Genomic DNA, 48,436 nt, shown 5'->3' with positions numbered 1-48,436 from the left:
CCCTTGCCTTCGGCTATATCCTTCCCACTACCGGGCGGATTCGGGACTTTAACCCTTTAGAAACGTGCGCCGCTAGGCGCACATCACTAAAAAAAGAGAGAACATTTTTGTTCTCTCTTTTCAAATCCGGCCTATACAAGCCAAACTAAATATTCAATTTCTTAGAACTTACCAGCCTTAGCTGCTTCTTCTACGGAAACGGCAACTGCAACAGTCATACCAACCATCGGGTTGTTTCCTGCTCCGATCAGTCCCATCATTTCTACGTGAGCAGGTACTGATGAAGATCCTGCGAACTGTGCATCTGAGTGCATACGTCCAAGAGTATCTGTCATACCGTAAGAAGCTGGACCTGCAGCCATGTTATCTGGGTGAAGTGTACGTCCTGTACCACCGCCTGATGCTACTGAGAAGTACTTCTTGCCCTGCTCGATACATTCTTTCTTATATGTACCTGCAACCGGATGCTGGAAACGTGTCGGGTTTGTAGAGTTACCTGTGATAGATACGTCTACGCCTTCTTTGTGCATGATTGCAACACCTTCACGTACGTCGTTAGCACCGTAGCAGTTAACTTTAGAACGGAGTCCGTCAGAGTAAGAGATTCTCTGTACTTCTTTCAGTTCTCCTGTGTAGTAATCATATTCTGTCTGAACATATGTGAATCCGTTAATTCTTGAGATAATCTTTGCAGCATCTTTTCCAAGACCGTTCAGGATAACACGAAGAGGTTTCTTACGAACTTTGTTAGCCTTCTCTGCGATACCGATAGCACCCTCAGCAGCTGCGAATGATTCATGACCAGCCAGGAATGCGAAACACTCTGTATCTTCTTCCAGAAGCATCTTTCCTAAGTTACCATGTCCAAGACCTACTTTTCTCTGATCAGCAACTGATCCAGGAATACAGAAAGCCTGAAGTCCCTCTCCGATTGCTGCTGCAGCTTCTGCTGCTGTCTTACATCCTTTTTTGATTGCAATTGCTGCACCTACGATGTATGCCCAGCATGCATTTTCAAAACAGATTGGCTGAATACCTTTGATCTGATTGTATACATCAAGTCCGGCATCCTTTGTGATCTGCTGTGCTTCTTCGATAGAAGAAATACCATAACCAGCCAATACTTCATTGATTTTATCAATTCTTCTTTCATATGATTCAAATAAAGCCATTAATTTATCCTCCTGATTAAATTACCTTAAAATATTGAGATTACTCCTTACGTGGGTCGATGATCTTAACTGCATCTGCAACACGTCCGTACTGTCCTTTTGCTTTCTCCCAAGCTTCGTTTGGAGTGTCTCCAGCTTTTACGAAGTCTGTGAATTTTCCAAGGCTTACGAACTGATATCCAATGATCTCATCGTTCTCATCAAGAGCGATACCTGTTACATATCCTTCTGCCATTTCAAGGTAACGAGGACCTTTCGCTAATGTGCCGTACATTGTACCAACCTGTGAACGAAGTCCTTTTCCGAGGTCTTCCAGTCCGGCTCCGATAGCAAGTCCGTCTTCAGAGAATGCACTCTGAGTTCTTCCGTATACGATCTGCAGGAATAACTCACGCATTGCTGTATTGATAGCATCACAAACAAGGTCTGTGTTTAATGCCTCTAAAATAGTTTTTCCTGGAAGAATCTCAGAAGCCATAGCTGCTGAATGTGTCATTCCTGAACATCCGATAGTCTCAACGAGAGCCTCCTGGATGATACCGTCTTTAACATTCAGTGTTAATTTACAGGCACCCTGCTGAGGAGCACACCAGCCTACACCATGTGTAAAACCAGAGATATCTTTAATTTCCTTAGCCTGAACCCATTTTGCTTCTTCCGGAATCGGAGCTGGTCCGTGGTTTGCACCCTGAGCTACCGGACACATCATTTCTACTTCCTGTGAATAAATCATTTTAAAACTCCTTTCAACTATGTAAGTTTGCTTATCGTAAGGTTTGTTATCTCTTTAACATCCATACTTGTATTTATTTTCTCATATATTTCGACATTCGTCAATTGATTTTTCTCTACATTTTTGTATGGAATTTTCTCTTTTTTTGGCACAATTTGCAAAAGGTTCTTCTCGGGGAAATACCATTCCCGAAGAAGAACCTTCTCATATTTCTTTCAAAAGAATCCTTATCTGCCTTTTTTACAAATTTCTTCTGAGCCTACATACCGCCCTGTGTCAGTACCTGTACATTCTTTGCAATATAATCGATCAAAGATACGATTGTAAGTACCAGAGATACCCAGATCAGTACCTGTGCGATCATGTTAAATGCACCGCCAAGATCTGCGATCAGAAGGATCAGCATGAACATCTGGGATACCGTTTTGAATTTTCCCCAGTAGCTTGCAGCGATCACAATATCGTTGTCTGCTGCTACCAGACGGAATCCGCTGATGATAAATTCTCTTGCAATAATTACGATTACAAACCATGCCTGCAGTTTTCCAAGCGGGATCATGCAGATCATAGCCGAACATACAAGCAGTTTATCTGCCAGCGGATCCATAAACTTTCCGAAATTGGTTACAAGATTTCTGGCTCTGGCGATCTTTCCGTCCAGCATATCTGTAAGACTTGCCACGCAGAAAATAATCAATGCGATCCATTTGTTTGCAGCTCCGCCCACGCCTGTCAGCATGAAAAACACAAAAAACGGAACCATGATTACTCTTAAAACAGTTAACTTATTTGGTAAATTCATTACATCAGCTCTCCTATCAAATCATATTCTGCTGCTCCGGTAACTTTCACTTTTGCGAAATCACCAGTCATCAGTTCTTCATCGGTATTTACAAAAATCAGTCCGTCTACATTCGGTGCATCGCGGTAAGTTCTTCCGACATATGCATTCTCATCGGCAACTTTTCCTTCGATCATAACCAGTACTTCTTTTCCGATCATATCTTCTGCCTGATCGAATACAATCTCCTGCTGCAGCTCCATAATATCTGTCTGACGGTCTTCTTTTACTTCTTCGTCGATCTGATCCGGCATGGTCGCCGCCGGAGTATCTTCTTCCGGCGAATAAGTAAATACGCCCAGTCTTTCAAATTCCATCTCATCTACGAATTCCATTACTTCTTCATGCTGCTCCTGTGTCTCCCCTGGAAAACCGGTGATCAACGTTGTACGAAGTGCGATGTCCGGAATCTCTTTTCTCAGTTTTGTGATCGTATCGATCAGCTGTTGCTTGGAAGTTCTTCTTCCCATTCTCTTTAAGATCGCATCGCTTGCATGCTGGATTGGGAGATCCAGATAATGACAGATCTTCGGTTCTTCTTTCATTACCTGTATCAGATTGTCATCAATCTCTTCCGGATAACAGTACAGAAGGCGGATCCAGCGGATTCCTTTGATCTGACATAACTCTTTCAGAAGCTTATGCAGGGATTTTTCACCGTAAATATCCTGTCCATATACCGTTGTCTCCTGTGCAACTAGGATCAGTTCTTTTACGCCCTGGTCAGCCAGTTCCTGTGCTTCTTTGATCAGACGCTCCATCGGTACACTGCGGTAATTTCCACGGACTTTCGGGATAATACAGTATGTACAGTGTTTGTCACAGCCTTCTGCAATCTTCAGATATGCATAGTGACCTCCGGTCGTCACAAGTCTCTTTGTCTCCGGAAGCGGCAGCGCATCGATATCGGCAAGTTCTACTTCTGATTTACCTTCCAGTGCTTCTTCTACTGCTTCTACAATCTTATCATACGAAGTCGTCCCAAGCACTACATCAACTTCCGGGATCTCATCAATAATCTCCTGCTTATATCTCTGTGCCAGACATCCGGTTACAACCAATGCCTTTAATCTTCCTTCTTCTTTATATCTTGCCATATCCAGAATCGTCTGGATACTTTCTTCTTTTGCGTCATGAATAAAACAACAGGTATTAATCACCATAACATCTGCCTGTGTCTCATCATCAACAATCTGGTATCCTTTCGCATCCAGAAGTCCAAGCATGACCTCTGAATCTACCAGGTTCTTATCACAGCCAAGTGATACGAAAAATATATTCATTCGGTTCTCCTTTTTATTTATTTCTGATTTTTGCAGTATGCATTCTATTCGGCACACATCTTTGCTATCTTGCTATATCCAGTTCAAGAAAGGCAGACACCTTGCGGCATCTGCCTTTTGTATCTCAGTCAGCAATGTGTCTGAAAGAATCCGTCTGCAACGGATCCTTAAGGTGTCAGATTTTATTCTTCTTCCTCTTCATCCTGTGCAATAATCGTCATCTTTCCCTGATTCATCTCATCAATTGCAATAGAAAGCGGCTTTTCGCCAACCTTTGCATCAACGAGCGGCATAGATCCGTCAATAATCTCTCTTGCTCTCTTTGCTGTAGCCATAACGATGGAATAACGGCTGTTAACTACCTTTGTTTCGCCCTCTTCAACGTCTTTATTTACTACTTTCATTAAGTCTGTGTAAGATGGATGTAACATACACTTATTCTCCTTTCAATTCTTCTTTCATATGCTCTATAAATTCAGCGTTACGGAAACTTCTTCTGTGCTCACCCTGGATGATCTGATGCATCTCTTCTACGCATTCCTGCAAGTCATCATTTATGATCAGATAATCATATTGATCCATCTCCAGTGCTTCTTCTTTCGCACGGTTCATGCGGAATTCGATCACGTCCATTGTCTCTGTTCCACGGCCCACCAGACGGCTCTTAAGTTCCTCTGCGCTCGGCGGTGTTACAAACAAAAGCAGTGTATCCGGGAATTTTTCTTTTACTTTCAACGCTCCCTGAATTTCTATCTCAAGAATCACATCTTTTCCTGCCTCTAACTGCTCCTCTACATATGCACGCGGCGTTCCATAGTAATTATCCACGTACCTAGCATACTCTATCAGTTCTTCTTTCGCAATCATTTTTTCAAAATCTTCTACAGTTTTGAAGAAATATTCCCGTCCGTCTTCTTCTCCCGGACGCGGATTTCTGGTGGTGGCGGAAATAGATAATGCATAATTATCATACTGTTTTAACAGCTCTTTCATAATGGTTCCCTTACCGGAACCTGAAAAACCTGATACAACGATCAGAATCCCTTTTTCTCTCATTTGGATACCCTCTTTTAATCTTCTTAACAATCTGATTTATTCAATATTCTGTATCTGCTCTCTGACTTTCTCAATCTCTGTCTTAAGTTCGATTCCGATATTGGAAGTCTCCAGATCATTCGCCTTCGAAAGAATCGTATTCGCTTCACGGTTCATCTCCTGTGCAATGAAATCAAGCTTACGTCCGATTCCACTGTCATCAGACTGAAGGGTTGCCTTCATATGTTCCACATGACTTCTCAGACGTACCACTTCTTCATCGGTACAGATCTTGTCCGCAAAGATCACGATCTCTGATGCAATCCGTCCCTCATCGATCTGTGTGTCCTCCAGAAGTTCTTTTACTTTTCCTTCTAGCTTTTCTCTGTACTCCGCAATGATCTTCGGTGCACGTTCTTCAATCTGTCCGACCAGTTCAAGCATACCGTCCAGCTTCGCGATCAGATCCTTCTTCAGATTCTCTCCCTCTACGGTTCTAGTCTGTACGAACTGTGCGATCGCACCATCCAGTGCTTTCTTAAGTCCTTTCCACAGTTCTTCTTCATCATCCATCTTCTCTTCCATTGTGAGGACTTCCGGATAACGGGACAATGTGGATACACGGATGTCATTCTCCAGTGAGAATTTTTCTTCCATCATTTTAAACTTTTCCAGATATTCTGCTGCCAGTGTCTCATTGTATTTTAAAGAGACCTGACTCTCTGAAAAGTCTTCATATGTAATAAAGATGTCCACCTTTCCACGATGAACACTTTCCTTTAAAAGGCTTCGAATGGCACTTTCAAAAAAATTAAGCTTCTTCGGCATACGGATATTGGCATCCAGATAACGATGATTCACTCCCTTCATCTCAACCGTGAATTTACGTTCCTCATCAGCCGCTTCGCAGCGTCCGAATCCTGTCATACTCTTAATCATGATATGATCCTCTTCTTATTCATTATTTAAAATAAACCAGCATTTATTATAAGACATTTGGCAAAGTTCGTCAACTATGCTATACTAGACAAATATGAAATTCTGTAAGGAAAGGAAGGTCTTTTTATGGCTTTTGACGGAATCACAGTCGCAGCAGTCGTTCAGGAATTAGAACATACTCTGGTCGGCGGACGTATCTCCAAGATCGCCCAGCCAGAAAATGACGAACTGCTTTTAACAATAAAAGGAAATGAAGGACAAAAAAGGCTCTATATCTCTGCCAGTGCTTCTCTTCCACTTATCTATTTAACCAACGAGAACAAACCAAGTCCGATGACAGCTCCTGGATTCTGCATGCTTCTGCGCAAGCATATCGGAGGCGGACGGATTACCGCAGTCTCCCAGCCGTCACTCGAGCGTATCATCCACCTGGATATTGAGCATCTGGATGAGATGGGTGACTTGTGCAGGAAAAAACTGATCATCGAGATCATGGGAAAACACAGCAACATTATTTTCTGTGATCTGAACGGACGCATCATCGACAGTATCAAGCACGTCTCTGCACAGATGAGTTCGGTACGTGAAGTATTGCCAGGACGCGATTACTTTATTCCGGATACGATGTCGAAAAAGAATCCGATGACGGCTACGCAGGAAGAATTCATTTCGGCAATCCTTGCAAAACCGATGACGATATCCAAAGCAATCTATTCCAGCATGACAGGTATCAGCCCGGTCATTGCCGAAGAGATCTGTTATCTTGCAGGTGTGGACTCTTCCATGACGGCGCATGATCTTTCCGAAGATGTACTGACACATCTGTACCGTCAGTTTACCTATTATATGGAGGACGTAAGACAGGGAAATTTCCATCCTTCTATTTATTATAATGGAAATGCACCAAAGGAATTCAGTGCCCTTCCGGTCACACATTTTAACGAATATACAAAAAAAGAGTTCTTTTCCATCTCGGAAGTCCTCTATACGTATTATTCCACACGTAACACACTGACCAGAATCCATCAGAAAAGTGCAGATCTCCGGCATGTTGTCCAGACAGCACTGGAACGGAACCGCAAAAAATACGATCTTCAGTCCAAGCAGTTAAAGGGAACGGAAAAGCGTGACAAATATAAAGTTTACGGAGAACTGATCAATACTTACGGCTATAATCTGGAACCGGGATCAAAAGAACTGACTGCCCTGAATTATTATACCAACGAAGAGATTACTATCCCGCTTGATCCGACACAGACTCCGGGCGAGAATGCACAACGTTATTTTGCAAAATACAACAAACAGAAGCGTACATTTGAAGCATTGACGAAGCTGATCCAGGAAACTGCCGATGATATCCAGTATCTGGAATCTATCAGCAACGCACTTGACATTGCTCTGAACGAAGCGGATCTTGCTCAGATCAAAGAGGAACTGATGCAGAGCGGCTATATCCGCAGAAAACATACGAAGAAAAAAGTTAAACTGACCAGCAAACCAATGCATTACATTTCCAGTGATGGTTATGATATGTACGTTGGAAAGAACAACCTGCAAAATGAAGAACTTACTTTTTCTTTTGCCAATGGCAATGACTGGTGGTTCCATGCAAAAGGTGCTCCGGGATCTCACGTTATCGTCAAAAGCGGCGGGGATGAACTTCCGGACCGTACCTTTGAAGAAGCAGGTCGTCTGGCCGCTTACTACTCTAAAAACCGTGGAGCAGACAAAGTGGAGATCGACTATATCCAGAAAAAACATGTCAAGAAACCGAACGGGGCAAAGCCGGGATTCGTTGTTTACTATACAAACTATTCTCTGGTCATTGACTCCGATATTTCAAATATAAAAAATGTGCAGGATTAATTTCTGCACATTTTTTACAATACATTACATTTTATCTGGTTCCGGCCAGATAATCGATAAACTGCTGGGCAGTTCTTCCGGATAATCCACCGTGACTTAATTCCCATTTATTTGCTTCCAGGAATAATTCATCGTCTGACATGTCAATTCCGTTTTTCTTTGCCAGTTCACGCACAATCTCCTGGAACTGTTTCTTATCCGGCTTTCCAAAGTATATAGTAACACCGAATCTTGCCACCAGAGACAGTTTTTCCTGAACGGTATCATTTGTATGAAGTTCTTCATCTCTGTCTTCTTTATCTTTGAATGTCTCGCGGATCAGATGTCTTCTGTTTGAAGTTGCATAGATCAATACATTATCAGGCTTCTTTTCAAGTCCGCCTTCGATCACAGCTTTCAGATATTTATATTCAATCTCGAATTCTTCAAAAGAAAGATCATCCATGTAAATGATAAATTTGTAATTGCGATTCTTAATCTGTGCGATCACATCATTCAAATCCTGGAACTGATGTTTGTATACTTCGATCATACGCAGTCCCTGGTCATAGTACTGGTTCAGGATTGCTTTGATAGAAGAAGATTTTCCTGTTCCCGCATCACCGAACAGCAGACAGTTATTTGCTTTCTTTCCCTCAACAAATGCTTTTGTATTATCGATCAGTTTTTTCTTGGCGATCTCGTATCCTACCAGATCATCCAGATGTACGTGCGCAATCTTTGTGATCGGTTCGATCAATGCCCCCTCTTCTGTGTGCGCAATACGAAATGCTTTGTGAAGTCCAAGTTTTCCGACACCGAATTCCTTGTAAAACTGTGTTATAACAGCTTTAAATTCTTCTGCCGTCTCTGCTTTTGCAAGTGATTTGCTCAGATCGCAGATACGATCCCGGATTCTTTGGTTGAACACACTTCCGTGTCCGCTTGTTCCCACATAATCATGCAGCATGGAAATACAGTCAACGCCCATCACACTTTCCATATCTGCGAAGTCATAATCAAATAATTCTTTGAATATTTCGAAATCGTGCAGTGCAACCTGATTGATGCTTCCATCTACCGATCCGACAATTTCGCAGGATGTACTGTAAGCATTCTCATGGCTTGCCATCAGGTAAGTCAGATAATTATGCCAGAGATCACCCTCGAATCCATGGCTGACTGCCATCTCCAGGATCTCGTTGACTGCATCATATAACAGTCCTTTCATATCTTCCATATTATAATAGTCATTCTGATAATTCTCGATCAAGAATGTGATATCCTGCAGAATCTGTCCGTTCTCCATATGTTTATATAACATCAGTTCATTTGTTCTCATCGTCTTTCCTCCAATATATATCCATTCTGCCTCTGCCTGATGACCTCGACGTTGTGTTTTTTCTTTTAATAATTTCCAAGAATTCTCAAGTTTCTGCTTTCCTCACGCAAACCACGGATTGCATTCTTTACTGCCGGATCTGCAAGATTTCCCTCAAAATCAATGAAGAAGCGGTATTCCCAGCTTTTTCCTTCCATTGGTCTTGATTCAATCTTAGTCATATTCAGATCATTGTATGCAAAATGCGACAGCAGATGATAAAGAGAACTGCTTTCATGTGGAAGTTCCAGGCAGATACTGATCTTTGTTGCATCCTTCAGGAATACTTTCTGATTGGTGATCACGATAAATCTGGTAGAATTGTTCTTTTCATCATTGATATTATCTGCAAGCACGGACAGACCATACACAGATGCCGCATATGCACTGCACACTGCCGCATGGCGCTTATCCTGATCTTCCAGGATCTTCTTTGCCGCCAGTGCGGTATTTGCCACACTGATCTGCTGCCAGTCACCATGATCTCCCAGAAAATGTGATGCCTGCATCAATGCTTCTGCCTTGGAATATACTCGTTCAATCTCTGAAATGTCTGTCCCCGGTAATCCGGACAGCGTATTTTTAATCGGAATGATCGTCTCTCCGACAATATAATTTTCAAATTCTACCAGCAGATCATAAATCTCATTGACTGCACCTGCTGTCGAATTTTCAATCGGAAGCACCGCATAGTCGGCTGCACCTTCTTCGATTGCTTCCATTGCTTCCCGGAACGTATGTACATGATAATTATTACAGTCTTTTCCGAAATAATGCTCCATAGCAGCCTGACTGTAAGCACCTTCCGTCCCCTGAAAGACAACTCTGGCTGTATCTTTATCTAGAAGATCAATTCCTATAAACGGCAGTCGTCCAAGTGCTCCAGCCTCAACCAGCTGCTTATACTGCAGCTTTCTGCTGATTGCAAGAAGCTGCTCATACACTTCCCCGATGCCCTTTTTATTAATATCGGATGATACCTTGTTCATCACGTCTGTTATAGTATTTTTTTCACGCTGACGGTCAAACGTCTTATAGCCATTTTCAATCTTACAGATTCCGATCTCTTCACAGAGTTTCATCCGCTCTTCGTAAAGTTCTACGATCTTGTCATCTACACTGCCAAGCTGTGCCCTAAGCTCTTCCAATGATGCCATATACTCTCTCCTTTATGTATATTATGCAGAAAATCTGCAAATCTATTAAATTATAATACATTCTTTCCATAAAATCTACCCATCCGTATCATAGCATTTCAAAAAATTACATAGATTAAATTTCTTTAAAAATTATTTCAAGACATTGAAAATCCATGTTAAATATTATATGATGTATGAAAGATTTGAAAACGGAGGTGAAACCATGAATACAATTGAATGTATGAAAACAAGACGCAGTATTCGCAAATTCAAACCTGATTCTGTAAATCATGCCACATTAGAATCTGTGATCGAGGCGGCATCTTATTCTCCATCTTGGAAAAACACCCAGATCACACGTTATACAGCAATTGAAGATTCTTCTGTTCTTGATAAAATCGTTACCGATTATACCCCAGATTTCAATGCAAAAATTATAAAGCAGGCACCGATGCTGATAGCAGTTACTTTCAAAAAAGGCCGTTGCGGCTTTGAACGTGACGGTTCTTACAGTACCAAAAAAGAAGACCGCTGGCAGATGTTCGATGTAGGCGCCGCCTGCCAGACATTTTGTCTCGCCGCACATGATGCCGGTCTCGGAACTGTTATTATGGGAATCTGGGATGAAGACGGTATCACAGATCTGCTGCAGATTCCGGAAGACCAGGAACTTGCCGCTCTCATCGCGATCGGACATCCGGATATCGATCCGGACACACCTAAGAGAAAATCCGTAAGTGATTTATTAACTTATTTATAAAACAGGAGGTTTTTACATGAAACACTTATTAAGTCCACTAGATTTTTCCGTGGAAGAACTAGACAACCTGATGGATATTGCGAAAGACATTGAAGCCAATCCCGAAAAATATGCACATGCATGCGAGGGCAAAAAACTTGCCACTCTTTTCTACGAACCAAGTACACGTACCAGATTAAGCCACGAAGCAGCCATGATCAATCTTGGCGGCAGCGTTCTTGGTTTCTCATCTGCCGATTCAAGTTCTGCTTCCAAGGGGGAAAGTGTAGCAGATACAATCCGTGTAATTTCCTGCTTCGCAGACATCTGTGCAATGCGCCATCCAAAAGAAGGGGCTGCTATGGTTGCAAGCCAGCACGCCACGATTCCGGTAATCAATGCCGGTGACGGCGGACATCAGCATCCGACACAGACTCTTACTGATATGCTCACGATCCGTTCTTTAAAAGGCCGTCTTGACAATATGACGATCGGATTATGCGGGGATCTGAAATTCGGCCGTACCGTACACTCTCTGATTCATGCGCTGGTACGTTATCCGGGTATTCGTTTTGTTCTGATCTCACCAGAAGAATTAAAACTTCCAAGCTATATCAAGAATGATGTATTAGATCGTCAGAACATTCCTTACGAAGAGGTTGTACGGCTGGAAGATGCCCTTCCTGATCTGGACATTCTTTACATGACCCGTGTTCAGAAAGAACGTTTCTTTAACGAAGAAGATTATGTACGCATGAAAGACTTCTACATCCTGGATAACAAAAAGATGGAACTGGCAAAAGAAGATATGTATATTCTCCATCCGCTTCCAAGAGTAAATGAAATTGCCACAGAGGTAGATAATGATCCGAGAGCTGCTTACTTCAAGCAGGTACAATATGGTGTTTACATCCGTATGGCACTGATACTTACACTTTTGGGAATTGAAGTTTAGGAGGATAATAACAATGGTAAAAAATACATTAACTGTTGGTCGTATCGAAGAAGGATTTGTTCTGGATCATATTCAGGCAGGGCGAAGCATGGATATCTATAAATATCTGCATCTGGACAAACTGGACTGCTGTGTTGCGATCATTAAAAATGCAAAAAGTAATAAAATGGGAAAGAAAGATATCATGAAGATTGAATGCCCTATCGACTTTATGGATCTGGACATTCTCGGTTTTATTGATCATAACATCACCGTAAATATTATTAAAAATTCCGCGATTGTAGATAAGAAAGCGCTTCATCTGCCTCACGAGATCCGCAATGTAATCCACTGCAAAAACCCGCGCTGCATCACCTCGATCGAACAGGGACTGGATCATATATTTGTACTTACCGATCCTGAAAAGGAAGTCTACCGCTGTAAATACTGTGAAGAAAAATACGACGGAAGACGTAAATAATTTCTTTAGGACAAAAAAGAGAACCTGTCAGCTGACAAGTTCTCTTTTTTATACAAGCAAGACGATAAGCCGGGTTATGTCATTGGATGATCATCTATCTAGACCCGTCGTTGCCAGCGGGTTCAAGCGACCTACCTAAGACGTGACGGGCCGCCACATCGTCTTTATCCGGTCTTGCTTCGGATGGGGTTTACATATGCCCCTGCTGTTACCAGCAAGGCGGTAGTCTCTTACACTGCCCTTCCAACCTTACCAGGATCAGATCCTGGCGGTACATTTCTGTTGCACTATCCTTGGAGTCACCTCCACCGGACGTTATCCGGCATCCTGCCCTGTGAAGCCCGGACTTTCCTCACCTGCTGCCTTTCGGCAATTACAGCTGCGATCATCTGTCTTACTTGCATTTTTTCAAAAGCGTTTATTATTATAACACTATTTTATTAAAATAACAAATCTTTTTTATTCTGATTCTTTGCATTACACATTCACTTCAAATACCTGCCCCGGTTCTTTTACCTCTATTACACGGTCTTTGTATGGCTCTGCCTCAGGATTCTCCATCAGACGGTCATAAACTTCGTAATCTCCCCACATATGCATCGGAAACACATATTTTGTATGGGTATGTTTCATAAAATAATCCATTCCCCACGCATACTGATTTTCCTGTCTGGGATCCAGCGGAACAAACGCTATATCAATTACAATATCTTTCAGCTTGTCAATCTCCCTCTGATAATCCTGACGCATCTGTTCATTATAGCTTTCTGTTTCTTCTTCCCAGTGCCACCAGTTCAGATCCCCCGCATGATAGATTACCTTGTCTTCCATATACACAATAAATGCAACCCCCTCATCGGTAGACTGAAGTGTCTGTACCTTTATACCATCAAAATCATATTTCTTATTTGCAGTTACATATACAGTCCGCTCTGACAGTTCCTCTGACTGTTCTTTTCCTGCAATATCTGCTGAAAGGATGTACCGAACATCTGGATATTGCTCACTCCACCCGAAGATTTTTTTATTAAAATGATCATAATGCGAGTGACTGGCAAATACATAAATCTTTTTCTGCTGATCAAATTCCGGAAGGCTGCCCCTGTACCAGTCAAAAATCAGCACATATTCTTTATATTCTGCTGCAAACCCACTATGTTCCAGGTATGTAACCTTCATATCTCCTATACTTCTCCTTTGATGACCTTAACAGCATGTACAAGCTCCGGAAGTAAGTATCTTAAACTCTCCTTCACTGCCTGTGCTTTTCCCGGAAGATTAACAATCAGAGTCTCTCCACAGATTCCTGCCGCACTTCTATTCAGCATACTGCGTCTGGTGAGCTTCATTGTATGTGCCCGCATTGCTTCCGGGATTCCCGGAACCGGTCTTTCTACAATATCCATCGTTGCTTCCGGTGTACAATCGTCCGGATTGCACCCTGCTCCACCTGTGGTAAGGATCAGATCTGCTGCTTTTCCATCTGCCAAACGTTTCATAATTGCGGACAATACTTCTCTGTCCAGCGGCAGTGCTCTCATAAATACAACTTCCAGTCCGGCTTCTTCCGCTACAAGCTTTACTGCCTCTCCGCTTTCATTCGCTTTTGTCCCTTTGTATATATCTGTATTTGCTGTAATAATTGCTACTTTCATATTGTACCTCCAACATTTATCTGTGATAGTCATATACCTTTATATTTTAACTCTTTTGTCATGATAATGCAATCTTATAAGCTTTATTTCCGACACTTACGGATGCCAAAAAACTTATTCCACGGCTTTCCGCATGTTCCCACAAAAAAAGATTCACATTTTCCATTTTCTAAAATATTGGTCAAAATGTGAATCTTTTTCTATTATCTTTTTTCGCTATTTTATTTACAGTGCTTTGCGGTACAACATCTCCACATCCTTTAATGTTGTCTGTCTTGGATTAGCCGCAATATTTCCACTCTTCATCGCATCTACAGCCATCTGCGGAATCTTGTCTTCTGTTACACCGACCTCAGAAAGAGTCTTTGGAATACCAAGAGATGCATTTAATTTCTTGATCTCTGCCACCAGCATCTCTGGTTTGAAATCTTTTACCGGCTCTTTATCTTCACTGATATAATTGTAGATTTTTTCATAGCGTCCGTGATCTGCCAGCGCATTATACTCTACGATCACAGGAAGCAGAATAGAGTTCGCCACTCCATGCTGTACACCAAAGAATGCGCTGACCGGATGTGACATAGCATGTACATCTCCCAGTCTTGCCCATGCAAATGCAATTCCGGCAAACATACTTCCTGACATCATTGCACATGCAGCTTCCTCGTCCTTTCTGTTTGCCACAAATCTACGGATATTACCACCGATCAGTTCCATTGCTTTTTCTGCCATTGCATCAGAAAATGGGGAGGCGCCAAGTGACGTATATGCTTCCCATGCATGGATCAGTGCATCAATTCCACATGAAGCCGCAACCATTGGTGGTACAGACATGATCATCTCCGGATCTAACAGTGCATATTTTGGAAGTAATTCGTAACTGAATACTGTCAGTTTATAATTTCTGGAGGTATCTGTAATAACGGAGAACGCCGTCACTTCACTTCCCGTACCGGCTGTTGTCGGAATTGCAATGATTGGTTCGATCGGTCCCGGAACAAGATGTGCACCTTCATACTCTGTAATGGATCCGCCGTATCTTGCCAGAACACCTACCGCCTTGGCAACATCCATCGGGCTTCCGCCTCCAAGTGCTACGATACTTGTCGCTCCTGATTCCTTATATACCTTTGTCGCCGCATTTACCATATCCACTGTAGGGTTTGGAAGAATATCAAGAAAACTTACTGTTTCTATACCTTCTGTCTCCACAATATCCAGCACTTTCTGTACGACTCCTAATTTTTCCAGCCCTCTGTCTGATACTACCATCATCTTTTTAGAACCGCTTTTTTCAAGAAGCTCCGGCAGTCTTTTTAAAGAACCTACACCAAATACAATATCCTGCGGTACTTTGAACGTGTAATCTTTCATTTTTATCATCCTCCAGATTCTTATTATCTATTATGGTAAAAAAAGAGACCACACCCTGACGAGTATGGCCCCTTTACCAATTTCTAATTCATATTATAGACACGGTCATTCACAGATTTCAAGTATTTTTTCATATTTATTTACTTTTTTTCTAAATGATAATGCATACCATGCCTCCATTACTGTCATTTACGATTTTCTGCATACTATCCTGAAGTTTTTCCTGGCTTTCTTCATTGATGACCGCCATCTTATTTTTCAGGCCGTCCATAACCAGTTCTTCCACTGTTTTTCCGAATATACTGGTTTTCCAGATACCTCCTTCCATTTTTTCTTCATTTTTAATATACTGGATCAAATCTTCCGCCTGCTGCTCATTTCCAACAATCGGGGCTATCTCCGTCTCTATATTTGCACGGATCAAATGAATGGAAGGCGCCTGCGAATGAATTTTCACCCCATATTTATTTCCCTGTCTGATGATCTCCGGTTCATCCAGAATAATCTCTTCTTTTGTCGGACTGACTACTCCATACCCTTTCATCCGGACTGCTGTAAATGCATCTTCTACATTTTCATATTCATTCTTTAACATTGAAAGCTTCTTCAGCGTCTTTATCAGGTCATACTGACCTGAAATTGTAGTTCCCGTCATCTCGCTCAACATTTCATAATAATACTTTTCATACATATGGATCCGAATGATAACACAGCCTGTATCCATCTGTATCTGTTCTACATACCAGTCTTTTATGTAAGAACTGTCCGGCCTCCCGGTCAAAGATACCGCATCCTTAATTTCTTCAAGATTTCCAAGAATTTCTTGTATATGTTCCAGCAGATCCTGTTTGATCTTATGCGTAACCGGAAGCATTTCCACCCATTTCGGTATATAAAACTGTACCTCCGATACCGGAAATTCATACAAAACGGCCTCCAGAATCTGGTAAATATCTTCTTCTTTTACCTGTTCACAATTTACAGTCATCGCTCTGACCTGATAGGTATCTTCCAGCTTTTTAACCTTTTCTTTAGCTTCCTGTCCATGCGGTTTTTTTGAATTTACCAATACCACGAACGGTTTCCGGATCGACTGAAGTTCCCTTATCGTACGTTCCTCCGCATCTTCATAATTATCTGACGGGATATCTGTGATCGTTCCGTCTGTTGTGACCACGATTCCTATCGTTGCATGCTCACGTATCACTTTCTGGGTACCTGTCACTGCCGCTTTGGTAAATGGTATTTCTTCCTGGTACCACGGGGTTTTTACCATACGTTCATGCCCGGCCTCCTCGTATCCCGAAGCACCCTTCACCAAATATCCGACACAGTCTATCAGACGAACCTTCACTTCAACGTCCCGGTTCAGATGTATTACTGCCGCATCTTTCGGTACAAATTTTGGTTCTGTTGTCATAATCGTTTTGCCTGCGGCAGACTGCGGAAGTTCGTCTCTTGTCTGCTCTTTCATATGTTCATCTTCCATTCTCGGCAATACCATTACATCCATAAAACGCTTAATAAATGTCGATTTCCCCGTTCTTACCGGTCCTACAACACCGATATAGATTTCTCCGTGCGTTCTTGCTTTTATATCTTTATATAACTGTTCTGTGTCCACTTTCCCTGCTCCTTCCCGTTGTGCTGTTAAAGTATATGCACTTCTTCGCTCTTTATAGAACTTGCACTGCAGATCAATAGTCATTTTCTATCATTTCCGTATCTGTTTAGCATTTGTTTATGCATCTATAATTTGTTAAAATATAAGCAAAGATAAAGTTTTATTACAAAAAGGAGATTATTATTATGGAAAGACATCAGATTACCGGACACACCGAATTAATCGGTCTTCTGGCTTATCCAATCCGCCACTCGCAGTCACCTGCAACACATAATGCAGCTTACGAAAAGCTGGGTGTTGATATCGTAAATCTCGCATTTGAAGTAGATGCACCTGAACTTGAAGATGCAATCAAGGGCTTACGTGCACTGAAGCTCCGTGGTGCCAATGTTTCTATGCCAAATAAGACAATCGTACATCAGTATCTGGATGAAATCTCTCCAGCTGCCAAACTCTGTGGTGCGGTAAATACCATCGTCAATAAAGACGGCTACCTGGTCGGACACATCACAGACGGTATCGGTTATGTACAGTCTTTAAAGGACAATGACATTGACCCTACCGGAAAGAAAGTAACAATTGTAGGTTCCGGCGGAGCTGCTACTGCTGTTGAGATCCAGGCTGCACTGGATGGTGTTGCTGAGATGTCTATCTTCGCAAGAGATGACAAATTCAAACAGAATGCACTCGATACGGTAAAGAAAATCAACGAAAACACCAATTGTAAAGCAACATTCTACCCACTGGAAGATCTGGACAAATTAAAAGAAGAGATGCATTCATCTTATCTTTTCACAAATGCCACAGGTGTTGGAATGAAACCGCTCGAAGGAATTACCTATATTCCTGATCCTTCTTTCTTCCGCCCTGATCTTATCGTAACGGATGTTGTCTACGCACCACACGAAACAACAATGCTCAAAATGGCACGACATGCAGGATGTAAAACAATGAATGGTCAGGGCATGATGCTCTTCCAGGCAATTGCCGCTATCGAACTGATTCTCGGCAAACGTGTGGACAGCGAATATATGAAAGAAAAACTGGGAATTTCCTACGTTTATGAAGATTAAGGAGAAGTTTTCTATGAACACTGTAAAAGTAAGAAATCTGGAACTTGGAAACGGAATTCCGGCAATCTGCATTCCTAATGTCGGTAAGACAAAAGAGGACATCCTTTCCCTTACCCGTACATATCTTGATATGCATATGGATCTGATGGAATGGCGTATGGACTGGTATGAAGATGTCGAAGATATTGCAAAAGTCACAGAACTCGTAAAAGAACTTCGTAATGTAATGGGTGATACTCCTCTTCTCTGTACATTCCGTACAGACAAAGAGGGCGGCGTACATCCAATGTCCACAGAAAAATATGCCGAACTTAACAAAGCAGTTGCAGCAACCGGCAATGCTGATATTATTGACGTAGAGATCTTTACAGGAGATGACATTGTACGGGAGATGATTGATACAATTCACGCTTCCGGTGCAAAGGTCATTGCCTCTAACCATGATTTTGACAAAACACCTGCCAAATCTGATCTTCTATACCGTCTTCGCAAAATGCAGGATATGGGAGCCGATATCCCTAAGATGGCTGTTATGCCGCAGACGAAAAAAGATGTCCTGACTCTTCTTTCCGCAACTGAAGAGATGGCATCCGACTATGCCGACAGGCCGATCATCACGATGTCCATGGCAGGGCTTGGAAGTATCAGCCGTATTGCCTGTGAGATATTTGGATCCTGTCTGACATTTGGTTCCGGCGCACAGGCTTCTGCACCCGGACAGATTGGAGCAGAAGCATTACATCAGGCACTTCAGATTGTGCACGATGCACTGTAAAAAAATTCAAGCAAAGAGAGGGCCCATGGATATTCCCACAGGCCCTCATTTTATGTTTATTTTATTATTTTTATTCCTGATTTTTCTGGGCAAGAAGCCTCTGCACTTCTTCGTTTCTTTTCGCTTCTACCTGATCCAGTTCTTCCGTTGTAAGCGCTCCCAGTTTTTTCTTCTGGAAATCCATATTTGAAAGTAACAGGTTCATTACAAAACCGACAAGCAATGCCCATCCGGATCCTTTGAATGCCAATACCGCTGCCATAACACCTGCAATACTCTTATCTGTGTTAGACTGACAGTATTCCATACCTATTCTGGCACAGACATAAGCCTGGAACAATAATGTGATTGCCGATCCGACTCCCATGATTGGTTTCATGAAAGATACGATCGGTACCAGAATAACACTGATAAATGTCGCCATACGGAAAGAACTCATTCCACCGATCAATGATTTCATTGCTTTCTTTCCTTCTTTATAGCGCATTGCTACCGATACGGTCATTCCAACCCAAAGCGGTCCTGCCAGTGGCGGGAATGGTGCGAAAATCGCAAGGATCAGGTTTCTCAGTCCACTGATCAGATTTGATCTGCTCGAGTTAAAGTCAATATATTCATCGCTTCTGCTCTCCTGTGCTTCCTCTACCAGAGTCTTTGATGTAACAAAATCTCCAAATGCCAGTACATAGCAGATCAAGGCCAGAGGTATGGCACTGATGAACTTTGAAAGCGGAGGGAAACCTACCGCAAAGATACTGACTGTATGGAATATATTACTGAAATCAGGAATTCTGATGACTGTTCCAAGTTCTAATACAGGTTTTGATAACTCTCCAAGAGCAACCCCTGCTACCATAGCAATCAGATACGGGAACAAATTGCCGTATTTTGCCATGATATCTAATATTTTATATTTACTTCTGTTCTTTTCGCAGAATGGTGAAAAGCTTAAAAATGCGAGCAATAATGTACCGGCGAGTGTTGCTACCGGTGCAGTCATAAGCTGGCTTCCATCCGATAATTGTCCCTGCAATACCGTAATCGGTGCAGCGATCAGGATACCACCTTTAATTGAATTTGGCACACCATTTACAAATTTGTCTGCCAGTTTCGTAATTCCCATAAATATAAATACAAATGCGACCAGAAGCTGCAACGCGATCATTGCCTGTATTCTGTCTGGTCCCTTTTCGAACCCATTTAAATACGCCAGGGTAAATGGCAGTGTCGGAGTAATCCATCCCGGAACTACCGGATCCCCTAACCATCCATGAAGCATATACATAAATACTTCAATGATGACACAGCTCCATGCAAGTTCATATGGAAGTCCAAGATTATCTGTCAGATACGGAATAGAACTTAAAGCTGTTGCGCCAAGGATCAGACCCTGAAAAAATTCCACATATTCTACTCTGTAATGGATTCCCGGAATTCTCCATTGAAATGGACCAAGAGGAATAAAGGGAAGTTCATTGGCTCTTTTTGCTCTTTTCGGACTCATCTTTGAGTGTCCTCCTTCGTCTTATGATTTTTTCATACAAATATTCTTCGTATGCTTCAGCATCAGCTAGCTATTATGATATAACACCGGTCATTCCATAGATGTTTTCTATAGAATGACACGTATTATCCTCCAATTTTTTAATGTTTTCTATGAATGTCTTTTTTTTAACAATCCTATGTTAAAAGGAAGGGACTGTCTATCCGCTGCCATCCGGAACAACAGTCCCTTTTTGTCCTTCATTACATTTTTTACAATGCACTCTTTCCGAAGATTTTCTTGTGCTGCGCTACTAAGTAGAGGGAACTTAAAATAGCAAGAATTGCAAATACCAATAACATGATCATGAGGCTGTATACTGCATTTGCCTCACCCGATGCTTTTGTAAGCTGTGCTGCCACTACCGGGATCAGGTAGCTTGCTGCACCCATAAATGTGTAATAGATACCGGTGTTTCTTCCCTTTGGTCCCGGGTTGAATAACTGAACCACTGCAAGACCAGTCTGAAGAGCACCACCTGCTGCAAAGAATCCTAACATTGCAATTGCAATGTAGATAATTGCTACCTGATGAATAAACAGAACACCTGCAAGTGCTACTGCAGTACAGATAGAATCAATCAAGACAACTTTCAGCGGGCTCCATTTTAATTTAGCCATCATGAATGCCCAGAAAAGTACTGCACAGATAGAACCGATTGTATAGATAGATGTCATACCTGCTGCCTGCATCTCAGACAATCCACATACAGATAATCCGAACGCTTTCGTATACTGCTGAGCACCATACATGATTGCCATGCAGAGGAATGCATAAAACATTACCAGAAATACTACAAATTTGCTCGGTTTTGTAAGCATAGCTGCTTTCGCTGCATCAATTTCTGCCTGTACTGCATTTTTTGATTTTCCATCATTTCCTTCCGATGCCTTCTTCTGATCATCATATACGAATGGTGCAATAATTGCAAGTACTAAACAGATAATAGACATAACTACCGGAATCATAACATTTAATTTCCAGTTTCCACTGTTTGCATTATGTACTACCAGAAGTGGATATACCATACCTGACAGTGAAACAAAGAATTTGATTCCTACAAGCGCTGATCCAGGTGCTGCCGGATAAGCTTCCTGTACTGCAGGGTATCCTGAAGCATCCCAGAATCCTGAAGTTGCAACTCCAGATGCAAAACCGCATACAGAAGCAACCAGTGCACTCTTAGTAAATAAGAATCCAAGGAAGCAGATAATATATAATGCTGCTCCACCGATCATCAGTTTCTTACGTCCGACACGGTCAGAGATTTCTCCACCAATCCATACGCTTATGAATTTACCAAATCCAGTCCATGCAACTGCTGTACTTACTGCTGCAAGTCCTGCTGCATATGCTGCAGACTGCGGATCTGACATATTGAATCCCCACTGTTTTGCGAAATTCACATTATTCTGGCTTAATATAATTGCCTGAATTCCATGTGTCAGATAGCAAAAATATACGCAGATGATAGACCATAAATATTTCTTTGCTTTCATTCCCTCATTCTCCTTTGTCTTTTATTTTGCCTGTGCTTTCTGGAATTCCTGATACTCGGCAAGCGGCATTTCTTTTCCAACGAACAGTCCATAGTTTACTGCTCCCTGCTGCTGAAGCATTCCCACTCCGCCGATTGCCTTGCATCCTGCTTCTTCTGCTTCCAGGATCATTTTTGTTTTTTCCGGGCTGTATACAGTATCTGCAACAACCAGATCTTTACGGAATAACGATTTGTCAACCAGTGTCACATCCTGATGTGGTTTCATTCCCATAATTGTAGCATTTACAAGAATGTCACATGCTTTGATTGCTTCTTCCAGTTTAGCCTTGTCATCAAGGTCATCTACGGTAACTACACACTCCGGACACTTCTCTGCTAATTTAGCTTTTGTTCCTTCTGCTCTTTCAAAGAATTTATCTTTGATATTGAAGATATTTACTTCTTTTGCTCCATCCAGTGCTAACTGAACCTGAATTGCTGTAGCAGCTCCGCCTGCTCCAAGGACAACAACCTTTTTGTCTTTTACAGGTGCTCCGTTGAGTTCCAGATTCTTAACGAATCCGACACCATCTGTAATGTGTCCTGTGATTACTCCATCATCGTTAACGAATACATTGCAGGCTCCGATGATCTCAGCTGCAGGTGATAGTTTGTCCACCAGCTGTGCAGCGATGTTCTTGCATGGCATAGTAAAGTTACCACCACGCATATTTAATAAACGGATAGACTCGAATACTTTCGGCATTTCCTCTTCTGTTACATCAAATGCCATATACGCATAATCCAATCCATCATGCTGGAAGCTGAAGTTGTACATTGCAGGAGATCCTGAATGTCCGACCGGTGTTCCAAATAACGCCATTAAGCCTGTATGTCCGGAAATTCTTTTTTCCATGATCTTAACCCTCCTGGTTTTCTCTTATTTTCATAACAGCCCGTATGCTGCGGGCTGTCACATACACATTCTTATCATTTCTAAATTCAATTATTAAAGTTTTAATGCCACATCGTAAGCTTCTTTTGTAGCATCCAATGCACGACGTGCTCTTACTGCATCACCTACTACATAAACTTCCGGAACAATGTCCTTTAATTCATCGGCGAAGTCATATACAACATTCTGACCATCGCGGTGTGTATAACGGGAGCTGAATCCCATAGAAAGAACAACTGTGTCGAATCCTCTTGCCTCGTAAATTGTCTCATCAGATTTATCTGCGGCATTCTTATAGCTTACGCCGTCTGAGAAGATTTCAGATACTGCGGCACTTGTAATCTGTTCAATTCCGTATTTTTCAAATGCTTCCATAAGGAAGATACGGTGCTCGTGGATCACATCCGGTCCAATGGCATCTCTCATCTCGATAACAGATACTTCATGTCCCTGTTCAGCAAGGAAATCTGCTGTCTCGGCACCTACCATACCGCCGCCTACAACTAAGACTTTATGTCCTACCGGACGTGTTCCTTCCAGACAATCCACACCATATACGATATCAGGGTTGTGGATACCTTTGATAAACGGAAGGACTAATGTCTCAGATCCGGTTGCAAGGATAACTGCATCCGGTGTATCTTCTTTTAACATCTGTGCTGTTACTTTTGTGTTCATCTTGATATTTACACCGGCTTTTTCGCATTTTACGATATAGCTTCTGATCATACCTGTGATGTCACCTTTTCCCGGCGGATAAGCTGCAAGTCTCATGTTTCCACCAAGTTTATCTGTAGCTTCAAATAATGTCACGTCATGTCCGCGTCTCTTAGCTGTGAATGCGGCACACATACCTGCTACTCCGCCACCGATGACATATACTTTCTTTGCCTTTTCTGCTTTCGGAAGTCCTTCTGCCTCACGGCCAAGTACAGGGTTTACTAGACAACACAAAGGTTTTCCGGCATACATGTTAGCGACACATCCCTGCAGACATGCGATACAAGGTGTCATATCTTCCAGTCTCTCTTCCTGTGCTTTTTCAGGAGTATGAGGATCTGCCAGTGACTGGCGTCCAAACGCTACCAGATCAGCTTTTCCAAGTTTTACCATCTGTTCTGCGAACTGTGGCTCTGTGTAACGTCCGACTGTAATAACCGGAACAGATACACAATTTTTGATATTTGCTACAAGCTCTGCCGAGAATCCGCCATGAATTCCTGTCGGAGCCCACATATACTCATCTTTCAGATGTACCGCACGTGATACATGAAGTCCATCCACTCCGCAATCTTCAAGATAAGAAGCAATTGCACACATATCATGGTTATCCAGACCGCCAAACATATCTTCTGTACTGTTGATACGTGCAAGCACTGCAATTTTACCTTCTGTTCTCTTCTTAACTTCTTCAACGATCAGACGAGAAAATCTCATTCTGTTTTCGAAGTTTCCACCAAATTCATCTACACGTTTATTCGTTCTTGGTGACATAAAAGAATTCACAAGATAACCGTGTGCCATGTGAATTTCCACTGCATCTGCTCCGCCCTTCATTGCGCGGACCGCTGCATCTCCATATCCTTTAATAAGCTCATATACCTGCTTTGTAGAAACTGCTTCCGGAATGTCTCTTCCATCAGCCGCTGCAATAGCTGTTGCTGCCTGGATCGGTGCTCCCGCATTCTTGGCATTTCCTTCCGGTCCGGCATTCTGAAGCTGAATGGAAATCTTAGCACCTTCTGCATGACAGGCATCGGTAATCTTTTTCAGACTCTCAATACTGTTGTCATCATACAGACAAGGTTTTCTCGGGCCGCCCTTTGCTCCTTTATGGACAACCGTTGCTTCGATCGTGATCAGGCCAAACTGACCTTTTGCACGTTCAGCATAGTATGCAACAGACTCATCGCTCCATGTTCCATCTGTATTTGCAAAGTTATTTCCCATTGGTGGTACTACAAAGCGGTTCTTTACTGTCATTGGTCCGATCTGAATCGGAGAAAACATATTTTTGAACTTCATTATTTTTTCCTCTCTCTTTTGAACAAATCTGATTTCTATAAATTAGTCTACCAGTTCTGGCCAAGCTTCTTTTAATACTTTTTCAGTATTCTCATATGTATAAGCTGCCGCTTCGTTAATTCCTCTTCCAAGGATCTCGTCAGAAATTACTTCTACACCAACAACCTTTGGATCAATTCCTGCATCTTTGATCATCTTAACGAATCCAGCTGTATCTTTTGCTCCTGTTCCAGGTGCAAGACGGTCATGCATGGACTCATCTCTTAAGATTGAATCTGCATATGGTCTCTCATAGGCATCATTGATCTGGATGGAAATAACTTTTTCAGCGATCTCCGGTGTAAGAATATCATATGGCTGATTAGCTCTTACCCAGTGCCATGTATCAAGGATAAGCATTGCATTCTCACATCCGGATGCTTTTACAACTTCCCAGCCTTTCTGAAGGTTTGGAATACCGCTGTATGGCATTGGCTCAACACCAATAATGTATTTTCCGGCTCTCTGACACAGCTCTTTTAATTTCTGCGCTGTATATTCTACGGAATAATTTTCCATCAGTCCACAGTTGATGTGACCAACTCCGAAAAGTTCACACATATGGAAGCACATCTGCTCTTTGTATTTCTGCTCATATGAACGATGCTCTTCGCACCACTGAACGATATACTCAACTTCTGTTACTTTCATGTCATGTTTATCAAGAATTGCAAGAATGTCTTTGTCATGAAGTCCCTCATTCAAAGCATCAACATAAGTTTCTGCACGAAGACCGATTCCTTCATACCCTGCTTCTTTTGCAGCGATCACACGGTCTTCAAATTTGCACTGATCTCCAAGTGTCCATGAACTTACTGTAATTGGATTCTTTTTTGACATAATTCTACCTCCATTGTTAAAATTGAACAGATTCCCTTTTTGCTTAATGTTCAATCTAGTAATATTTGCTATGATTTGATTATATATCCTTGTTAAATAAAAAACAAATTGGTTATTCTATTATAATTTATAGATTTTATTCATAGTTTTTCTACTCCGTTCATGATAAGATATAAACATATATAAATATAACAAAAGAAAGGGGGACCGGCTTTATGAATCTGTATCATCTAAGATATTTTGCCACGCTGGCACATCTGGAGCATTACACAAAAGCCGCTGAAATTCTTTCCATCACTCAGCCAAGCCTGAGTCATGCGATTGCATCTCTTGAAAAAGAATTGGGGGTAAAACTTTTTGAGAAAGAGGGCCGGAATGTAGTCCTTACAAAATGCGGGCAGGCCTTTCTCATTGATGTGGAACAGGCTCTGGATATGATTGATTCCAGTGTTAACAAGCTTCAGATGACAGGTCGTGGTGAAGGTCGTATCGACATCGTGGAACTGCGCACTCTAAGCAGTACTGTGGTTCCCGGTTTCGTAAAAGGATTCCTGGATTCTACGCCGGACAAAAAGATTGATTTCTATTTTCATAGTTCTACAGGTCTTACTTCTGATATGATCCAGGGGTTAAAAGACCGGAAATATGACATTGCATTTTGCTCTATGATGGACAATGAACCTCTGATCGAATTCATACCTGTCGCAAAACAGGAACTGGTATTGATCGTGCCAAAAGGACATCCGCTTGAAGAACGCAGCTCTATTGATCTGAAAGATACACTTTCTTATCCGCATATTGCTTTTTCCAAACGAAGCGGCTTAAGACATGTTATTGACAAATTGTTTCATAAATGTGGAGGTTACCCGCAGATTGCTTACTCCATGGAAGAAGATCAGGGCGTTGCAGGTCTTGTCGGTGCAGGTTTTGGTATTGCAGTTGTTCCAAAGATGCCCATTCTTTCTTATATGCCGGTATCTATTATCGAAATAGAAAAACCTTCGTGGGAAAGACTCTTTTATATGGCTACTTTAAAAAATGTCTATCAGGCACCTGTCATCATGGATTTCAAAAAGTATGTAATAGAACATGCGGATCTTTAAAAAATAACAGAGAGGAAAGATTTTTAACAATCTTTCCTCTCTGTTATTTTTATATCATATTGCAAAACTGACTCTTTTTATTATTCCCATGGAAGAGCCATATGTTCCGCTTTTCCAACACGCAGCATCAGTTCATTTACCGCTTCTTTCGGACTTTTGTCCTCAAACAGCACCTTATTTACTTCTTCAATAATCGGAAGTGATACCTGATATTTCTTTCCAAGCTTCGCTGCTGCCTTTGCAGAATATACACCTTCCACTACCATCTTAACTTCATCCATAGCTTCCTGCATCGTTCTGCCCTGTCCCATCAGATATCCGGCCTTGCGGTTACGGCTGTGTACACTTGCACAGGTTACAATAAGATCTCCGATACCGGCCAGACCACCAAAAGTCTCAGCCGCTCCTCCCATCTTTACACCAAGTCTTGATATCTCGGCAATTCCACGGGTGATCAATGCAGCCTTGGTATTATCTCCATATCCCATTCCGTCTGCAACACCGGCTGCAAGTGCAATAACATTCTTAAGCGATCCGCCAAGTTCAATTCCCAAAATATCCGGACTGATATATACGCGGAACACTTCATTCATAAAAAGCTGCTGTAAATACTTTGCAGTTGTCTCTGTATGCGCTCCGATACAGACCGTTGTAGGAAGACCTCTTCCTACTTCTTCGGCATGACTTGGTCCTGAAAGAACCGCTACATCTGCCTGCGGTATCTCCTCTTCGATCTGCTGAGACAATGTCATCAGGGTGTCTTCTTCTATTCCTTTTGCTACATCCACTAAAATCTGTCCGCCTTTTACATATGCGTTCATCTTTTTCGCAGTATTTCTCACATGAATAGACGGTACTGCAAGTACAACTACGTCCTTTCCTTCTACCGCCTCTTTCAGATCCGCAGTAAAAAAAATCTCATTCGGAATCTTTACTCCCGGAAGCTTACTTACATGTTCTCTTTTCTCACTCAGCGTGCGCACTTCTTCTTCCTTATATGACCATACCGTCACATCATGTCCATTTTTACATAATAGTAATGCCAGTGCTGTTCCCCAGCTTCCGGCTCCGATCACACTTACGTTTGCCATAGCCTGTCCTTTCTTTTTATCTGTCATCCCTGACTATTTTTTATCCTTTCCGCCAACACTGATCTTATTCTCTGTGCCGCTTAAAAGTCTCTTAATATTCGCTCTGTGTCTCCAGAATGCCAGTATCATTAGAAACGCTGCTACACCATACATCTCATGCAGATAGGATACATTCTCCACACCAAATCCACCGTGCTGACCATATACGATCACACTGATCAGATAGATTGTAACAACCGTCATGGAACCAAGGGATACATATCTGGTTGCCGCAACAATTGCAATAAATGCTGCAAGACAGATCAGTACGATCCATATATTCGTAGTACTGATGATCAGACCTGCTGTCGCTGCTATACCTTTTCCGCCTTTGAATTTCAGATAGAATGGATAATTATGTCCGAGGACTGCTCCCATTCCGGCATACATGGAAAGTAAAGGCATCATATCTGTATGTGTCTTTCCATAGATCAGATGTACGACAACCACTGCCGCTACGCATTTAAAGCAGTCTCCAAGCAGTGTGACCGCTCCTGCTTTCCAGCCCATAGTACGAAGTGCATTCGTTGTTCCTGCATTCCCGCTCCCCTTTTTTCTAAGGTCAACGCCATTCTTTTTTCCATATATGTATCCGGTCTGTATCAGACCAAACACATATCCGACAAGTACACATATCAACCGTTCCATGATTACTGATCCTTTTCCTTTCTTTCCCTGATAAAGAATTTCAAAGCTGTACCACGGAATCCAAATGCCTCCCGGATCTTATTCTCCAGATATCTGGTATAAGAAAAATGCATCAGTTCTTTATTATTTACAAAAATCACAAATGATGGCGGTTTTACCGCTACCTGTGTAATGTAATACAGTTTGAGTCTCTTTCCTTTGTCTGAAGGTGGCTGCTGCATTGCAACAGCTTCTGTCATGATCTCATTCAGAACACCTGTTGCGACACGCAGTGTCTGGTTCTCAATGACCATATCGATCATATCATATAGCTTGTTCAAGCGCTGTCCCGTCTCTGCCGATACATACATGATCTCTGCATACGGCATAAAAGAAAGCACACGGCGTACATTATTCTCGTACTCTTTCATAGTCTTGTCATTCTTTTCAATGGCATCCCATTTATTTACAACAATAATGATACCTTTCCCTCTTTCATGTGCGATACCGGCAATCTTCGCATCCTGTTCCGTTACACCTTCCGTCGCATCGATTACTACCAGAACGACATCTGCCCGTTCCACTGCAGTTACCGTACGGATGATACTGTAGCGCTCCAGTTCTTCTTTTATCTTGCTCTTTCGTCTCAGCCCTGCAGTATCAATAAACACATAATCTTTTCCATTATATTTCACATTGGTATCAATAGCATCTCTAGTTGTTCCTGCTATATCTGATACGATCACACGCTGCTTTCCGGTCAGTTTGTTGATGATTGAAGATTTTCCTACATTTGGTTTTCCTACAATCGCCACTCTCGGACGCTCGTCCTCTTTCTCTTCAGCTTCATGTTCCGGGAAATGTGCGATCACAGCATCTAACATGTCACCGATACCAAGTCTGGAAGCTGCCGACACCGGCACAGGATCACCAATCCCCAGATTATAGAATTCGTATACATCCGGCATAAACTTCTCAAAACTGTCTACTTTATTCACCGCCAGAACGACTGGTTTGCCTGATCTGCGGAGCATATCCGCAACTTTTGAATCGGCATCTACAAGTCCCTGTCTGACATCCGTAATGAAAATGATCACATCTGCAGTATCAATAGCAATCTGTGCCTGTTCTCTCATCTGTGCAAGAATGATATCTTTGCTCTCCGGCTCAATACCACCGGTATCGATCATAGTAAATTCTTTGTCCAGCCATGTGACATCTGCATAGATACGGTCTCTTGTTACTCCGGGCGTATCTTTGACGATTGAAATCATCTCTCCCGCCAGTACATTAAAAAGGGTTGACTTCCCTACATTCGGTCTTCCCACAATAGCAACTACTGGTTTACTCATCTTAACTCTCCTCTATATTTCATTCTATATTTGTCTCTTAACGATACTATTATACATTACCTTTGTCAAATAGTCCAATCAGTAGTTGACCTTTTTATAGAAAAAGTGATATAAATAATTAGGAGTAACTTAATATATAAAATACACAGGAGTTTTTATTATGCCAAATATCAAATTAATGGAAAGCGGACTTCCTGTTGCGCCATTAAAAATCGGTGCTTTGGAATCATGCCGCGAACTTGGTGAAAAAGTAAATGATTACATTGTACAATTCAGGAAAAGCACAATGGACAAGAACACAGATTCACCATTATATTATAATTACCTGCGTGACAATTATCTGATTGATTGTCCGTGTCCACGTTTTGGAAGTGGCGAAGCAAAAGGACTTCTTACAGAATCTATCCGCGGAACAGATCTGTTCCTTATGGTAGATGTCTGTAACCACAGCCTTACTTATTCTGTAAACGGCCATCTGAATCATATGTCACCGGATGATCATTTTCAGGACTTAAAGAGAATCATTGCTGCCGCCAATGGAAAAGCGCACCGTGTCAATGTGTTAATGCCTTTCCTCTATGAAAGCCGTCAGCACAAACGTACCAAACGTGAATCTTTAGACAGTGCCCTTGCACTTCAGGAACTGATCGATATGGGTGTGTCTAATATATTTACATTTGATGCCCACGATCCACGTGTACAGAATTCTATTCCTCTCCACGGATTTGACAGCTTTAACCCACCGTATCAATTTATGAAAGCATTATTAAAAGCGGAGCCGGATCTTAAAGTTGACAAGGAACATCTGATGATCATCAGCCCGGATGAGGGAGCTATGCAGCGTGCTGTATACTTTTCTAACGTTATGGGTGTTAATATGGGTATGTTCTACAAACGCCGTGACTATTCAACTATTGTAAACGGAAAGAATCCGATTGTTGCACATGAATTCTTAGGTGAACATCTGGATGGAAAAGATGCGATCATCATTGACGACATGATTTCTTCCGGTGAAAGTATGCTGGATGTTGCAAAACAGATTAAAGCTCGCGGAGCAAACCGGGTATTTGTCTGCACCACATTCGGACTCTTTACCGATGGTTTTGAAAAATTTGATGATTATTATGAAAAAGGTTACATCGACCGCGTGATCACTACTAATCTCACTTATCTTCCTGCCGAAGCAAAGGAAAAGCCTTATTTCCTGATTGCAGATATGAGTAAGTTTATCGCACTGATCATCGATTCTATGAACCATGATATCAGCATCGGAAAGGTTATGGATCCTACAGAAAAGATTCACCGTCTGTTAGCAAAACATAATACTTCGTTATAAACGAACCTAAAAACAGGATCAACTTTTACCGGTTGATCCTGTTTTATAATAGATATATCTAATTATTTTTTACTTGTACTTATAAAATCACTGTAAGCAGTTCCGTTTTCTAACGTCTTGTTTTTTGCCGCTGCCATTTCCGAAACGGTTACGAGCTGATAACCCTCTTCTTCCAGTTTTGGAATCAGCTGAAGTGCCGCATCTACTGTCTGTGTGTGAATATCATGCATCAGTATGATATCTCCGTCTTTCAAATTACGCATAACCTCGTCAATTGTGCTCTGTGTATTTCTCGTCTTCCAGTCCAGTGTATCCACATTCCAGAGGATCATCGGCATACCTACGCTTGATTTCACTGTATCATTAATTGCACCATACGGAGGCCTTAATACAGTAGCCGGACTTCCACAGATATTCTTGATATTTTCATTCGTATCATTGACCTCTTTGGCAATTGCTTCTGCATCAATCTTCGTCAGTTGCTGGTGATCATAGGAATGGTTTCCAAGTTCATTCCCATCTTTCAACATCTGCTTTATGGCATCCGGATAGGATTTTACATTTTTTCCGAGCATAAAAAATGTAGCATGTGCATTATATTTTTTCAACTGATCCAGAATCTCTGATGTTCTTGGTCCGGGTCCATCATCAAATGTAAGTGCCACCATCGGTTTTCCCGGATCTATCTCTGTTTTTTCTTTCGAGAGCAATTCTCCCGACTCGCTGAATTTACATTTCTCAAGTCCGAGCTTCAGCTCTCCTGTTGCCGCAATTCCTTTTGAATCAAAATAATACTCTTTTCCGTCAATGGTCTGCCAGCCGCTCAGTGCCTTTCCGTCATCACTCAGATATGCTCTTCCGTCATCCGTTGTAATCCATCCGGACTTCTGCATGATTCCTTTTTCATCAAAACAATATAACGCATTCTCAATGGTCTGCCAGCCGCTCACTTTATTTCCATCTGCATCAAAATAATATGTATTTCCCTTCGACACCACGAAATCTGATGTTACATAAGTTCCATCGTATTTTTTAAATTTATTACCATTCCATACACCGATTGGATTCTTCACGGTACAGGTTCCGTTCCTGATTGTTACCTGCGCCTTTTTCTTCCATGCTCCATTCAGTTCTTTTTTAATCTTCTCTGACAGTTTTGCTGTAATCACATAAGTTCCTTCTATATTCGAATCAGCTTTACTGGAAATGGTAATATCTTTTCCTTTTTGCAGATCTTTTGCAAAGTCCTCAGCAGTATATGTCTTTGTAAGCTTGTTCTTATCTTTGTCCTGTATCTTTACATCTGCCGTATACGACGGAAGTGCTGTTCCCTGCGTAACCTCAATATCAGCGACCTGTATCGTAATCTGTGCCGGTTTTCTTAGCATTTCACGTATGACCGGTATTGCCACCGCGATCAGACATATGACAAAAAGAGTAAGACCCACACGAATGTTTCTTACTCTTCTCCTATATTTCTTACGTCTTGATCGAATCCCTGTATTGTCCATTCCCTGTATCCCCCAGATTTCATAAGTTCTGTTTATCAGAAATGAAGATATCTTTACTACATCTCTTTCATTAATAGGATACTCTAATTCGACATATTTCGCAATTAAGGGATTCTTACAAATTTATTAAGTTTTGTTTAACATATGACACGTACACGTAACACTTCACCAATCTGTTTTAATTCCTCTACAACACCATCCGGCACCTCAGAATCTACATCGATCATCGTATATGCATATTTTCCCTTACTCTTATTTGTAAGGTCTGCGATGTTCATATTGTCTTTGGCAAGGATCGCTGATATCTGACCGATCATATTCGGCACATTGTGATGTAATACCAGAATACGCGTCTTATCGCCTCTCAGTCCCATATCACAGTCCGGATAGTTCACGGAATGTTTGATATTACCATTTTCCAGATAATCCATCACTTCTTTGACTGCCATCTTCGCACAATTATCTTCGGACTCTTCTGTAGAAGCTCCGAGATGAGGAATTACAATCGCGCCTTTGACACCTGCGATTTCCGGTGTCGGGAAGTCTGTGACATAATGTTTTACTTTTCCAGCTACAAGTGCATCTACCATTGCCTCGGAATCTACCAGTACATCCCTTGCAAAGTTCAGCACGATCACTCCTTCTTTCATAAGACCCAGTGCATCTTTTCCGATCATGCCTTTCGTACTGTCAAGTGCCGGTACATGCACCGTGATATAATCACAGTTTTCATAAATTTCATCTACATTTGTTGTATGATGGATACTTCTTGACAGTCTCCATGCAGAATCTACGGATACATACGGATCATATCCATATACATCCATACCAAGATGTGTTGCCGCATTTGCAACCAGAACTCCAATTGCACCAAGACCGATCACACCAAGCTTTTTGCCTTCCAGCTCCTGTCCGGCAAATGCTTTCTTGGCTTTTTCTGCATCTTTGGCAATGTTCCCGTCTTCTTCGTTCTCCTCTACCCAGTTGATACCGCCGATGATATCTCTGGAAGCAAGAAGCATACCGGCAATTACCAGTTCCTTTACGCCATTCGCATTGGCTCCCGGTGTGTTAAATACAACGATTCCCTGTTCTGCACATTTCTCAAGCGGAATATTGTTCACACCCGCACCGGCTCTTGCAATAGCTTTCAGATCCGGTGCAAATTCCATCTCGTGCATTGCCGCACTTCTTACCAGGATCGCATCTGCTGTTTCTGGTGTGCTTACAGGTGCATAGTCTTTTGTGAATTCATCCAGTCCTACCTGTGAAATTGGATTCAGATTATGATACTTATACATGATTACAGATTCTCCTTTTCAAATGCTTTCATAAATTCCACGAGTTTTTCCACTCCTTCAACCGGCATCGCATTGTAGATACTTGCACGCATACCTCCGACACTTCTGTGTCCTTTCAAATTTTCAAATCCGGCTTCTTTCGCTTCTTTTACAAATTTTGCATCCAGCTCTTTATTACCTGTTATAAATGGAACATTCATAAGTGAACGGTCTTTTGGAACAACTGTACCTTTGAATAATTTACTTTCATCCAGGTAATCATAGAGAATCTTTGCCTTCTTTTCATTACGCTCTTTGATTGCTTCCAGACCACCCTGCTTTTTCAGCCATTTGAATACTTTCCCGCAGATATAGATTCCATATGCCGGCGGTGTATTGTATAAAGACCCGGCATCTGCATGTGTCTTATATTTCAGCATGGTCGGTGTACCATCTAATACATCATCTGTAATCAGATCTTCACGTATAATTGCGATCACCACACCCGCAGGTCCTACATTTTTCTGAACTCCTCCGTAGATCACGCCATATTTTGACACATCTACCGGTTCAGACAGAAAGCAGGATGACACATCTGCCACCAGTGTCTTCCCTTTTGTATCCGGAAGTTCTTTGAACTTTGTACCATAAATCGTATTATTCTCGCAGATGTATACATAATCTGCATCTTCAGAGATTTCAAGATCAGAGCAGTCCGGAATATAAGAAAATGTCTTATCTTCGGAAGATGCGACTACATGAACCTCTCCGTATTTTTCTGCTTCTTTGGCTGCCTTTTTCGCCCATTGTCCGGTTACGATATAGTCAGCCACTTTATTTTTCATCAGATTCATAGGAATCATGGCAAATTGCTGAGATGCGCCGCCCTGCAGGAATAATACCTTATAATTATCCGGAATCTGCATCAGATCACGGATATCAGCTTCTGCTGTCTCAATAATCTCCTGGAACACCGATGAACGGTGACTCATTTCCATAACCGACATTCCACAGCCTTTATAATCTAACATCTCTGCTGCTGCTTCTTTTAATACTTCTTCCGGCAATACGGCCGGACCTGCTGAAAAATTGTACACTCTGCTCATTGTTGTTCCTCCACTTTTCTTTACTTTTTGCTTCTTTTATTCTGCATTTTTTGTTTTCAGGTCTTTCTCATCAAAAGCTTCACTGATTGGAGCACCAGGGGCAACCATCGGCCATACTTTGTCATCACTGTCAATCTGACAATCAATCACTACCGGGTGACCGCTCTTTAATGCCTTTGCAAATGCTTCTTTGAATTCTTCCCTGGTCGATGCACGTACTCCTTCTGCTCCCATAGCTTCTGCAAGTTTTACAAAATCTACAGCATCATTGAGTACAGTAGCCGAGTAGCGCTGTTCGTAAAACAGATTCTGCCACTGACGCACCATACCAAGTACATGGTTATTGATCACTACCTGAATTACCGGGATATTATGGCGTGTTGCAGTAGCAATCTCATTCATATTCATACGGAAACATCCGTCTCCTGCAATATTGACTACCGTCTTTTCCGGTCTTCCGACCTTCGCTCCAAGTGAAGCACCAAGACCATATCCCATCGTTCCAAGCCCTCCTGATGTAAGAAGTGTTCTTGGTTCTGTATATTTATAATATTGCGCCGCCCACATCTGATGCTGTCCGACTTCCGTAGAAATGATTGCTTCGCCATTTGTCTGACGATAAATTTCTTCCACTATGAACGGACCACTGAGTACATCCGGATGATATGTCATTGGATACTTCTCTTTATAAGAAATGATCTTCTCTATCCATTCCTTATGATTCTGCTGTTCCAGGCGTTCATTCATCTTCTGAAGAACGACTTTCAGATCACCGACTACCCCTTCTGTAATCAGGATATTTTTATTCATCTCCGCTGCATCTACGTCAAACTGCAGGATTTTTGCATCCTTGGCAAATTTCTTAGCATTTCCTGTCACACGGTCACTGAATCTTGCTCCTGTTACAATCAGAAGATCACATTCACTGACTCCGTAATTGGATGTTTTGGTGCCATGCATTCCAAGCATTCCGGTATACAGCGGATCCGTTCCCGGGAATGCACCTTTTCCCATCAGGGAATCGGCAACCGGTGCGTCTACCTTCTTTACAAATTCATATAATTCCTTGCTGGCTCCTGATAATATTGCCCCGCCGCCAACAAATATATATGGCCTTTCCGACTCCCTGATCATGCGAACTGCACTTTCCAGATCTTCTTCGCAGATATCTTCGGACGGTTTTACAATCTCTGGTTCCCGTGATATAAATTCTGCTTTATTAGCTGTTACATCCTTTGGAATATCGATCAGAACCGGGCCTGGCCTTCCCTCTTTAGCGATCACAAATGCCTTGCGGATTGTATCCGCCAGGTTATTGACATCCTTTACAATATAATTATGCTTTGTGATCGGCATCGTAACACCTGCTATATCGATCTCCTGGAAACTGTCTTTTCCCAGAAGTGCTACTCCTACATTGCAGGTAATTGCAACCACCGGAATGGAATCCATGTATGCGGTTGCAATCCCAGTTACAAGGTTCGTTGCACCTGGTCCGCTGGTTGCAAGACATACACCGACTTTTCCTGTTGCTCTTGCATATCCGTCCGCCGCATGAGCAGCACCCTGTTCGTGTGATGTAAGAATATGTTTAATCTCATCTTTATGCTTATATAATTCATCGTATACGTTCAAAATCGCTCCGCCAGGATAACCGAATACGGTATCCACTCCCTGCTCTTTCAAACATTCGATTACAATTTGTGATCCTGTTAACTGCATACCATTCATTCCCCTGTCATAATTTTTATTTTGCTTTTGGAACTTCAAGGATTGCGCCTCTGTTTCCGGAAGTAACCATTGCCGCATATCTTGCAAGATATCCGGTTGTAACCTTTGGCTCTCTTGGAGTCCAGTTTTCCTTTCTCTTAGCCAGTTCTTCATCCGATACATCCAGATGAATAGAAAGATTCGGGATATCAATCTGGATCAGGTCTCCCTCCTCTACCAGTGCGATTGGTCCGCCGACAGCAGCTTCCGGAGATACATGCCCGATAGATGCTCCTCTTGATGCTCCACTGAAACGTCCGTCTGTGATCAACGCCACACTCGATCCAAGCCCCATACCTGCGATTGCAGATGTAGGATTTAACATCTCGCGCATTCCCGGACCTCCCTTTGGTCCCTCGTAACGGATAACAACAACATCACCGGCTACAATCTTACCACCTTTGATTGCTGCAATTGCATCTTCCTCACAGTCAAATACTCTTGCAGGTCCTTCGTGTACCAGCATCTCATCTACGACTGCCGAACGCTTTACAACACTTCCATCTGGTGCAAGATTACCTTTTAACACTGCAAGCCCGCCTGTTGGTGTATATGGATTGTCAATCGGACGGATAACCTCTGGATCTTTGTTCACTACTCCTTCAATATTCTCTCCTACTGTCTTTCCTGTAACTGTCATACATTCTGTATGAAGGAGTCCCTTCTTATTCAGTTCTGCCATAACTGCATAGACACCACCTGCTTCATTCAGGTCTTCCATATAAGTAGGACCTGCCGGTGCAAGGTGACAGAGATTTGGTGTCTTTTCACTGATTCCATTTGCGAAATCAATCTCAAAGTCCATTCCCACTTCATGTGCGATTGCCGGAAGATGAAGCATACTGTTTGTAGAGCATCCAAGTGCCATATCAACAGTAAGTGCATTCAGAATTGCTTCTTTTGTCATAATATCTCTTGGACGGATATTCTTCTCAAGAAGTTCCATGACTTTCATACCTGCATGTTTTGCAAGACGGATTCTTTCTGAATATACTGCCGGGATTGTTCCGTTTCCGCGAAGTCCCATACCAAGTACCTCTGTCAGACAGTTCATGCTGTTTGCTGTGTACATACCCGAACATGATCCGCATGTAGGACATACTTTATTCTCGAATTCACACAGGTCTGCATCTGACATTGTTCCGGCCGCATTCGCTCCTACTGCCTCAAACATACTGGAAAGACTTCTCTTCTGTCCTTTTACATGTCCTGCAAGCATCGGTCCGCCACTGACAAATACAGTCGGTACATTAATTCTTGCTGCAGCCATCAGAAGTCCCGGTACATTCTTATCACAGTTCGGGATCATAACTAACGCATCAAACTGATGTGCCATCGCCATTGCTTCTGTAGAATCTGCGATCAGGTCTCTGGTTACCAGAGAATACTTCATTCCGATGTGTCCCATTGCTATTCCGTCACAAACTGCAATTGCAGGAAACATGATCGGTGTACCACCTGCCATGGCAACTCCCTGTTTTACTGCATTCGCAATTTTATCCAGGTTCATATGCCCCGGCACGATTTCATTATAAGAACATACGATGCCTACCAGTGGTCTGTTCATCTCTTCTTCTGTAAGTCCAAGTGCATTGAACAATGAACGGTGAGGTGCCTGCTGTTTTCCTTTTGTTACTGTATCACTTCTCATTTTTATCCTCCTGTTTTCTTTCTGTCAAATACTTCTTATCTATATATAATTCTATAATTAACGAATATTTTCTGAAATCAGATCGCCCATCTCTTCTGTTCCAATCTGTGTCTTTCCTTCTGACATAATATCAATCGTACGGTATCCGTCTTTTAACACCTTTGCAACAGCTGCTTCGATTGCATCTGCTTCTTTATCAAGATCAAAGCTGAAACGCAGCATCATTGCTGCAGAAAGGATAGTTGCGATTGGATTGGCAATTCCTTTTCCTGCTATATCCGGTGCCGATCCGCCGCTCGGCTCATATAAACCGAATTTTGTCTCATTTAAGCTGGCACTTGCAAGCATTCCGATAGATCCGGTCACCATACTTGCTTCATCGGAAAGAATATCTCCAAACATATTCTCTGTAAGAATGACATCAAACTGTTTTGGATCTTTTACAAGCTGCATTGCACAGTTGTCTACCAGCATATTTTCCACTGCCACCTCCGGATAATCTTTTGCAACTTCTTCTACCACTTTTCTCCATAATCTTGAAGAATCCAGAACATTTGCCTTATCTACGCTAGTTACTTTTTTGCGTCGCTTCATTGCAATATCAAATCCCCGTTTTGCGATTCTTCGGATCTCCTCTTCATTATATGTAAGAGAATCTTTTGCTGTCATCACTCCGTCAATCTCTTCTGTCTTTCTCTCTCCAAAGTAAAGGCCACCAGTCAGTTCTCTCATGATCATCATGTCGAACCCACCTTCTGTAATCTCTTCTTTCAACGGACATGCACCTTTTAATTCCTCATAAAGTACTGCAGGTCTTAAGTTTGCAAAAAGATTCAGGGCTTTTCTGATCTTTAAAAGTCCTGCTTCCGGTCTTTTGGATGGCTCTAACTTATACCACGGAGATGTCTTTGCATCTCCTCCGATGGAACCCATCAGAACTGCATCACATGCTTTTGCCTCTGCGATTGTCTCATCTGTAAGAGGCACTCCGTGAACATCAATGGATGCTCCCCCCATGAGTAACTGTGTATAATCACAAGTGTGTCCATATACTCCTGCAACTTTATCCAGAACTTTCATTGCCTCCGTTACGATCTCCGGACCAATTCCGTCTCCCTTAATCACACCAATTTTAAGATTCATCGTTCTTCTTCCTTCCTTCGGTAAAAATCTATAAAAATAATATTATCGTATTTTTATACATGTTTCAAGACTTTAATTGGCTAAATTGACAAATTGCTACATTTTACCTACTTAAAAAACGCTTTTTATAATATTTCTTGTACACTTTGATGATTGATTGCTATAAAAAAATGCGGAACACATTATTTCCATGTGTTCCACATTTTTTATGCATGATATTTTGCTGTTTCAAGAATCCGGTTCGCATTTTCCACCCGTTCTTGCGATGGTGGATCAATGCCCTCCAACTGATACGGAATCCCCAGTTCTTTCCATTTATATACACCAAGTGTATGATACGGAAGGACTTCTACTTTCTCCACATTATCTAACGTCTCAATAAAATCATGAAGTCTGTGCAGATATTCGTCTTTATCACTTCTTTCCGGGACCAGTACATGACGGATCCAGACTGGTTTTCCGGTCTCTGAAAGATATTCTGCCATATCAAGAATATTCTTATTCGTCTGACCGGTAAGGATCTTATGCTGCTCATCATCAATATGCTTGATATCCAGCATTACAAGATCTGTCACCTTCATAAGTTCCTGGAATTTACTGAAGAATGGCTCTTCTCTTGTGAATGGATTTCCACAGGTATCCAGTGTTGTGTTGATTCCTCTTTCTTTTGCTTTCTGGAACAACTCCAGCAGAAAATCGATCTGCAGAAGCGGTTCGCCCCCACTGACGGTAATACCGCCCTTACTTCCCCAGTAAGTGCGGTATTTCCAGGCTTTATCAATCAGTTCATCTGCTGTGTAGAGAGTCCCTGAATTCATGTTCCATGTGTCCGGGTTATGACAGAACTGGCAGCGCATAGCACAGCCGGTCGTAAAGATCAGATAGCGGACACCTGGACCGTCAACGGAGCCGAAACTTTCCAGAGAATGAATATATCCTTTGGTCATAGCTTTGCTCCTTTTCTTATTTATTACATGTAATTCGCCATGTACTCCGCCATGCGCAGCTCGATTCCGCTTTGCTTCATCTCGCTGACGGCTGTCGCCGTATATCATCTGATCCAGATATCATAATTCAAGCAAGCTTGATTATAACATCTGTCTCATCTGATGCATGGCTCATAGTTTTTACATATGATCGTGGCAAGTTCTTGCGATAACGTCTAACTGCTGTTCGCGAGTCAGGTCGATGAACTTAACTGCGTATCCAGATACACGGATTGTGAAGTTAGCGTATTCTGGTTTTTCCGGATGCTCCATAGCATCAATAAGTTTATCTGTACCAAATACGTTAACATTCAGGTGATGTGCTCCCTGATCGAAGTATCCGTCCATTACACGTGCAAGATTTTCTTTACGCTCATCATCTGTATGTCCAAGTGCACTTGGGCTGATTGTCTGAGTATTAGAAATACCATCCAGTGCCAGCTCGTATGGAAGCTTAGCAACAGAGTTAAGGGATGCAAGAAGTCCGTTCTTTTCTGCACCGTAAGATGGGTTAGCACCTGGTGAAAGTGGCTCTCCTGCTTTTCTTCCGTCCGGAAGAGATCCTGTAGCCTTACCGTATACTACATTGGAAGTAATTGTAAGGATTGATGTTGTAGGTACAGAATTTCTGTATGTATGGCACTTATTCAGTTTGTGCATGAATGTCTTCAGAAGCCATACAGCCATGTCGTCTGCACGATCATCGTCGTTACCGTATCTTGGGAAATCTCCTTCGATCTCGAAATCTGTTGTGATTCCATCTTCGTCACGGATAGCTTTTACTTTTGCGTATTTGATAGCGCAAAGTGAATCTACCACATGAGAGAATCCAGCGATACCTGTTGCAAATGAACGTTTAACGTCTGTATCAATCAATGCCATCTGAGCTGCTTCATAGTAATACTTGTCATGCATGTAGTGAATCATATTCAGTGTATCTACATACAGTTTGCTCAGCCATTCCATCATGGCATCATATTTTTCCATTACTTCATCGAAGTCAAGATATTCAGATGTGATTGGTCTGTAAGCAGGTGCAACCTGAATTTTATTCTTTTCATCAATACCACCGTTGATGGCGTATAACAGACACTTAGCAAGGTTCGCACGAGCTCCGAAGAACTGCATCTCTTTACCTGTCTCTGTAGCAGATACGCAGCAGCAGATTGAGTAGTCATCGCCCCATACCGGACGCATAACATCATCATTTTCATACTGGATTGAGCTTGTCTCTACTGAGATCAGGGCTGCAAACTTCTTGAAGTTTTCAGGCAGTCTTGAAGAGTAAAGTACAGTAAGGTTTGGTTCTGGAGAAGGTCCCATGTTCTTCAGTGTGTGAAGGAAACGGTAATCATTCTTTGTTACCATAGAACGTCCGTCCTGTCCAAGTCCACCAACTTCCAGTGTTGCCCATGTCGGGTCTCCTGAGAACAGTTCGTTGTAAGATGGAATTCTTGCGAACTTAACCATACGGAATTTCATAACCATGTGGTCAATTAATTCCTGAGCTTCTTTTTCTGTAATCTTTCCGGCTTTTAAGTCTCTTTCAATATAGATATCAAGGAATGTAGAGATACGTCCAACACTCATTGCAGCTCCGTTCTGAGTCTTGATTGCTGCAAGATATCCGAAGTACAGCCACTGTACTGCTTCATGAGCATCTTTCGCCGGCTGTGAAATGTCATAACCGTAAGCAGCTGCCATTTCTTTCATTTCTTTCAGAGCTTTGATCTGATCAGCAAGCTCTTCGCGGAGACGGAAATCTGTTCCTTTCATTCCGTGTCTTGCATAACGCTCAAAGTCATACTGTTTTCTTTCGATCAGGAAGTCGATACCATAAAGAGCTACTCGACGGTAATCACCAACGATACGTCCTCTTCCATATGTATCCGGAAGACCTGTGATGATCTTATTGTGTCTTGCTTTCTTCATTTCAGGTGTATAGATATCGAATACTCCCTGGTTGTGTGTTTTATGATATTTTGTAAAAATCTCGTGAAGCTTTTCGCTCGGCTGATAACCATAAGTTGTACAAGCCTGCTCAGCCATCTTAATTCCACCATATGGCATAAAAGCTCTCTTCAGAGGTTTGTCTGTCTGAAGACCAACGACCTTCTCAAGATCTTTTGTCTCTTCGCTAATGTATCCAGGTCCATATGCTGTAAGTCCGGATACTACTTCTGTCTCCATATCAAGAACGCCGCCTTTTGCACGCTCCTCTTTCTGAAGTTCCTGAAGTTTACTCCACAGAATATCTGTTGCTTCTGTTGGTCCTTCCAGGAAAGATTCGTCTCCTTCATAAGGTGTGTAGTTCTCCTGGATAAAGCTGCGAACATCTACAGAATTTACCCATTCTTTTCCTTTAAAACCAGCCCACTGCTCAAAATGTGCCATTTCTTTGTTCCCCTTTCCTATCTTTCATTTTCTTATGCGCCGTCAGTATAACATTTCGTGAAGAAAATATCAAGCCTTATTCTGATAATCGTTTTCAATATCACGCTTGTATGCAATTTTATGCAATTTGTGTATATTTATATGAACAATACACTGTTATTTTGTATTTATTCCAACACAATTTCACATATATGTACTATTTTGTTTTCTGACATTTCCGTGTACAAAAAGAAAAAAGAGAACCTGCACACAACAGATTCTCTACGTTCATCTTTTATTCTGCAGAAGCCTTTTCAACCTGTGCGATTGCTGCTTTCTGCATTGGAATACGGCAGTTCTTATTGCTTCCGAATTCTACGATCACATCTTCATCACTGATGTCAATAAGCACACCGTAAAATCCACTCGTTGTCAGTACTGTATCGCCAACTTCCATCTCGTTGATCATAGCCTGAACTCTTTTCTGCTCTTTTTTCTGAGGTCTCATAAAAATCATGTAGAATCCTCCGAAAATAACTGCATATACAACAATTAAAATAACCCAGCTTGTACCACTGGAACTCTGTGCTGCTAATGAAAACATCTCTTTTCCTCCTACTTATCTTTAAACACTATTGCTATCATACACAAAAACCTCACATTCAGCAAGGTTTTTTATGCTTTTTTCATTATTTTATTCATTCTTTCCTGTTACAGCAGCGATTTTTTGGGTTTTATACTCTTTGTAACAGTCATGATCAATTGCATCTCTGATTTCTTCCATCATTGTATTATAGAAATAAAGGTTATGAAGGACACACAGACGCATACCAAGCATCTCTTTTGCTTTTAGCAGATGTCTGATATATGCTCTCGAATAATTACGGCATGCCGGACACTGACATCCCTCTTCAATCGGTCTGGCATCCAGCTCAAATCTGGCGTTAAACAGATTCAGTTTCCCATGGTTTGTGTACACGTGTCCGTGTCTTCCGTTTCTGCTTGGATATACACAATCAAAGAAATCCACTCCCCTGTCGACTGCTTCCAGAATGTTTGCCGGAGTTCCGACTCCCATCAGATAAGTTGGTTTATTATCCGGAAGATGTGGAACAACCGCATCCAGAATGCGATACATCTCTTCATGCGATTCACCAACCGCCAGCCCTCCGACTGCATAACCATCCAGATCCAGTTTTGAGATTTCATCTGCATGTTTGATACGGATATCTTCATACACACCGCCCTGATTAATACCAAAAAGCATCTGATGCTTATTGATCGTATCCGGAAGTGCATTCAAACGTTCCATTTCTTTCTTGCAGCGCACCAGCCATCTTGTCGTACGCGCTACGGACTTTTCCATATAATCCCTGTCTGCAACGCTGGATGGACATTCATCAAATGCCATAGCGATCGTAGATGCAAGGTTTGACTGTATCTGCATACTCTCTTCCGGTCCCATGAAGATTTTTCTTCCATCAATATGCGAATTAAAATATACGCCTTCTTCTTTAATTCTGCGAAGCCCGGCAAGTGAAAACACCTGAAATCCACCCGAGTCGGTAAGAATCGGTTTGTCCCAGTTCATAAACTTGTGAAGTCCACCCAGTTTCTTTACTACTTCATCTCCGGGACGCACATGTAAATGATATGTATTAGACAATTCCACCTGAGTCTTTATCTCCTGAAGATCTGAGGTTGCAACAGCACCTTTGATCGCCGCTGCAGTACCCACATTCATAAATACAGGTGTCTCAATGACCCCGTGTACTGTATGTAGTCTTCCCCTTTTTGCAAGACCATCTTTTTTTATTAATTCATACATGTTCTATTTCCTTTTCCCTAATTATGTACCACTACCGGTGTGCCTGCCGAAATCAGATCAAACAGCTTTCCTGCCATCTCCGGTGGCATATTTACACATCCGTGCGAACCATTTGTCAGATATCTGCTTCCACCAAAAGTCGGCTGCCATGATGCATCGTGGAATCCCACGCCTCCATTAAATGGCATCCAGTATTTTACCGGCGTTTCATATTCATATGTTCCATCGGCTTTTTTCGTTCCCCTAAGAGTCTGATCCTTGGCTTTGTATGCCAGTGAATATACTCCTGTCGGAGTATCGTTTCCTTTATTGGGATTACCTGTTACTACATCTGTTTCCAGTGCAATCTGGCCGTCTTTTACATAATACATATGTTGTGTTGTCAGATTTACTTCTGCATAAGTATTTCCCACATCATTGCCCTCATGACTTGCAGCGCGGCTTGAATAATTCGGTTCTCTTGTTACTGTTTCTGCATTCTGAATATTCGCGATTAACGCATTATATTCTGCATTCTGGTCAATCTTCCAGCCGTAGTTTCCACCAGAAACAGTGACAGTGTTACCACTTGCGGATGTAAATGTTCTTTCTTTTCCTTTTGTATCGTATTTTGCCGCAAGTGACTGAATGTATTCTTTGACAGCGTTATTATCAAACGTAACATTCATATCATCATCTACTTTTACCCACTGAGATATCATTGACGAGTCCACCACTTCCGTGTTTGGTTTAAAATCATAAGTAACCATGGCTCCGAGATATTTATTCATTGCATCACAGGCCTCTGTCACTTTTTTTGATTCAGCAGTATATGACGGTTTTAAATAGCAGCCTTCTTTCGAAAGATCCAGCTCCGCATTCAATCCATCTACAGCAGTGATTACTTTTTCCCTGAATGTATCTGTATCAATCTTTGTCCCGTCAGTTTCCGGTATGACTACAAATTTATCATTCTGAAATTCCGGATGTGCATTAACCGGTTCCGTCTGATTTTCTTCCTTCATACAATCCAGATTTGCAATCAGTGCTTTCAATGCACTTTCATCGTATTCAACACCTATTTTTGCTTCCATCTTTCTGGATTTCCAAAAAGCTTCCGGCCACAGAAACGGGTTCTGGCTATTCACAAGTTTCTCAACCTGCTTTCCTTCCACATATTTCAAAGAAATATCCTGCCCGCTGATTTCTTCCGTTTTTCCTTCTGTTTCCTTCAAAGTAAGATTATAATCAGAAACCTGCTTCTCCAGATAAGCTTCCACCTGCTTTATACTTTTATTTGAGCAGTCCACTCCGTTAATTTCTGTATTTGCGAAAAAATGTGTGCTGTAAAATACCGCTGTTGCCACATATCCGATTGCTATAACTGCCACAATCAGCGAAAGGGCAATCGCTACTTTATTGCTCATTTTCCGCTTTTTTCTTCTTGATTTTCTTTCTGCTTTTTTCTCTTTTTTCATTGCTTTCTTCGATTCATGCCGGTTATCTTCTCTGTCAATATCCTCAAATCCCTCATCTGCATACTCATCATCGTTCAGCATTTCTTTCATTATTTCTTCAATCTCATCTGACTGCATATCTTTTCTGCTCATTAATCTTAACTCCTCTATATGAATATTCTACTTCTATAAGATTCATGCTTTCTAATTATAATATGCATATATCAAAAAGTACAGTCTAATTCTTATTTTTTTGCAGGATATTTTATACACATTTTATGATTGCGGCTTCATTTCTTTTTATATATAATACTTTATAGATTATTATATTCACGATGACTAATACATAATTAAGGAGACTATGATATGGCAGGATCAACTTTTGGAACTTTATTTACTATTACAACATGGGGGGAATCCCATGGTCCGGCACTCGGTGTTGTTGTCGATGGATGCCCGGCAGGCATTCCCCTTACCAGTGATTATATACAGACATTCCTTGACCGCAGGAAACCCGGACAAAGCAAATTCACCACAGCAAGAAAGGAATCCGATAGCGTAGAGATTCTTTCGGGTGTCTTTGAAGGATATACAACCGGAACACCGATTTCTCTTATCGTACGCAACACTGACCAGCGTTCTCATGATTACAGCAAGATCAAAGACTGTTACCGCCCCGGACATGCTGATTATACCTTCGACCAGAAATACGGAGTGCGTGACTATCGCGGTGGCGGACGTACTTCCGGGCGTGAAACCATCGGACGGGTTGCCGGCGGTGCAATTGCCTGCCGGATTCTTGAAGCACTCGGAATTCATCTTACCACTTACACCAAAGCTATCGGACCTTTTTCTATTCCTTCTGATGCATATGATTACTCTGCAATTAACGAGAACCGGCTTTATATGCCAAATCAGAAATATGCTGAACAGGCAAGTGCATATCTCGAATCCTGTATCAGAGAACAGGATTCTTCCGGTGGACTGATCGAATGCATGATTCACGGCATGCCATCCGGTATCGGTGAACCGGTATTTAACAAACTGGATGCCGCTCTTGCAAAAGCAGTCATGTCCATCGGTGCTGTAAAAGGTGTCGAAATCGGCGATGGATTTTCTGTCGTCTCTTCTAAAGGAAGTAAGAATAACGACTCATTCTTCGCTGAAAACGGGCAGATATCCAAACTGACCAATCACAGCGGCGGAATTCTCGGAGGTCTCAGTGACGGAAGCCCGATCCTTTTACGTGCAGCCATAAAGCCTACTCCATCTATTTCCCAGCCGCAGAAAACAGTGAACACTAATGGTGAAAATATTGAAATTGAGATTTCCGGACGCCACGATCCAGTTATCGTTCCTCGTGCAGTTGTTGTGGTAGAATCCATGGCTGCCGTTACACTTGTAGATCTCCTGATGCAAAATATGAGTTCCCGGATTGAATATATGAAACAAGTGTATCTTGGGATTTAATTCAGGAAGGCTGTGGATACCCGAACCGGAATAAAACTTGGAAAGGCGTTCCTGCTCAGGTTCCATCGGCGGGTCAATTCTAAAGGGGCAAAATTCTGCTAAAAGCAGGCTTTCAAAATTTGAAACTCGGCATACGCCTCAGACAGTCAAATTTTGAAAACCTAACGCAGAATTTTACCCCTTAAGAATTACCAACGCCTCTTTCACATTCACTGGAACGCCTTTCCAAGTTTTATTCCGTGTGTATCAAATGCCTTACGAATGAAATGGCAATTGCGTAACCGTAGTGGCCTCCACCGGGTTACACTTCCGGGCATTTCATTTATTAACATTCGCAGCCAGTCACGACTTGAAGGAAACAATAGATAAGGATTATTGTGAATGTGGAATGCCGTTAGAAACAATTAGAGAGTCAGAAGCACCGTTAAA

At 41.9% G+C, this 48,436-nt stretch carries 41 protein-coding genes and 1 other RNA gene; 9 read left to right on the top strand and 33 right to left on the bottom strand.

Annotated elements, in window-relative coordinates; all coding sequences use genetic code 11:
• Positions 1–161: 161 nt before the first annotated feature.
• The 7 genes from OCV72_RS15790 to OCV72_RS15760 form a co-directional block, all read right to left on the bottom strand.
• The gene (locus tag OCV72_RS15790; protein ID WP_028087576.1) at positions 162–1,172 is read right to left on the bottom strand and encodes a GGGtGRT protein; all 1,011 of its coding nucleotides are present in this window, start codon (positions 1,170–1,172) and stop codon (positions 162–164) included.
• Positions 1,173–1,212: 40 nt separating this feature from the next.
• Positions 1,213–1,905, bottom strand: coding sequence for an iron-sulfur cluster assembly scaffold protein (locus OCV72_RS15785; protein ID WP_006426700.1), 693 nt, complete (start codon positions 1,903–1,905; stop codon positions 1,213–1,215).
• A gap of 259 nt (positions 1,906–2,164) precedes the next feature.
• Positions 2,165–2,707, bottom strand: coding sequence for a CDP-diacylglycerol--glycerol-3-phosphate 3-phosphatidyltransferase (pgsA, locus tag OCV72_RS15780; RefSeq protein WP_006426701.1), 543 nt, complete (start codon positions 2,705–2,707; stop codon positions 2,165–2,167).
• The gene (rimO, locus tag OCV72_RS15775) at positions 2,707–4,029 is read right to left on the bottom strand and encodes a 30S ribosomal protein S12 methylthiotransferase RimO (protein ID WP_055284811.1); all 1,323 of its coding nucleotides are present in this window, start codon (positions 4,027–4,029) and stop codon (positions 2,707–2,709) included. The genes pgsA and rimO overlap by 1 nt, the downstream gene beginning before the upstream one ends.
• Positions 4,030–4,211: 182 nt before the next feature.
• Positions 4,212–4,460 carry a DNA-directed RNA polymerase subunit omega gene (gene rpoZ, locus OCV72_RS15770; RefSeq protein ID WP_022416085.1) on the bottom strand — a complete coding sequence of 83 codons (249 nt, stop codon included), beginning with the start codon at positions 4,458–4,460 and terminating at the stop codon, positions 4,212–4,214.
• Between the two features lie 4 nt (positions 4,461–4,464).
• Positions 4,465–5,085 carry a guanylate kinase gene (gene gmk, locus OCV72_RS15765; RefSeq protein WP_006426704.1) on the bottom strand — a complete coding sequence of 207 codons (621 nt, stop codon included), beginning with the start codon at positions 5,083–5,085 and terminating at the stop codon, positions 4,465–4,467.
• A 36-nt stretch (positions 5,086–5,121) separates the two neighbouring features.
• Positions 5,122–6,003: a YicC/YloC family endoribonuclease gene (locus tag OCV72_RS15760; RefSeq protein ID WP_006426705.1), complete on the bottom strand. Its 882-nt coding sequence runs from the start codon at positions 6,001–6,003 to the stop codon at positions 5,122–5,124.
• A 126-nt stretch (positions 6,004–6,129) separates the two neighbouring features.
• Here OCV72_RS15760 and OCV72_RS15755 point away from each other — a divergent pair, with 126 nt between their 5' ends.
• Positions 6,130–7,869, top strand: coding sequence for an Rqc2 family fibronectin-binding protein (locus tag OCV72_RS15755; RefSeq protein ID WP_055284810.1), 1,740 nt, complete (start codon positions 6,130–6,132; stop codon positions 7,867–7,869).
• 31 nt (positions 7,870–7,900) lie between these two features.
• On the opposite strand, the gene OCV72_RS15750 is transcribed toward OCV72_RS15755, so the two are convergent.
• Positions 7,901–9,190, bottom strand: coding sequence for an ATP-binding protein (locus tag OCV72_RS15750; protein WP_055284808.1), 1,290 nt, complete (start codon positions 9,188–9,190; stop codon positions 7,901–7,903).
• Positions 9,191–9,255: 65 nt separating this feature from the next.
• Positions 9,256–10,386, bottom strand: a complete 1,131-nt coding sequence (pheA, locus tag OCV72_RS15745; RefSeq protein WP_055284806.1) for a prephenate dehydratase — start codon at positions 10,384–10,386, stop codon at positions 9,256–9,258.
• 205 nt (positions 10,387–10,591) lie between these two features.
• Here pheA and OCV72_RS15740 point away from each other — a divergent pair, with 205 nt between their 5' ends.
• Genes OCV72_RS15740 through OCV72_RS15730 form a run of 3 tightly spaced genes read left to right on the top strand, consistent with a single transcriptional unit; the run spans position 10,592 to position 12,522 of the window.
• On the top strand, positions 10,592–11,128 hold the full coding sequence (locus tag OCV72_RS15740) for a nitroreductase family protein (protein WP_055284804.1): 537 nt from the start codon (positions 10,592–10,594) through the stop codon (positions 11,126–11,128).
• 16 nt (positions 11,129–11,144) lie between these two features.
• Positions 11,145–12,062, top strand: coding sequence for an aspartate carbamoyltransferase (pyrB, locus tag OCV72_RS15735; protein ID WP_055284802.1), 918 nt, complete (start codon positions 11,145–11,147; stop codon positions 12,060–12,062).
• Positions 12,063–12,075: 13 nt separating this feature from the next.
• Entirely contained in the window at positions 12,076–12,522 is a 447-nt protein-coding gene (locus tag OCV72_RS15730; RefSeq protein ID WP_028087588.1) for an aspartate carbamoyltransferase regulatory subunit, read from the top strand.
• A gap of 49 nt (positions 12,523–12,571) precedes the next feature.
• On the opposite strand, the gene rnpB is transcribed toward OCV72_RS15730, so the two are convergent.
• From rnpB to spoIVA, 5 genes are all read right to left on the bottom strand, one after another.
• An RNA gene (rnpB, locus tag OCV72_RS15725) (RNase P RNA component class A) lies at positions 12,572–12,923 on the bottom strand.
• A gap of 76 nt (positions 12,924–12,999) precedes the next feature.
• On the bottom strand, positions 13,000–13,701 hold the full coding sequence (locus OCV72_RS15720; RefSeq protein WP_055284800.1) for an MBL fold metallo-hydrolase: 702 nt from the start codon (positions 13,699–13,701) through the stop codon (positions 13,000–13,002).
• A gap of 5 nt (positions 13,702–13,706) precedes the next feature.
• Positions 13,707–14,177: a MogA/MoaB family molybdenum cofactor biosynthesis protein gene (locus OCV72_RS15715; protein ID WP_055284798.1), complete on the bottom strand. Its 471-nt coding sequence runs from the start codon at positions 14,175–14,177 to the stop codon at positions 13,707–13,709.
• A 225-nt stretch (positions 14,178–14,402) separates the two neighbouring features.
• Positions 14,403–15,551, bottom strand: a complete 1,149-nt coding sequence (locus OCV72_RS15710; RefSeq protein WP_055284796.1) for an iron-containing alcohol dehydrogenase — start codon at positions 15,549–15,551, stop codon at positions 14,403–14,405.
• A gap of 151 nt (positions 15,552–15,702) precedes the next feature.
• On the bottom strand, positions 15,703–17,175 hold the full coding sequence (gene spoIVA, locus OCV72_RS15705) for a stage IV sporulation protein A (RefSeq protein WP_055284816.1): 1,473 nt from the start codon (positions 17,173–17,175) through the stop codon (positions 15,703–15,705).
• 185 nt (positions 17,176–17,360) lie between these two features.
• Between spoIVA and OCV72_RS15700 the strand changes: the two genes are divergently transcribed.
• Together OCV72_RS15700 and aroD are read left to right on the top strand one after the other, a co-directional pair.
• On the top strand, positions 17,361–18,248 hold the full coding sequence (locus OCV72_RS15700; RefSeq protein WP_055284794.1) for a shikimate dehydrogenase: 888 nt from the start codon (positions 17,361–17,363) through the stop codon (positions 18,246–18,248).
• Between the two features lie 13 nt (positions 18,249–18,261).
• Complete coding sequence (gene aroD / locus OCV72_RS15695) at positions 18,262–19,023, top strand: type I 3-dehydroquinate dehydratase (RefSeq protein ID WP_055284792.1); 762 nt, start codon at positions 18,262–18,264, stop codon at positions 19,021–19,023.
• Positions 19,024–19,093: 70 nt separating this feature from the next.
• Here the strand turns inward: aroD and OCV72_RS15690 are convergent, their stop codons facing one another.
• The 5 genes from OCV72_RS15690 to OCV72_RS15670 all read right to left on the bottom strand — a co-directional run bounded on the left by OCV72_RS15690 (position 19,094) and on the right by OCV72_RS15670 (position 25,905).
• Positions 19,094–20,527, bottom strand: coding sequence for a hypothetical protein (locus tag OCV72_RS15690; RefSeq protein ID WP_055284790.1), 1,434 nt, complete (start codon positions 20,525–20,527; stop codon positions 19,094–19,096).
• A 251-nt stretch (positions 20,528–20,778) separates the two neighbouring features.
• The gene (locus OCV72_RS15685) at positions 20,779–22,065 is read right to left on the bottom strand and encodes an MFS transporter (protein ID WP_055284788.1); all 1,287 of its coding nucleotides are present in this window, start codon (positions 22,063–22,065) and stop codon (positions 20,779–20,781) included.
• Positions 22,066–22,086: 21 nt separating this feature from the next.
• Entirely contained in the window at positions 22,087–22,962 is an 876-nt protein-coding gene (locus OCV72_RS15680; RefSeq protein WP_055284786.1) for a shikimate dehydrogenase, read from the bottom strand.
• Between the two features lie 93 nt (positions 22,963–23,055).
• Entirely contained in the window at positions 23,056–25,026 is a 1,971-nt protein-coding gene (locus OCV72_RS15675) for an FAD-dependent oxidoreductase (RefSeq protein WP_055284784.1), read from the bottom strand.
• 42 nt (positions 25,027–25,068) lie between these two features.
• A complete protein-coding gene (locus tag OCV72_RS15670; RefSeq protein WP_055284782.1) occupies positions 25,069–25,905 on the bottom strand; it encodes a sugar phosphate isomerase/epimerase family protein in 837 nt (278 codons plus the stop codon).
• Positions 25,906–26,120: 215 nt separating this feature from the next.
• On the opposite strand from OCV72_RS15670, the gene OCV72_RS15665 reads away from it, so the two are divergent.
• The gene (locus tag OCV72_RS15665) at positions 26,121–27,008 is read left to right on the top strand and encodes a LysR family transcriptional regulator (RefSeq protein WP_055284780.1); all 888 of its coding nucleotides are present in this window, start codon (positions 26,121–26,123) and stop codon (positions 27,006–27,008) included.
• An 80-nt stretch (positions 27,009–27,088) separates the two neighbouring features.
• On the opposite strand, the gene OCV72_RS15660 is transcribed toward OCV72_RS15665, so the two are convergent.
• From OCV72_RS15660 to der, 3 genes are read right to left on the bottom strand one after another with little or no spacing between them, the layout of a single operon-like run.
• Complete coding sequence (locus OCV72_RS15660) at positions 27,089–28,099, bottom strand: NAD(P)H-dependent glycerol-3-phosphate dehydrogenase (RefSeq protein ID WP_055284813.1); 1,011 nt, start codon at positions 28,097–28,099, stop codon at positions 27,089–27,091.
• Between the two features lie 33 nt (positions 28,100–28,132).
• On the bottom strand, positions 28,133–28,786 hold the full coding sequence (plsY, locus tag OCV72_RS15655) for a glycerol-3-phosphate 1-O-acyltransferase PlsY (protein WP_055284779.1): 654 nt from the start codon (positions 28,784–28,786) through the stop codon (positions 28,133–28,135).
• A 2-nt stretch (positions 28,787–28,788) separates the two neighbouring features.
• Positions 28,789–30,117: a ribosome biogenesis GTPase Der gene (der, locus tag OCV72_RS15650; protein WP_028086296.1), complete on the bottom strand. Its 1,329-nt coding sequence runs from the start codon at positions 30,115–30,117 to the stop codon at positions 28,789–28,791.
• Between the two features lie 160 nt (positions 30,118–30,277).
• Here der and OCV72_RS15645 point away from each other — a divergent pair, with 160 nt between their 5' ends.
• The gene (locus OCV72_RS15645; protein WP_028086295.1) at positions 30,278–31,453 is read left to right on the top strand and encodes a ribose-phosphate pyrophosphokinase; all 1,176 of its coding nucleotides are present in this window, start codon (positions 30,278–30,280) and stop codon (positions 31,451–31,453) included.
• 62 nt (positions 31,454–31,515) lie between these two features.
• On the opposite strand, the gene OCV72_RS15640 is transcribed toward OCV72_RS15645, so the two are convergent.
• The 11 genes from OCV72_RS15640 to OCV72_RS15590 all read right to left on the bottom strand — a co-directional run bounded on the left by OCV72_RS15640 (position 31,516) and on the right by OCV72_RS15590 (position 46,690).
• Positions 31,516–32,964, bottom strand: a complete 1,449-nt coding sequence (locus OCV72_RS15640) for a polysaccharide deacetylase family protein (RefSeq protein ID WP_055284777.1) — start codon at positions 32,962–32,964, stop codon at positions 31,516–31,518.
• A 137-nt stretch (positions 32,965–33,101) separates the two neighbouring features.
• Positions 33,102–34,265 (bottom strand): phosphoglycerate dehydrogenase, encoded by a 1,164-nt coding sequence (locus tag OCV72_RS15635; RefSeq protein ID WP_055284775.1) that lies wholly within the window; start codon positions 34,263–34,265, stop codon positions 33,102–33,104.
• A gap of 2 nt (positions 34,266–34,267) precedes the next feature.
• Positions 34,268–35,350 carry a 3-phosphoserine/phosphohydroxythreonine transaminase gene (gene serC, locus OCV72_RS15630; protein ID WP_055284772.1) on the bottom strand — a complete coding sequence of 361 codons (1,083 nt, stop codon included), beginning with the start codon at positions 35,348–35,350 and terminating at the stop codon, positions 34,268–34,270.
• Positions 35,351–35,386: 36 nt separating this feature from the next.
• The gene (ilvB, locus tag OCV72_RS15625) at positions 35,387–37,072 is read right to left on the bottom strand and encodes a biosynthetic-type acetolactate synthase large subunit (protein WP_055284770.1); all 1,686 of its coding nucleotides are present in this window, start codon (positions 37,070–37,072) and stop codon (positions 35,387–35,389) included.
• A 25-nt stretch (positions 37,073–37,097) separates the two neighbouring features.
• A complete protein-coding gene (ilvD, locus tag OCV72_RS15620) occupies positions 37,098–38,771 on the bottom strand; it encodes a dihydroxy-acid dehydratase (protein WP_028086290.1) in 1,674 nt (557 codons plus the stop codon).
• Positions 38,772–38,828: 57 nt separating this feature from the next.
• Positions 38,829–39,914 carry a 3-isopropylmalate dehydrogenase gene (gene leuB, locus OCV72_RS15615; protein ID WP_028086289.1) on the bottom strand — a complete coding sequence of 362 codons (1,086 nt, stop codon included), beginning with the start codon at positions 39,912–39,914 and terminating at the stop codon, positions 38,829–38,831.
• A gap of 206 nt (positions 39,915–40,120) precedes the next feature.
• A complete protein-coding gene (gene pflA / locus OCV72_RS15610; RefSeq protein ID WP_055284769.1) occupies positions 40,121–40,861 on the bottom strand; it encodes a pyruvate formate-lyase-activating protein in 741 nt (246 codons plus the stop codon).
• Positions 40,862–41,041: 180 nt separating this feature from the next.
• Complete coding sequence (gene pflB / locus OCV72_RS15605; protein ID WP_055284767.1) at positions 41,042–43,294, bottom strand: formate C-acetyltransferase; 2,253 nt, start codon at positions 43,292–43,294, stop codon at positions 41,042–41,044.
• A gap of 274 nt (positions 43,295–43,568) precedes the next feature.
• A complete protein-coding gene (gene yajC / locus OCV72_RS15600; protein ID WP_022416065.1) occupies positions 43,569–43,877 on the bottom strand; it encodes a preprotein translocase subunit YajC in 309 nt (102 codons plus the stop codon).
• A gap of 90 nt (positions 43,878–43,967) precedes the next feature.
• A complete protein-coding gene (gene tgt, locus OCV72_RS15595) occupies positions 43,968–45,101 on the bottom strand; it encodes a tRNA guanosine(34) transglycosylase Tgt (RefSeq protein WP_055284765.1) in 1,134 nt (377 codons plus the stop codon).
• Positions 45,102–45,118: 17 nt separating this feature from the next.
• Positions 45,119–46,690 carry a L,D-transpeptidase family protein gene (locus OCV72_RS15590; RefSeq protein WP_055284763.1) on the bottom strand — a complete coding sequence of 524 codons (1,572 nt, stop codon included), beginning with the start codon at positions 46,688–46,690 and terminating at the stop codon, positions 45,119–45,121.
• A gap of 213 nt (positions 46,691–46,903) precedes the next feature.
• Between OCV72_RS15590 and aroC the strand changes: the two genes are divergently transcribed.
• The gene (gene aroC / locus OCV72_RS15585; protein ID WP_055284761.1) at positions 46,904–48,007 is read left to right on the top strand and encodes a chorismate synthase; all 1,104 of its coding nucleotides are present in this window, start codon (positions 46,904–46,906) and stop codon (positions 48,005–48,007) included.
• The last annotated feature ends 429 nt before the right edge of the window (positions 48,008–48,436 follow it).

The sequence above is a fragment of the Dorea amylophila genome (assembly GCF_025567265.1).
In the GTDB taxonomy this organism is placed as follows: domain Bacteria; phylum Bacillota; class Clostridia; order Lachnospirales; family Lachnospiraceae; genus Dorea_A; species Dorea_A amylophila.
This window is presented reverse-complemented; position numbering and strand designations above follow the sequence as displayed.

Coding starts and splice junctions, on each gene's coding strand:
- OCV72_RS15790 (WP_028087576.1), bottom strand. CDS start 1,172: ATGGCTTTATTTGAATCATATGAAAGAAGAATTGATAAAATCAATGAA.
- OCV72_RS15785 (WP_006426700.1), bottom strand. CDS start 1,905: ATGATTTATTCACAGGAAGTAGAAATGATGTGTCCGGTAGCTCAGGGT.
- pgsA (WP_006426701.1), bottom strand. CDS start 2,707: ATGAATTTACCAAATAAGTTAACTGTTTTAAGAGTAATCATGGTTCCG.
- rimO (WP_055284811.1), bottom strand. CDS start 4,029: ATGAATATATTTTTCGTATCACTTGGCTGTGATAAGAACCTGGTAGAT.
- rpoZ (WP_022416085.1), bottom strand. CDS start 4,460: ATGTTACATCCATCTTACACAGACTTAATGAAAGTAGTAAATAAAGAC.
- gmk (WP_006426704.1), bottom strand. CDS start 5,085: ATGAGAGAAAAAGGGATTCTGATCGTTGTATCAGGTTTTTCAGGTTCC.
- OCV72_RS15760 (WP_006426705.1), bottom strand. CDS start 6,003: ATGATTAAGAGTATGACAGGATTCGGACGCTGCGAAGCGGCTGATGAG.
- OCV72_RS15755 (WP_055284810.1), top strand. CDS start 6,130: ATGGCTTTTGACGGAATCACAGTCGCAGCAGTCGTTCAGGAATTAGAA.
- OCV72_RS15750 (WP_055284808.1), bottom strand. CDS start 9,190: ATGAGAACAAATGAACTGATGTTATATAAACATATGGAGAACGGACAG.
- pheA (WP_055284806.1), bottom strand. CDS start 10,386: ATGGCATCATTGGAAGAGCTTAGGGCACAGCTTGGCAGTGTAGATGAC.
- OCV72_RS15740 (WP_055284804.1), top strand. CDS start 10,592: ATGAATACAATTGAATGTATGAAAACAAGACGCAGTATTCGCAAATTC.
- pyrB (WP_055284802.1), top strand. CDS start 11,145: ATGAAACACTTATTAAGTCCACTAGATTTTTCCGTGGAAGAACTAGAC.
- OCV72_RS15730 (WP_028087588.1), top strand. CDS start 12,076: ATGGTAAAAAATACATTAACTGTTGGTCGTATCGAAGAAGGATTTGTT.
- OCV72_RS15720 (WP_055284800.1), bottom strand. CDS start 13,701: ATGAAGGTTACATACCTGGAACATAGTGGGTTTGCAGCAGAATATAAA.
- OCV72_RS15715 (WP_055284798.1), bottom strand. CDS start 14,177: ATGAAAGTAGCAATTATTACAGCAAATACAGATATATACAAAGGGACA.
- OCV72_RS15710 (WP_055284796.1), bottom strand. CDS start 15,551: ATGAAAGATTACACGTTCAAAGTACCGCAGGATATTGTATTTGGTGTA.
- OCV72_RS15700 (WP_055284794.1), top strand. CDS start 17,361: ATGGAAAGACATCAGATTACCGGACACACCGAATTAATCGGTCTTCTG.
- aroD (WP_055284792.1), top strand. CDS start 18,262: ATGAACACTGTAAAAGTAAGAAATCTGGAACTTGGAAACGGAATTCCG.
- OCV72_RS15690 (WP_055284790.1), bottom strand. CDS start 20,527: ATGAGTCCGAAAAGAGCAAAAAGAGCCAATGAACTTCCCTTTATTCCT.
- OCV72_RS15685 (WP_055284788.1), bottom strand. CDS start 22,065: ATGAAAGCAAAGAAATATTTATGGTCTATCATCTGCGTATATTTTTGC.
- OCV72_RS15680 (WP_055284786.1), bottom strand. CDS start 22,962: ATGGAAAAAAGAATTTCCGGACATACAGGCTTAATGGCGTTATTTGGA.
- OCV72_RS15675 (WP_055284784.1), bottom strand. CDS start 25,026: ATGAAGTTCAAAAATATGTTTTCTCCGATTCAGATCGGACCAATGACA.
- OCV72_RS15670 (WP_055284782.1), bottom strand. CDS start 25,905: ATGTCAAAAAAGAATCCAATTACAGTAAGTTCATGGACACTTGGAGAT.
- OCV72_RS15665 (WP_055284780.1), top strand. CDS start 26,121: ATGAATCTGTATCATCTAAGATATTTTGCCACGCTGGCACATCTGGAG.
- OCV72_RS15660 (WP_055284813.1), bottom strand. CDS start 28,099: ATGGCAAACGTAAGTGTGATCGGAGCCGGAAGCTGGGGAACAGCACTG.
- plsY (WP_055284779.1), bottom strand. CDS start 28,786: ATGGAACGGTTGATATGTGTACTTGTCGGATATGTGTTTGGTCTGATA.
- der (WP_028086296.1), bottom strand. CDS start 30,117: ATGAGTAAACCAGTAGTTGCTATTGTGGGAAGACCGAATGTAGGGAAG.
- OCV72_RS15645 (WP_028086295.1), top strand. CDS start 30,278: ATGCCAAATATCAAATTAATGGAAAGCGGACTTCCTGTTGCGCCATTA.
- OCV72_RS15640 (WP_055284777.1), bottom strand. CDS start 32,964: ATGGACAATACAGGGATTCGATCAAGACGTAAGAAATATAGGAGAAGA.
- OCV72_RS15635 (WP_055284775.1), bottom strand. CDS start 34,265: ATGTATAAGTATCATAATCTGAATCCAATTTCACAGGTAGGACTGGAT.
- serC (WP_055284772.1), bottom strand. CDS start 35,350: ATGAGCAGAGTGTACAATTTTTCAGCAGGTCCGGCCGTATTGCCGGAA.
- ilvB (WP_055284770.1), bottom strand. CDS start 37,072: ATGCAGTTAACAGGATCACAAATTGTAATCGAATGTTTGAAAGAGCAG.
- ilvD (WP_028086290.1), bottom strand. CDS start 38,771: ATGAGAAGTGATACAGTAACAAAAGGAAAACAGCAGGCACCTCACCGT.
- leuB (WP_028086289.1), bottom strand. CDS start 39,914: ATGAATCTTAAAATTGGTGTGATTAAGGGAGACGGAATTGGTCCGGAG.
- pflA (WP_055284769.1), bottom strand. CDS start 40,861: ATGACCAAAGGATATATTCATTCTCTGGAAAGTTTCGGCTCCGTTGAC.
- pflB (WP_055284767.1), bottom strand. CDS start 43,294: ATGGCACATTTTGAGCAGTGGGCTGGTTTTAAAGGAAAAGAATGGGTA.
- yajC (WP_022416065.1), bottom strand. CDS start 43,877: ATGTTTTCATTAGCAGCACAGAGTTCCAGTGGTACAAGCTGGGTTATT.
- tgt (WP_055284765.1), bottom strand. CDS start 45,101: ATGTATGAATTAATAAAAAAAGATGGTCTTGCAAAAAGGGGAAGACTA.
- OCV72_RS15590 (WP_055284763.1), bottom strand. CDS start 46,690: ATGAGCAGAAAAGATATGCAGTCAGATGAGATTGAAGAAATAATGAAA.
- aroC (WP_055284761.1), top strand. CDS start 46,904: ATGGCAGGATCAACTTTTGGAACTTTATTTACTATTACAACATGGGGG.